56 protein-coding genes and 3 pseudogenes (1 of these 59 running past the window's edge) are annotated in these 56,010 nt (G+C 58.2%); 36 read left to right on the top strand and 23 right to left on the bottom strand.

Features of this window, described 5'->3' with window-relative positions; translation table 11 throughout:
* From AB7813_RS14245 to AB7813_RS14235, 3 genes are all read left to right on the top strand, one after another.
* On the top strand, positions 1-1,056 hold the end of the coding sequence (locus AB7813_RS14245; protein ID WP_441228187.1) for a CHAT domain-containing protein. Its footprint begins 2,109 nt before the window's first position; 1,056 of the gene's 3,165 nt are visible here — the last part of the coding sequence; its start codon lies beyond the left edge, outside the window; its stop codon occupies positions 1,054-1,056.
* Positions 1,057-1,082: 26 nt separating this feature from the next.
* Complete coding sequence (locus tag AB7813_RS14240) at positions 1,083-1,535, top strand: hypothetical protein (RefSeq protein WP_184511667.1); 453 nt, start codon at positions 1,083-1,085, stop codon at positions 1,533-1,535.
* A 213-nt stretch (positions 1,536-1,748) separates the two neighbouring features.
* The gene (locus AB7813_RS14235) at positions 1,749-2,516 is read left to right on the top strand and encodes a hypothetical protein (protein ID WP_120286831.1); all 768 of its coding nucleotides are present in this window, start codon (positions 1,749-1,751) and stop codon (positions 2,514-2,516) included.
* Positions 2,517-2,694: 178 nt separating this feature from the next.
* On the opposite strand, the gene AB7813_RS14230 is transcribed toward AB7813_RS14235, so the two are convergent.
* Positions 2,695-4,056: an IS1182 family transposase gene (locus AB7813_RS14230; RefSeq protein WP_441228186.1), complete on the bottom strand. Its 1,362-nt coding sequence runs from the start codon at positions 4,054-4,056 to the stop codon at positions 2,695-2,697.
* Positions 4,057-4,400: 344 nt separating this feature from the next.
* Here AB7813_RS14230 and AB7813_RS14225 point away from each other — a divergent pair.
* The 8 genes and pseudogenes from AB7813_RS14225 to AB7813_RS14190 form a co-directional block, all read left to right on the top strand.
* A pseudogene (locus AB7813_RS14225) lies at positions 4,401-4,580 on the top strand (PilZ domain-containing protein); the annotation flags it as partial.
* 261 nt (positions 4,581-4,841) lie between these two features.
* Complete coding sequence (gene uvrA / locus AB7813_RS14220) at positions 4,842-7,385, top strand: excinuclease ABC subunit UvrA (RefSeq protein ID WP_184511666.1); 2,544 nt, start codon at positions 4,842-4,844, stop codon at positions 7,383-7,385.
* Positions 7,386-7,649: 264 nt separating this feature from the next.
* Positions 7,650-8,057 (top strand): BLUF domain-containing protein, encoded by a 408-nt coding sequence (locus AB7813_RS14215; RefSeq protein WP_120286829.1) that lies wholly within the window; start codon positions 7,650-7,652, stop codon positions 8,055-8,057.
* A 654-nt stretch (positions 8,058-8,711) separates the two neighbouring features.
* Entirely contained in the window at positions 8,712-8,960 is a 249-nt protein-coding gene (locus AB7813_RS14210) for a hypothetical protein (RefSeq protein WP_149532895.1), read from the top strand.
* Positions 8,960-9,574: a cell envelope biogenesis protein TolA gene (locus tag AB7813_RS14205; RefSeq protein WP_441228185.1), complete on the top strand. Its 615-nt coding sequence runs from the start codon at positions 8,960-8,962 to the stop codon at positions 9,572-9,574. The genes AB7813_RS14210 and AB7813_RS14205 overlap by 1 nt, the downstream gene beginning before the upstream one ends.
* Before the next feature lie 246 nt (positions 9,575-9,820).
* On the top strand, positions 9,821-10,378 hold the full coding sequence (locus tag AB7813_RS14200) for an alpha-ketoglutarate-dependent dioxygenase AlkB (protein WP_068738783.1): 558 nt from the start codon (positions 9,821-9,823) through the stop codon (positions 10,376-10,378).
* A gap of 28 nt (positions 10,379-10,406) precedes the next feature.
* Complete coding sequence (locus tag AB7813_RS14195; RefSeq protein WP_120286824.1) at positions 10,407-11,651, top strand: DUF763 domain-containing protein; 1,245 nt, start codon at positions 10,407-10,409, stop codon at positions 11,649-11,651.
* A complete protein-coding gene (locus AB7813_RS14190) occupies positions 11,648-12,337 on the top strand; it encodes an alpha/beta hydrolase family protein (RefSeq protein WP_441228184.1) in 690 nt (229 codons plus the stop codon). The genes AB7813_RS14195 and AB7813_RS14190 overlap by 4 nt, the downstream gene beginning before the upstream one ends.
* Before the next feature lie 31 nt (positions 12,338-12,368).
* On the opposite strand, the gene rpoH is transcribed toward AB7813_RS14190, so the two are convergent.
* Positions 12,369-13,250: an RNA polymerase sigma factor RpoH gene (gene rpoH / locus AB7813_RS14185; protein ID WP_439059641.1), complete on the bottom strand. Its 882-nt coding sequence runs from the start codon at positions 13,248-13,250 to the stop codon at positions 12,369-12,371.
* 111 nt (positions 13,251-13,361) lie between these two features.
* Positions 13,362-13,814, bottom strand: a complete 453-nt coding sequence (locus AB7813_RS14180) for an Hsp20 family protein (protein WP_441228975.1) — start codon at positions 13,812-13,814, stop codon at positions 13,362-13,364.
* Positions 13,815-14,479: 665 nt separating this feature from the next.
* On the opposite strand from AB7813_RS14180, the gene AB7813_RS14175 reads away from it, so the two are divergent.
* Together AB7813_RS14175 and AB7813_RS14170 are read left to right on the top strand one after the other, a co-directional pair.
* Entirely contained in the window at positions 14,480-17,662 is a 3,183-nt protein-coding gene (locus tag AB7813_RS14175) for a GAF domain-containing protein (protein ID WP_441228183.1), read from the top strand.
* 353 nt (positions 17,663-18,015) lie between these two features.
* Positions 18,016-18,354 (top strand): integration host factor subunit beta, encoded by a 339-nt coding sequence (locus AB7813_RS14170; RefSeq protein WP_439064762.1) that lies wholly within the window; start codon positions 18,016-18,018, stop codon positions 18,352-18,354.
* A 388-nt stretch (positions 18,355-18,742) separates the two neighbouring features.
* On the opposite strand, the gene AB7813_RS14165 is transcribed toward AB7813_RS14170, so the two are convergent.
* The gene (locus AB7813_RS14165) at positions 18,743-19,093 is read right to left on the bottom strand and encodes a hypothetical protein (protein ID WP_441228182.1); all 351 of its coding nucleotides are present in this window, start codon (positions 19,091-19,093) and stop codon (positions 18,743-18,745) included.
* 69 nt (positions 19,094-19,162) lie between these two features.
* A complete protein-coding gene (locus tag AB7813_RS14160) occupies positions 19,163-19,387 on the bottom strand; it encodes a hypothetical protein (RefSeq protein WP_068738776.1) in 225 nt (74 codons plus the stop codon).
* Between the two features lie 75 nt (positions 19,388-19,462).
* Between AB7813_RS14160 and AB7813_RS14155 the strand changes: the two genes are divergently transcribed.
* On the top strand, positions 19,463-19,888 hold the full coding sequence (locus tag AB7813_RS14155; RefSeq protein WP_441228181.1) for a hypothetical protein: 426 nt from the start codon (positions 19,463-19,465) through the stop codon (positions 19,886-19,888).
* A 154-nt stretch (positions 19,889-20,042) separates the two neighbouring features.
* Here the strand turns inward: AB7813_RS14155 and AB7813_RS14150 are convergent, their stop codons facing one another.
* From AB7813_RS14150 to AB7813_RS14140, 3 genes are all read right to left on the bottom strand, one after another.
* Positions 20,043-20,693, bottom strand: a complete 651-nt coding sequence (locus AB7813_RS14150; protein WP_068738774.1) for an outer membrane protein — start codon at positions 20,691-20,693, stop codon at positions 20,043-20,045.
* A 520-nt stretch (positions 20,694-21,213) separates the two neighbouring features.
* Complete coding sequence (locus tag AB7813_RS14145; RefSeq protein ID WP_441228180.1) at positions 21,214-21,471, bottom strand: hypothetical protein; 258 nt, start codon at positions 21,469-21,471, stop codon at positions 21,214-21,216.
* A 302-nt stretch (positions 21,472-21,773) separates the two neighbouring features.
* Positions 21,774-22,094 (bottom strand): hypothetical protein, encoded by a 321-nt coding sequence (locus tag AB7813_RS14140; protein WP_120286815.1) that lies wholly within the window; start codon positions 22,092-22,094, stop codon positions 21,774-21,776.
* Between the two features lie 985 nt (positions 22,095-23,079).
* On the opposite strand from AB7813_RS14140, the gene AB7813_RS14135 reads away from it, so the two are divergent.
* Positions 23,080-23,436 carry a septal ring lytic transglycosylase RlpA family protein gene (locus tag AB7813_RS14135; RefSeq protein ID WP_441228179.1) on the top strand — a complete coding sequence of 119 codons (357 nt, stop codon included), beginning with the start codon at positions 23,080-23,082 and terminating at the stop codon, positions 23,434-23,436.
* Between the two features lie 1,272 nt (positions 23,437-24,708).
* Here AB7813_RS14135 and AB7813_RS14130 read toward each other — a convergent pair.
* Positions 24,709-25,002 (bottom strand): hypothetical protein, encoded by a 294-nt coding sequence (locus AB7813_RS14130; RefSeq protein ID WP_120286813.1) that lies wholly within the window; start codon positions 25,000-25,002, stop codon positions 24,709-24,711.
* 737 nt (positions 25,003-25,739) lie between these two features.
* Here AB7813_RS14130 and AB7813_RS14125 point away from each other — a divergent pair.
* Positions 25,740-25,916 (top strand): hypothetical protein, encoded by a 177-nt coding sequence (locus AB7813_RS14125; RefSeq protein ID WP_199711949.1) that lies wholly within the window; start codon positions 25,740-25,742, stop codon positions 25,914-25,916.
* A gap of 21 nt (positions 25,917-25,937) precedes the next feature.
* Here the strand turns inward: AB7813_RS14125 and AB7813_RS14120 are convergent, their stop codons facing one another.
* Complete coding sequence (locus AB7813_RS14120) at positions 25,938-26,084, bottom strand: PepSY domain-containing protein (RefSeq protein ID WP_441228178.1); 147 nt, start codon at positions 26,082-26,084, stop codon at positions 25,938-25,940.
* A gap of 310 nt (positions 26,085-26,394) precedes the next feature.
* On the opposite strand from AB7813_RS14120, the gene AB7813_RS14115 reads away from it, so the two are divergent.
* From AB7813_RS14115 to AB7813_RS14105, 3 genes are all read left to right on the top strand, one after another.
* Positions 26,395-26,748 carry a PRC-barrel domain-containing protein gene (locus tag AB7813_RS14115; protein ID WP_120286810.1) on the top strand — a complete coding sequence of 118 codons (354 nt, stop codon included), beginning with the start codon at positions 26,395-26,397 and terminating at the stop codon, positions 26,746-26,748.
* An 885-nt stretch (positions 26,749-27,633) separates the two neighbouring features.
* Positions 27,634-28,329 carry a helix-turn-helix transcriptional regulator gene (locus AB7813_RS14110; protein WP_439059631.1) on the top strand — a complete coding sequence of 232 codons (696 nt, stop codon included), beginning with the start codon at positions 27,634-27,636 and terminating at the stop codon, positions 28,327-28,329.
* A gap of 107 nt (positions 28,330-28,436) precedes the next feature.
* Positions 28,437-28,742 carry a ribbon-helix-helix domain-containing protein gene (locus AB7813_RS14105; protein ID WP_439059630.1) on the top strand — a complete coding sequence of 102 codons (306 nt, stop codon included), beginning with the start codon at positions 28,437-28,439 and terminating at the stop codon, positions 28,740-28,742.
* Between the two features lie 9 nt (positions 28,743-28,751).
* On the opposite strand, the gene AB7813_RS14100 is transcribed toward AB7813_RS14105, so the two are convergent.
* A complete protein-coding gene (locus AB7813_RS14100) occupies positions 28,752-28,937 on the bottom strand; it encodes a hypothetical protein (protein ID WP_068738891.1) in 186 nt (61 codons plus the stop codon).
* A 1,309-nt stretch (positions 28,938-30,246) separates the two neighbouring features.
* Here AB7813_RS14100 and AB7813_RS14095 point away from each other — a divergent pair.
* The 5 genes from AB7813_RS14095 to AB7813_RS14075 all read left to right on the top strand — a co-directional run bounded on the left by AB7813_RS14095 (position 30,247) and on the right by AB7813_RS14075 (position 32,030).
* Positions 30,247-30,474, top strand: coding sequence for a hypothetical protein (locus AB7813_RS14095; RefSeq protein ID WP_068738890.1), 228 nt, complete (start codon positions 30,247-30,249; stop codon positions 30,472-30,474).
* A gap of 4 nt (positions 30,475-30,478) precedes the next feature.
* The gene (locus AB7813_RS14090) at positions 30,479-30,829 is read left to right on the top strand and encodes a hypothetical protein (RefSeq protein ID WP_441228177.1); all 351 of its coding nucleotides are present in this window, start codon (positions 30,479-30,481) and stop codon (positions 30,827-30,829) included.
* 59 nt (positions 30,830-30,888) lie between these two features.
* A complete protein-coding gene (locus AB7813_RS14085) occupies positions 30,889-31,152 on the top strand; it encodes a hypothetical protein (protein WP_441228176.1) in 264 nt (87 codons plus the stop codon).
* A 391-nt stretch (positions 31,153-31,543) separates the two neighbouring features.
* A complete protein-coding gene (locus AB7813_RS14080) occupies positions 31,544-31,753 on the top strand; it encodes a hypothetical protein (protein ID WP_086937168.1) in 210 nt (69 codons plus the stop codon).
* 73 nt (positions 31,754-31,826) lie between these two features.
* Positions 31,827-32,030, top strand: a complete 204-nt coding sequence (locus AB7813_RS14075) for a cold-shock protein (RefSeq protein WP_068738889.1) — start codon at positions 31,827-31,829, stop codon at positions 32,028-32,030.
* Positions 32,031-32,094: 64 nt separating this feature from the next.
* Here AB7813_RS14075 and AB7813_RS14070 read toward each other — a convergent pair whose 3' ends face one another.
* On the bottom strand, positions 32,095-32,247 hold the full coding sequence (locus AB7813_RS14070) for a hypothetical protein (protein ID WP_158596709.1): 153 nt from the start codon (positions 32,245-32,247) through the stop codon (positions 32,095-32,097).
* Positions 32,248-32,793: 546 nt separating this feature from the next.
* Here AB7813_RS14070 and AB7813_RS14065 point away from each other — a divergent pair.
* The gene (locus AB7813_RS14065; protein WP_441228175.1) at positions 32,794-33,936 is read left to right on the top strand and encodes an AI-2E family transporter; all 1,143 of its coding nucleotides are present in this window, start codon (positions 32,794-32,796) and stop codon (positions 33,934-33,936) included.
* 654 nt (positions 33,937-34,590) lie between these two features.
* On the opposite strand, the gene AB7813_RS14060 is transcribed toward AB7813_RS14065, so the two are convergent.
* Positions 34,591-35,454, bottom strand: a complete 864-nt coding sequence (locus AB7813_RS14060; RefSeq protein ID WP_441228174.1) for a hypothetical protein — start codon at positions 35,452-35,454, stop codon at positions 34,591-34,593.
* Between the two features lie 685 nt (positions 35,455-36,139).
* Between AB7813_RS14060 and AB7813_RS14055 the strand changes: the two genes are divergently transcribed.
* The gene (locus AB7813_RS14055; RefSeq protein WP_439059625.1) at positions 36,140-36,349 is read left to right on the top strand and encodes a hypothetical protein; all 210 of its coding nucleotides are present in this window, start codon (positions 36,140-36,142) and stop codon (positions 36,347-36,349) included.
* A 307-nt stretch (positions 36,350-36,656) separates the two neighbouring features.
* Here AB7813_RS14055 and AB7813_RS14050 read toward each other — a convergent pair whose 3' ends face one another.
* The 3 genes from AB7813_RS14050 to AB7813_RS14040 form a co-directional block, all read right to left on the bottom strand.
* The gene (locus AB7813_RS14050) at positions 36,657-37,118 is read right to left on the bottom strand and encodes a low affinity iron permease family protein (RefSeq protein ID WP_068738758.1); all 462 of its coding nucleotides are present in this window, start codon (positions 37,116-37,118) and stop codon (positions 36,657-36,659) included.
* Positions 37,119-37,821: 703 nt separating this feature from the next.
* On the bottom strand, positions 37,822-38,061 hold the full coding sequence (locus tag AB7813_RS14045; protein WP_081422159.1) for a hypothetical protein: 240 nt from the start codon (positions 38,059-38,061) through the stop codon (positions 37,822-37,824).
* A gap of 167 nt (positions 38,062-38,228) precedes the next feature.
* Entirely contained in the window at positions 38,229-39,068 is an 840-nt protein-coding gene (locus AB7813_RS14040; RefSeq protein ID WP_441228173.1) for a DUF1236 domain-containing protein, read from the bottom strand.
* A 253-nt stretch (positions 39,069-39,321) separates the two neighbouring features.
* Between AB7813_RS14040 and AB7813_RS14035 the strand changes: the two genes are divergently transcribed.
* Complete coding sequence (locus AB7813_RS14035; protein WP_286144418.1) at positions 39,322-39,450, top strand: hypothetical protein; 129 nt, start codon at positions 39,322-39,324, stop codon at positions 39,448-39,450.
* Positions 39,451-39,703: 253 nt separating this feature from the next.
* On the opposite strand, the gene AB7813_RS14030 is transcribed toward AB7813_RS14035, so the two are convergent.
* Positions 39,704-40,336 carry a response regulator transcription factor gene (locus AB7813_RS14030; RefSeq protein ID WP_081422136.1) on the bottom strand — a complete coding sequence of 211 codons (633 nt, stop codon included), beginning with the start codon at positions 40,334-40,336 and terminating at the stop codon, positions 39,704-39,706.
* A 71-nt stretch (positions 40,337-40,407) separates the two neighbouring features.
* Here AB7813_RS14030 and AB7813_RS14025 point away from each other — a divergent pair, with 71 nt between their 5' ends.
* Positions 40,408-41,748, top strand: a complete 1,341-nt coding sequence (locus AB7813_RS14025) for a histidine kinase (protein ID WP_441228172.1) — start codon at positions 40,408-40,410, stop codon at positions 41,746-41,748.
* Here AB7813_RS14025 and AB7813_RS14020 read toward each other — a convergent pair.
* From AB7813_RS14020 to AB7813_RS14010, 3 genes are all read right to left on the bottom strand, one after another.
* On the bottom strand, positions 41,745-41,933 hold the full coding sequence (locus tag AB7813_RS14020) for a hypothetical protein (protein WP_441228171.1): 189 nt from the start codon (positions 41,931-41,933) through the stop codon (positions 41,745-41,747). The two genes, AB7813_RS14025 and AB7813_RS14020, sit on opposite strands and share 4 nt — an antisense overlap.
* A 360-nt stretch (positions 41,934-42,293) precedes the next feature.
* A complete protein-coding gene (locus tag AB7813_RS14015) occupies positions 42,294-42,698 on the bottom strand; it encodes a DUF1236 domain-containing protein (protein ID WP_068738747.1) in 405 nt (134 codons plus the stop codon).
* Positions 42,699-43,845: 1,147 nt separating this feature from the next.
* Complete coding sequence (locus tag AB7813_RS14010; RefSeq protein ID WP_184511638.1) at positions 43,846-44,085, bottom strand: hypothetical protein; 240 nt, start codon at positions 44,083-44,085, stop codon at positions 43,846-43,848.
* A 263-nt stretch (positions 44,086-44,348) separates the two neighbouring features.
* Between AB7813_RS14010 and AB7813_RS14005 the strand changes: the two genes are divergently transcribed.
* The 4 genes from AB7813_RS14005 to mdoH all read left to right on the top strand — a co-directional run bounded on the left by AB7813_RS14005 (position 44,349) and on the right by mdoH (position 49,496).
* A complete protein-coding gene (locus AB7813_RS14005) occupies positions 44,349-44,663 on the top strand; it encodes a hypothetical protein (protein WP_068738741.1) in 315 nt (104 codons plus the stop codon).
* 15 nt (positions 44,664-44,678) lie between these two features.
* The gene (locus AB7813_RS14000; protein WP_068738739.1) at positions 44,679-45,290 is read left to right on the top strand and encodes a hypothetical protein; all 612 of its coding nucleotides are present in this window, start codon (positions 44,679-44,681) and stop codon (positions 45,288-45,290) included.
* A gap of 568 nt (positions 45,291-45,858) precedes the next feature.
* The gene (locus AB7813_RS13995) at positions 45,859-47,322 is read left to right on the top strand and encodes a glucan biosynthesis protein G (protein ID WP_309943909.1); all 1,464 of its coding nucleotides are present in this window, start codon (positions 45,859-45,861) and stop codon (positions 47,320-47,322) included.
* Between the two features lie 14 nt (positions 47,323-47,336).
* On the top strand, positions 47,337-49,496 hold the full coding sequence (gene mdoH / locus AB7813_RS13990; protein WP_441228974.1) for a glucans biosynthesis glucosyltransferase MdoH: 2,160 nt from the start codon (positions 47,337-47,339) through the stop codon (positions 49,494-49,496).
* 137 nt (positions 49,497-49,633) lie between these two features.
* Here mdoH and AB7813_RS13985 read toward each other — a convergent pair whose 3' ends face one another.
* A complete protein-coding gene (locus AB7813_RS13985; RefSeq protein ID WP_231079556.1) occupies positions 49,634-50,644 on the bottom strand; it encodes a DUF1236 domain-containing protein in 1,011 nt (336 codons plus the stop codon).
* A gap of 813 nt (positions 50,645-51,457) precedes the next feature.
* On the opposite strand from AB7813_RS13985, the pseudogene AB7813_RS13980 reads away from it, so the two are divergent.
* The 3 genes and pseudogenes from AB7813_RS13980 to AB7813_RS13970 all read left to right on the top strand — a co-directional run.
* A pseudogene (locus AB7813_RS13980) lies at positions 51,458-51,559 on the top strand (DUF3606 domain-containing protein); the annotation flags it as partial.
* A gap of 1,668 nt (positions 51,560-53,227) precedes the next feature.
* Positions 53,228-53,446 (top strand): annotated as a pseudogene (locus tag AB7813_RS13975) (RlpA-like double-psi beta-barrel domain-containing protein); the annotation flags it as partial.
* A 135-nt stretch (positions 53,447-53,581) separates the two neighbouring features.
* Positions 53,582-53,878, top strand: coding sequence for a hypothetical protein (locus AB7813_RS13970; protein WP_120286796.1), 297 nt, complete (start codon positions 53,582-53,584; stop codon positions 53,876-53,878).
* Between the two features lie 103 nt (positions 53,879-53,981).
* Here the strand turns inward: AB7813_RS13970 and AB7813_RS13965 are convergent, their stop codons facing one another.
* Both AB7813_RS13965 and AB7813_RS13960 read right to left on the bottom strand, forming a co-directional pair.
* Positions 53,982-54,308 carry a nuclear transport factor 2 family protein gene (locus tag AB7813_RS13965; protein WP_081422157.1) on the bottom strand — a complete coding sequence of 109 codons (327 nt, stop codon included), beginning with the start codon at positions 54,306-54,308 and terminating at the stop codon, positions 53,982-53,984.
* 327 nt (positions 54,309-54,635) lie between these two features.
* Positions 54,636-54,833 carry a hypothetical protein gene (locus AB7813_RS13960; RefSeq protein WP_139069974.1) on the bottom strand — a complete coding sequence of 66 codons (198 nt, stop codon included), beginning with the start codon at positions 54,831-54,833 and terminating at the stop codon, positions 54,636-54,638.
* Positions 54,834-55,663: 830 nt separating this feature from the next.
* Between AB7813_RS13960 and AB7813_RS13955 the strand changes: the two genes are divergently transcribed.
* Positions 55,664-55,891 carry a hypothetical protein gene (locus tag AB7813_RS13955; RefSeq protein WP_081422133.1) on the top strand — a complete coding sequence of 76 codons (228 nt, stop codon included), beginning with the start codon at positions 55,664-55,666 and terminating at the stop codon, positions 55,889-55,891.
* Positions 55,892-56,010 lie beyond the last annotated feature (119 nt).

Here is a 56,010-nt window from a genome sequence, read left to right as displayed (position 1 = left end):
CTTAAGCCCGTAGAAGCCGGCTGGAAGCCGGCCAGGAAACTGATCGTCGTCACCAACGGCGCGCTGGGTCTGCTGCCACTCTCACTACTGCCGACGCAGCCGTCGGTGATCAAGAAGAATGAGGAGGTTCTGTTTGCGAGCTACAGGGATGTGCCCTGGCTGGCGCGCACCCATGCGGTCGCGATGGTTCCGTCCGCAGCCGCATTGCGCACTTTGCGGCAGCTACCGCCCGGCAAGTCCGACCGTAGCGAGATAATCGCGTTCGGAGATCCGTATTTCAACACCGAGCAGCAGGCCGAGGCCGAGCAGATCGATGCAAAAATACGAATCGCCGATGCCGCCGACGCCAATACCACGCGCGGTGTGCCGCTGAAGCGGCGCAACAGTCCGAAGCTTGACGGCGTGGATAGCGCGGAGCTTGGCTTGTTGCCGCGGCTTCCGGATACGGCCGACGAATTGCGCTCGATCGCCTTGGCGCTGCGGGCCGACCCGTCGAAAGTCTTGAATCTAGGCAAGGGAGCGACGGAGAAAGCCGTTAAGTCGATAAATCTGTCCGGCTTCAAGATTATCGCGTTTGCAACGCATGGCCTCGTGCCTGGCGAATTGAATGGGCTGACCCAGCCGGCGCTTGCATTGTCCTCGCCGACTGTGACCGGTGAAGAGGGCGACGGCCTATTGACGATGGAGGAGATACTCGGTCTCAAACTCGACGCGGACTGGGTCATTCTTTCGGCCTGCAACACCGGTGCGGGCGCCGGCGCCGGCGCAGAAGCCGCCTCGGGCCTTGGCCGGGCGTTCTTTTACGCGGGCACCCGCGCTCTTCTGGTCACCAACTGGTCGGTGCATTCACAGTCCGCGCGAGAGTTGATGACAGATCTGTTTAAGCGGCAGGCCGACGATCCAAAGCTGGCACGCGGCGAAGCTCAGCGTCAGGCCATGATGGCTTTGGCTGACGGACCCGGCTATCTGAATGCCGATGGAAAGACAGAGTTCGCTTACGCACATCCGTTATTCTGGGCGCCCTACTCCATTATAGGGGATGGGGGCACCAGATAAGTTTATAGATCGCGTTGGGGGGAATGATGCGACGTCGTATAGGAATTTGCTTTACGTTCGCCTGCCTGATCGTGCTGTGTCAATCCGTGCCGTCGCGGGCCGCGGGGGTATTAATCACACAAGAGGAGGCCTCCTTGCCGCCGCCGAAAGGTGCAGTGGTCGTCGATCGGCGCGGTGTCACGCGTGGCCCGAAGATCGAGCTCCTTTCCGGCAGCGATAACATCCAATCGCCGACTCACTTTCAGCTCAAGTTCCTGTCATTTGGTGGAGCGACGATCGATGTTACCTCCGTAAAGGTCATTTATCTTCGTACGCCGAATGTGGACTTGACGGAACGGTTGAAGGTGTTCGTTCAACCGGCTGGCATCGATATGCCGGATGCGTCTCTACCTCCCGGCGAGCACATGCTGCGCGTGGATCTCAAGGATTCTGATGGGCGCCCCGGCAGCACGAGTTTCGTCCTCAAGGTCGCGCGCTGACGCGATGGCAATCATTTGTCCGTACTGTCTTCGAGAGAACAGCGATCTCGTACTGATCTGTGGCTGGTGTTCCAGAGACATCGCCGTTCCCGAAGCACTGGCGAGGGAACGCAAGGACCTGATTGCCAAGCGTGATGCAGCAGTGGCTAAACTTTCCCGGATCAGAACCGAGATCGCGTCCATCCGTGCGAAGCGGAAGGGCTGAGGCGTCTTATGGAATGCCCGTTCTGCACAGAGACAATCAGGGATGAAGCCATCGCGTGCAAGAACTGCTCGCGTGACCTGCGTTTCGTCCGTCCGATCCTGCTCGAGGTCCAGGACCTTGTCAGTGAAATCGACAATCTAACGCACGCGCTGGATCGGGCCGAGGTTGCGCTGGCGCGGCTGACCAGTCCGCTCCGCTACTACGTAATTCACTTTGCGGTCTATGTACTGCTGCCAGCCGTGTTACTTGTAGCCGCCCACATTGTAATCACCATCGTCCTCAATGTTGCACCGCTATATCTGCGTCTTGCATCGATCGTGATCCCGTTGCTGTTCGGAATTGCTTCGATGCCCTTCAATAAGCTTGGGCCACTCGGCGCTTGGCTGGTGGGGTTGATCACGGCCATCCTGAGTGTAGGGTGCATGTTGGTTGTTACCGGAATCAACGACAGCGTGCCGATTGTCCCGGCATCGGTCGTCGAGTGGCGTGAGGTCGGAGAATATGTAGCCAGCATCAGTTTGGCATTCCTGTCCGGCAATGTCCTCGGGATGGTTATTTTTCGAATTTTGCCGAACACATTGGCGCAGGGTGGCAAACCCAATGCCATTGCCTTTAAGGCTGCCCGCCTGCTCGGAGAGCACGTTGGCGGAGAGCAGATGAGACGTCGTGCAAGATTGATTCAGGAGTTTGCGCAGACCGCGGGACCACTGCTCGGCGCAGGTGCCGGCGTGGCTGGGTCTCTTTATACCGGACTCAAAGGTGTGATTGGATCCTAACTTCCACAAGCCAACGTGTGTTCCGTGCCGTTGGCCAAACGCGCGCCAACTCCGTCAGCTGAACAATGTTTGTTGGCCGCTCCGCAACCGTCCGCTTCTGGCGGATTGTGTTGAAGAAGTCGGCGATGTGATTGCTGCCGTGCGCACAGGGATGCGGCGCGCATGGGTCTGTCCCTGCTCAGGCGGGCATTGGAGCAGGCACCGGGATCAGCTTCGCCAGCTTCCGAAGGTTCTGGGCCGTGGCGGCGAGCAGGAACTCGTCTTGAGCACCGCAAGGGCCTCTCAAACGAAGCCGATCGAGGCGCAGGATGCGCTTCAGATGCGCGAACAGCATCTCGATCTTTTTGCGTTCCCGCCGCGACGTGACATAGGCCTCCGTCCTGGCGATCCCGCGCGCCACGTCCCGAGCGCTCTCGTAGATCGAACGCAGCACCTTGCGGGCTGGCATTTTCGGACAGCACCGTGGCTTCAACTCGCAGATGTCGCAGTCACGTTTGCTGGCGCGATAGAGAAGCGTCGCGCCGTCATTCACTAGCGTCCCGGTTGAAGCCAGCACCTTGCCGGCCGGACAAAGATAGATGTCGGCTTCCGGTTCGTAGGCAAAGGCGTCCCGGGCGAACGTCCCATCCTCGCGAGCCGACTTGTCGAACACAGGGATGTGCGGCTCGATCGCGTGATCGTCGACCAGCCAACCCAGCATCTCGGCCGATCCGTAAGCGCTATCGGCAGCCAGACGCTGGGGATGGATGCCGAAGCACTCCCCAGTACGTTCGATCATCGTGCGGGCCGCACCGACCTCGGCCTGTCGAATGGCGCGTGTTGCCTCAACATCGACGATGACCGCAGCCTTTAGATCGATGAGGTAATTGTCGGCATAGGCAAAGAAAGCATGACCTTTGTGAGCCCCGGTCCATTGCGCCGCCGGATCGGATCGGGAGATGAACTTCGGTACCGTCTCGCTCGCCGCGCCCCAGGCCGCCTCGTCCAGCGTGTCGAGGTATTCGCGGACGGATCGCCGCGTCCGGGCAAGCGCTTCCCAGTCATGGCTGTCGGTCCCCGCGGTTGAACGCTGCTTGTTGGCGTCGGCAGCGATCAGGCTGGCATCGACGGCGAAGGCTGTTCCCTCGACCAGTCCCTCTGCCATGCAGCGCCGCACCACCGTCTCGAACAGCTTGCGCAGCAGATCGCAGTCACGGAAGCGACCGTGTCTGTTCTTTGAGAAGGTCGAGTGATCCGGCACCTCTCCGTCGAGGCCAAGCCGGCAGAACCACCGATAGGCAAGATTGAGGTGGACCTCTTCGCACAACCGGCGCTCCGATCGGATGCCGTAGCAGTAGCCTGCCAGCAGCATACGGACGAGCAGCTCAGGATCAATCGATGGTCGTCCGGTCGAACTGTAGAATGGCGCCAGTTCGCTCCGAACGACCGAAAGATCGACGAACCGATCGATCTTCCTCAGCATGTGAGAACTTGGTACATGCCGCTCCAGCGAGAACTCGTAGAACAGAGCCGCCTGATCAGTCTGCTGTGGACCCATCATCGATTCAGTCTCCGCCGATACCGAGATTGAATCAGCGATGACGCTCCGCTTCAACGGGGGAGTTTTTCAACGCAATCGGCGCAAAGCCGCCGTTCATAGGGCTCGCTGTCGGGGAGCGAGGACTTCTATTTCACCACGCGATAGGCCGCTCCGGCCAAATCCGTCTGGTGGCTCGCGTCGCCTAATTTTTAAATGGAGAAGCTCCGCCGGGTCTGACGTTTATGTTTTTTCCCCGTCCGTATTTGGGTTAGTGGTGCTCAATATCCTGAGGAGATAGAGCCTCCAGTGCTCCTACCGCTACCAGTTTCGGCAGCGTTCGTTTCGAGCGCGGTGTCTACGTCCAAATGACGGCGATCGATGGTTCGCGGCGCCGCTCATGCGTCATGAGGGATGTATCGACATACGGAGCCACGCTGACGACTAAGGCGTCGATCGAAGGCCTTAACCTCTGCGAATTCTTCCTCCTATTATCCACTACCGGACTCGCTTTTCGCAGGTGCGAATTAGCTGGCGTCAAAGGCGATGTTTTCGAAAGGGGCGAAGAAGAAGCCTCAGTCGGTTAAAGCGGAATGGCGCCAGCAACCGATCGACCACGACGGCGCGCAGGATGGCCACGCCCGACCAATTGCAAAGGCTTGAATAAGGATCAACTCCGGGGCGATGAAGTATGTAGTCGCTATGACAAACAATGCTACCGGCCGGAAGCTCCGTGTGGGGAACGGAACTCGTCCGCCAAAGTTTCATCTGCGGTTGATATCACACGCCAATTTGCGCGGAAGGGCAAGATGCACGCAGGAAGAGGTGGTTCGTACGGTGCCGACTCGGCCGTCGATGAGGGCTTCGTGCGTGTTCGCGGAGCTCGCGAGCACAATCTGAAGAATATCGACGTCGACATTCCCCGCAATGCACTTGTCGTTTTTACAGGGGTGTCGGGATCGGGCAAGTCCTCGCTGGCCTTCGGCACGCTCTATGCCGAGGCGCAGCGGCGTTATCTTGAGTCGGTGTCCCCTTACGCGAGAAGATTGTTCAATCAGATGTCCATTCCTGAGGTGGACGAAATCGAAGGTCTACCACCAGCCGTGGCTTTACAGCAGCAACGCGGATCTCCGACGACACGCTCGTCGGTCGGCAGCGTGACGACATTGTCGAACCTGCTGCGCATGCTGTATTCGCGCGCCGGCGACTACCCGCGTGGACAACCACTGCTCTATGCCGAGTCATTTTCGCCCAACACTCCCGAAGGAGCTTGTCCTCACTGTCACGGAATCGGTCGGATCCACGATATTACCGAGGCCTCGATGGTCCCCGATGACAAGCTCACCATACGGGAGCGAGCCGTGGCGGCTTGGCCGAGTGCCTGGCAGGGACAAAATCTGAGGGACATCCTGGTAACTCTCGGTCATGACGTAGACACGCCCTGGCGCAAACTGCCGAAGAAGACCCGCGACTGGATACTCTTTACCGAGGAACAGCCCACCGTCCCGGTATATGCAGGCTACACGCCAGCTGAGGTGAGGCGAGCCCTCAAACGCAAGGAAGAGCCGAGTTATCACGGCACCTTCACCGGCGCGCGCAAATACGTCTTGCAGACGTTCGCAACAACGCAGAGCGCGATGATGAAGAGGCGGGTTTCGCAATTCATGCTGAGCGGCCGTTGCCCGGTATGTCGGGGAAAACGGCTTAAGCCCGAAGCTCTCTCGGTCAAATTCGCAGGCTTGGATATTGCGGAACTGTCTGAGCTTCCTTTAAGGGGCGTTCGCGAGTTGATCGTGCCGTATCTCGAAGGCAAAGCTCATACGCCCAAAGACCATCCGGAAAAAGCTCTCGTGGTCCAGCGCATCCTGGAAGATCTGAACGGGAGATTGGCGGTTCTGCTCGATCTCGGCCTGGGATATCTCGCCCTCGAGCGCAGCACGCCGACACTGTCCCCCGGCGAATTGCAGCGGCTCCGGCTGGCGACCCAAGTCAGGTCGAACCTGTTTGGCGTGGTGTATGTTCTGGATGAGCCCTCCGCTGGGCTTCATCCAGCCGACACCGAAGCTCTCCTGCGAGCGCTGGACCGGCTCAAGGCAGCAGGCAATTCGCTTTTCGTCGTCGAACATGAATTGGATGTCGTCCGCCACGCGGACTGGATAGTCGATGTCGGCCCCGCCGCGGGCGTTCACGGGGGCGAGGTGCTTTACAGCGGTATCCCTAAAGGACTTGCCGGCGTCGAGGCGTCTCAAACAAGGCGCCATCTGTTCGGAAACGCGACGGCCATCGACCGCACGCGCCGTCTCCCGCGAGGTCAGCTACAACTTCGCGGTGTCACCCGCAACAATCTCAACGACCTCGACGTCGACATTCCTGTCGGTGTGTTTACCGCGGTGACCGGCATCTCGGGGTCGGGCAAGTCCAGCTTGATCACTCAATTTCTGGTCGAGAAGGTTGGGGAAATATTGGGGCACAAGAGCGGCGAAGAGGACCGGGGCGCTCCGGACGAAGGAGACCTTCTGGAAACCGCCATTCAAACGCTTGGCGGCAACATCGTCGGGGGCATGGAGCACGTAAAACGTCTCGTTGTCGTCGATCAAAAGCCGATCGGGCGCACCCCGCGGTCGAATCTCGCCACCTATACAGGGCTTTTCGATCACGTCAGAAAGCTGTTCGCGGCCACGAAGCAGGCCAAGACACGGCACTATGATGCCGGCCGCTTTTCTTTCAATGTCGCCAAAGGACGTTGCGAAACCTGTCAGGGAGAAGGCTTCGTCACCGTCGAATTGCTTTTCCTCCCGTCAGTCTACGCGCCATGTCCGACCTGTCATGGGTCGCGCTACAACGCGAAGACGTTGGAAATCAAGATCCGGGACAAATCCATTGCCGACGTGTTGGGCATGACGGTGGACGATGCGCTCGCGTTTTTCGAGAAAGATGCGCTACTCGCACGTTCGCTCGGTGTCATTCGAGAGGTCGGCCTCGGTTATATCAAACTCGGTCAGTCGGCAACGGAACTCAGTGGCGGCGAAGCCCAACGGATCAAGCTCGCTACCGAATTGCAACGAGCTCAGCGGGGGTCGGCACTATATGTACTGGATGAGCCGACGACTGGATTGCATCCCTCAGACATCGAAAAGCTAATGCTGCAGCTTCAAGGCCTGGTGGATGCCGGTAACACGGTGGTCGTCGTCGAACACGATATGGCAGTGGTCGCCGAAAGTGATTGGGTAATCGATATGGGCCCCGGCGCAGGCAATGAGGGCGGATCCGTCGTGACCGCTGGCGAACCGCAACATGTTGCGCGCAACGCCGAAAGCCGCACGGCCAAATTTCTGGAAGCCTCAATCGGTTAGAGACCCGATCAACTTACTCCCGTCTTTCTGAAGAAGCCGGCGCCAGACATGGCTTATCGCAACGTCACCGGGATCGTACCGTAAAATGGGGTGAGCGGGCATTGAAGCCGCCGTGGTCATGGACAAGTCGGCGGGCCAACCGTCAAACTTGATGACACCTGTCCCGGCGAGCTCAGGGGCGCGGCCGGTCAGGGGCGGCGTGATCGTCTACGGCACGATTGAACTCTCTTTGGAACCCGGCGTTGACGGGTATGGAGGTCGTTCGTGTTTCGAATTTTGTATCTTAGCACTGCAAATGAGCCATTTTCATCCGGGGATCTTTCCGAGCTACTGCAAAAGGCAAGGGCCCGGAATGATGCGGCGCATATAACAGGCATGCTTGTCCATTCGGACGGCGACTTTCTTCAGGTGCTTGAGGGAGAGCCGGATAATGTAATCGAAGTTTACAGCCGCATCAGCGTCGATCCGCGGCATCGAGATATCAGCTTGCTCCAGCGCGGCCTTGCATATGGTGATCGACTGTTTCCGAACTGGGCAATGGGCTTCAAGCGGGTGCCGGATCAGACCTTAGTTAACGAGGCCGTTGGGTTGAACGGCCGTGTGAAATTGCGATATCTAGATGCTATGTCGGCTCTGGATTTCCTGTTGGCGTGCAGCCAAAACCAGACCTAAACAATCCCTCAGATGGGCGCCCTGAACTTGAGATGGACCTCCAACCTGATGTCTGGCACCTGAGGGGAAGCGCCGAAGCCGCGTGCGTCTCCACGAATGATGGCCCCGGCGAAGCTCAGCGTCGCCTCGTCCAGCCCGAACAGGGACGGGATTTCGTTGGCGTGACGCGATGTCCGCACAGTCGCTTCGAACTTCCCGTCTCGTTGCGAGTAAGCGCCTTTGTACAGCAGAGAAGAATCGCCCCCAAGCAAAACGCCGTCACAGAGCACGACGACGCCGGCACCTCCGGACCCACCGAGACCGGCATTGAACGCAATGCTATAGAGCCCATTTTGTAGCAACGACCTACGCCCTTTGGCCGCGGTGGATAGCTACTTGCAATCGCTCAACTCGCTGTCTGGTTCCATCGACCCGAGGCTTTAGAACACGCCTTCGAAAGTCCGGCGACCGCCGGTATCGCCGACGGAAGCTCTGACGCAAGGCATGGTGAATGCCTTTCCCACCGAGAAGGAACTCAAGAATAGCTTAGCTGTTTTCAAGCCGTGCCCGACGATGACAACATTCTCGAATGTCAAAACACCGAAACGGCATGTCTGATTTCCGGTCAACGCCAAATCCCATTCTCGGAACGAAATGCCCTAGAGAGACGTGACTATGTCGAAGAACACGAACGACGCCGAGACTCTATCCATGTGGGCGACGGATATCCTCCTTGAGGCCCACGCCATCGCGCCCTGTCCGGATCACGGCTATCTGCGCCTTCGTCACAGCCACCATGCCGTGGATTATGCAAGATCGATCGCCGAACATCGAAAGTTCTCCGGTAAGAACAAGGAGCAACGGGTGAAAGCCATCGAGAAAGTACTCGATGGCCTAGCGGACACCTGTCCGGCCTGCGAGTGATGGCCCGGAAGCTCAAGACCTACCAGACATCGATCGGCTTTTTCGACCTGGCCGTTGCCGCGCCGTCCATGAAGGCCGCGCTCGAGATCTGGGGCGCCGACAGCAACCTGTTTCACCAGGGCTTCGCCGAGGAGACCGACGACCCTGCAATCGTCTCGGCAACAATCGCGCATCCCGGCATCGTTTTGCAGAGAGCAGTCGGCACCAATGGCGCGTTCAAGGAGACGAGCGAACTTCCGAAAGGCCTTGCGGCCGGCAAGAAAGTGTCAATTCCGCGGAAGCGGGTGGCTCCTCAGGCCAAAGCGACCAAAGTCGACAACGCGGAAGCACGTAGAGCCGCGGCCATCTTCGACAAACAGCAGCGGAAACGCGAAGCCGACCAGCGCAAGGAAGAGCGAGCCAGGATCAAGGAGCGAGAACGGAAAGCAGCGCAGGTTGCAAGCGCACAAGTAGCCTTTGATGCCGCTGAACAGGAGCACGACGCGAGAGATGCCGCGATACAGGCGGAACGCGACGAAATCGACAATCGCACGGAGGCCGAACGACGGCGCTGGGAGCAGCAACGGGAGAAGCTGGGCGCCGCGCTACGTCGGGCCAAGAAGGGCGGCGACTGAGGCGGGAATTGGAACGGAACTCCGATTGTTCGGTTTCGTAACCATGCAGCCTCGCAACATGGATACAATCTTCATTGCAACGGCTTTTCCACTGGCGCTTATTCTCCTCGCGATCGCGTACGCCCCGTTCTTATTTGGTTGGTTATGATGTGCGGGATCCCCCTGACCTTTGACTTTGCGCTGCGGCTCCATAAGTAGGTCGTAGATCCACAGCCTTGGTAGAATCCACTGTCCGACCAATTCAGTTTGTTTGCGGAAAACACGCCAGGTCCCGATGGACTCCGGTATGCCGAAGACTTCGTTTCGGCAGCGGAAGCGCTCGACCTTATAGCCCAAGTGGCCGACTTGCCCCTCCAGCCGTTTCAGTTCGGCCAGTATGAGGGCAAGCGTCGCGTAGCCTCCTTCGGGTTCAGCTACGACTATACGGCACGCCACCTCGTTGAAGCCGAGCCAATTCCTCAATGGCTCTCCGATGTCTCACATCGCGTCGAGACTTTCGGTGGACCCAGTACGCGAATACAGCAAGTCCTCTGCACCGAATACGACGTCGGCGTCGGGATCGGTTGGCACAGGGACAAGCCGCACTTCGACCGGATCTTCGGCCTGTCGCTGGGCGCGATATGCAAGTTCCGATTTCGCAGGCCCGCTTCGACCAAGTTCGAGCGTTTCACCCTCGAAGCGAAGTCTCGTTCGATCTACATGATGTCCGGCGAGGCGCGGTCGGTATGGGAACACAGCATTCCGGCCGTCGAAGCCAAACGCTACTCCATCACCTTCCGGACGATGGTCGAGCGTAGCCCCTAAATGGCAAAGAATCGGATATCGAGGACGAATGGCGAAACGGACCGGCAGCGCCGATCTTCCTTTGCATGGTGGACGGGTTCCGCCATGGCTGGCCTCGCGCATGTCAGCGCTCGGTGCCATCGTCACCCAGGCGATCGTCCACCATTACGGTCGCGACGAATTTTTGCGGCGGCTGTCCCATCCGTTCTGGTTTCAATCCTTCGGTGCCGTGATGGGAATGGACTGGCATTCGTCCGGGATCACGACCAGCGTCATCGGTGCTCTCAAGCGCGGCCTAGGTCCGCTGCAGGACGAACTCGGCATCCACGTCTGCGGAGGTCGGGGCCAGCATTCGCGGAAAACTCCTGACGAACTTCACGCGCTCGGCGACCGCATCGGATTCGACGGGGCCGCCCTGACGCGCGCGAGCCGTCTCGTCGCCAAGGTCGATAGCGCAGCGGTCCAGGATGGCTTCGATCTCTACCTGCACGGCTTCTTCGTCACCGACGAGGGCAAATGGACGGTGGTCCAGCAGGGCATGAACGGCGACAAGAAACAGGCCCGTCGCTATCATTGGCATTCCGAGAACCTGACGAGTTTCGTCGATGAACCGCACAGCGCCATCGATGGTCCGTTTCAAGGAAACGTCGTCAATCTGACGGATGGGCGCGCCGCGCCTTCCCGAACAGCGCAACTGGACCTGCTGATGGCTTTGGGGCCCGACGGCATCGTCGACGAGTTCGCGGCGCTGACTGGCAGCGCGCCTGCCCAGCCCCTCCTGCCGCATCTCGTCATGCCGGCGCATCACGATGTCCGCTCGAGCGATGTGTTCACCCGGCGCCTTCATGGCACGCTCGCCGCGGCTTCCGAGCGCGGGCCGCTCGACTTTCCCGAGCTACTGCTCACGCCGGGCGTCGGCGCACGGACGGTCCGCTCGCTTGCGATGGTGGCCGAGGTCGTCCATGGCGCGCCGTACCGCTTCCGCGACCCGGCGCGGTTTTCACTCGCCCATGGAGGCAAGGATCGTCACCCGTACCCGGTGCCGATCAAGGTCTACGACGAGACCATCCGCGTGCTGAAGACAGCCGTCCAGAACGCCAAGCTCGGCCGAGACGAGGAGATGCAGACTCTGAAACGGCTCGACGACCAGGCTCGCCGCCTCGAACAAACGGCAAGCGGTCCGTCCTTCGAGGATTTCGTGGATGGCGAATTACAGGCATCCTCCGCGCTCGGCGGTCGCTCGGTCTTCGGCTTGGAGGAGGAGCGATTCGGCGAGCGCTCGACAGCGAAATGAACACCCGGCTGCCGCGCGTAACGCCCCTGACGCTGAAGAGCAAGGACGCGCTCGCGCTTTCAGCCCTCCTGATGAAGCCGCGGAACGCGCAAGCCTGTTTCGTCTTCGCCCACGGTGCAGGCGCAGGCATGACGCACCCGTTCATGGAAGATGTCGCTGCAAAGCTTTATGGCCATGGCATCGCGACCTTGCGCTTCCAGTTCCCGTTCATGGAGAAGGGCAGCAAACGCCCCGACACTCCGGCTGTTGCGCATGCGGCCATACGATTGGCCGTGGCGGACGCCCGCCGTCGATGCCGCGGCATGCCTATTATCGCGGGTGGCAAGTCATTCGGCGGGCGCATGACCTCGCAGGCGCAAGCAGAAGATCCGATCGAAGATGTGCGCGGGCTGGCCTTTGTCGGTTTCCCCCTACATCCGACCGGTAAACCTTCGATCACAAGGGCCGAACACCTTGCAGGCATTCGGATCCCCATGCTCTTCATCCAGGGAACGCGTGATAAGTTGGCGGAGCCCGTGCTCCTTCGCCAAGTTTGCAAGGGACTGAGATCGAGGGCAACCTCTCACCTAATCGATGGCGCCGATCACGGCTTTCATATCCCGGCCCGCAGCGGACGGACCGACCAGGACGTAGTGGCGGAAATTGCGCTCACCATCTCCCAATGGGGGGAGCGCTTGGAAAGCTAATGTCGCCCCCGTCGAGCCCGCTCGGATCGAATTACTTCGCGCCCATGTCTCCGGCCAGCAAAGCTGCATACGCCCGGGCTTTTTCGAGTGCCCTGACTTCCACCTGCCGCACACGCTCGCGTGACACGCCCAGTTCTGCGGCCAGGTCGTCAAGTGTAAGAGGGGTATCCGACAGCCATCGTGCTTCGATGATACGCTGCTCTCTCGGTTTCAGATGGGCGAGCGCTTGCCCGAGGATCTGCCGCCTCCAGTTAAGTTCGCTGCGTTCCGCGACGTCGTCTTCAAAATTCGACGTTGGGTCGGCCAAGCGCTCCTGCCACTCAGCGCCTTCTTCTTCGTCCACTCGTGAAGCCGCATTGAGCGACATGTCTCCGAGGAACCGCCGGTTCATCTCAATGACCTCGCGTTCAGGCACATTCAAGCGGCGCGCTATCGTTGCTACGTGGTCGGGCTGCATATCGCCTTCTTCGAGCGCTGCGATCTTGCTCTTCAAGCGACGCAGGTTAAAGAACAGCCGCTTTTGGGTGGACTTGGCGCTAATCTGGACGATCGACCACGACCGCAGGATGTAATCTTGGATCGTTGCCTTGATCCACCAGGTGGCGTAGGTCGCAAGCTTGAAACCTTTAGAAGGATCAAATCGCTTCACGGCTTGCATCAGGCCGATGTTGCCTTCCGAAATGACATCAGCGATGGGCAGCCCATAGCCGCGATAGCGCATCGCCAATTTGGCGACCAGCCGGAGATGGCTGGTCACAAGATGATAGGCAGCGTTCCTGTCGCCGTGTTCGCGTAAGCGCCTGGCGTAGGCGAGCTCCTCTTCAGGTTTGAGGAGAGGAAACTGCTTGATCGCGGTGAGATAGTTTGTAAGGCCTTCTCCAGCGGCCAAGGCTGGAAGTGCGAACTGGGTCATCCCTGCCTCCTGTCGATTTCGCGAGTGATCAACGCGCCATGCCAAATGTCGCGCAAATCCGCGACGGCCGAAGCCATCGCGGAACGATTGCACGAAGTGATCGAATAGGCGTCAGGCCGCCTTGGCTTCAAGTTGCTCGACGTTTGAGCGCGGACCTGCGTTGATGGCGATCTTTCGCGGCTTCATGGCCTCGGGAATCTCGCGGATCAGGTTGATCTGCAGAAGGCCGTTCTCGAAAGTCGCGCTGGTTACCTGGACATGGTCGGCGAGGTTGAATTGCCGCTTGAACGCGCGACCAGAAATGCCCTGAAACAGGAAGTCACGCTTCTGTTCGCCTTTGCGGCCCTCGACCGTCAGAACGTTCTGCTCTGCCGTCAAGCTGATCTCGTCCGGCGAAAAACCCGCCAGAGCAAGCGAGATGAGGTATCGGTCATCCCCGACACGTTCGATATTGTATGGGGGGAAACTGTCCTCGTTCGCGCGCTGAGCGGCATCCACGAGGTCAAACAGGCGGTCGAAGCCAATGCTTGAGCGCCAAAGCGGAGCAAAGTCGTAAGCCTTCATAGCCAAATCCTCCAATGAGCAAGATGGGTATGAGCGGGCGCCGGACACCCCCGGCGTCCGCCTCACGCTGGACCCAACCTCTGGCGTCCAGCGCACCTAAAATAAAAAAAACTGGCGGAAAGTTTCAAGGGGGGTGGGGCAATTTTTTTTGGCTTCCGCGCGGACGAATTCTTGACCGCCCAGTCGACCGCTCTACATCGCTGATCGCCGTCTCAAACAGAAAGGAGTGAAGGAGGCGACCACTAAGCTTAACGTCGATCCATGACGCCTAGTAAGGGGCGATTAGCCGATTGCGGTCGAGACGACTGATCCCGCCAGATGCGGTGGGCTCCTAAAGCGCCGACGGGGGCGTTTCACCACTGGCTTTCCTTCTTCGACGGCAATGCCATCCGAATGCCCAAGCGGTATGAACGCATTCCTTGTCTGGGATGAACGGACTCCTCAACTCTCTGACAGTCCCAAACCCTATCAGCTGAATATTTGGCAATCGCGGCGGTCAGCTAACCTGGCCAAACGGGTAATTGGAACCTGACGGCCGGCAACGAATTGACCAAATTCCGAATTTTATTGAATTTATGGGGTCACGTGAGCCTTTTTCTCAGTCCCGTTCGAAACGCTTCGAGTCGTCGCGACCTTGTACAGCTGCCGCCAGCTGAGGCCTTGGCATGACGGCGATGATGGCTTCGGGGCTGCGCAGTGATGTGCTATCCACATTGGGCGATCATATCCGCCAGATATCAGACCCTGACGATCTTGCGTACGCCGCCGCGGAGACCTTGGGGCGGGCTCTCGGTGTCAGCCGCGCGGGTTACGGCACGATCGACCTTTCCGCTGAAACCATTACGATAAGCCGGGACTGGAATGCGCCGGGCATAAAAAGCCTTGCTGGGGTTCTGCAATTCCGGGATTACGGCAGCTACATTGAGGACTTGAAGCGCGGCGTAACCGTGGTGTTCGCAGACGCCGAAAAAGATGGTCGGGTAGGAGATCAGGCGAAGGCCCTTGAGCTTATTTCGGCACGCGCCTTGGTGAACATGCCCATCCTTGAGCCAAACGGCGTGGTGGCATTGCTCTATCTCAACAATGCCGAAGCACGAGAATGGTCAGACGCCGAACTTGACCTCATGCGGGAGGTCGCTGACCGGACCCGGACTGCGGTAGAACGGCGTAGGGCAGAGGCAACTATTCGGGCGAATGAAGCCCGTCTTGTCTTTCTGGATGACCTCGGCAAAGAAACTGCGAAGTGCCGGAGGGCCGACGAGATTCTATCAGTCACGACCCGGATGCTAGGCCAGCACCTCAATGTGTCTAACTGCGCCTATGCCGACATGGATGAAGATCAGGATGGCTTTACTATTCGCGGCGACTGGGCAGCACCTGGCGCGAAACACATCTTAGGTCACTACAGCCTTGCTGACTTCGGCAGAAAAGCTGTTCAGGAGCTGGGTAACGGCCGACCGCTGATCATCAATGACAATCTTGAAGAATTGGAGCCGGAAGAAGCCCGAACCTTCCAAGATATTGGGATCGGATCCACTATTTGCATGCCCTTCGTGAAAGAGGACCGCTTAACGGCATTGATGGCAATACATCATCAGGCCGCCCATCGCTGGGCGGCTGGCGAGCTGGCCCTGCTTGCGGAGGTTACCGAAAGGTCGTGGGCTCATATCGAGCGAGTCCGTTCAGAAGAAGCCGCGCGAGAAGCCGCAGAACGCCTCAGCCTAGCTAACAACGCAGCCGGTATCGGAACGTGGGACTTTGACCCGGTAAATAACGTCCTTCGCTGGGACGCGAGATGCAAAGCTCTGTTTGGCCTTTCATCCGAAGCCGAGATTTCATATGAAAAATCGTTTCTTGCGGGGCTGCATCCTGACGATCGCGAACGCGTTCATCGCGCGGTGACCAACACCTTGGACCCCTCCTCCTCGGCTGCATATCGCATCGAGTATCGGACGATTGGAATCGAGGACCGGATCGAACGATGGCTCGCCGCAACGGGTGACGCAATATTCGTCAATCACAACGCAGTGCGCTTTGTTGGCACTGTCATCGATATCACGGCGCGCAAGAAATCCGAACGACATCTCAGGATCTTGAATGACACGGGGGCAACCGTCGCCAGGGAACGCAATCTCGAGACCATCGTCCAGACCGTTACGGATGCCGGCCTGGAGCTCTGCGGTGCGGAATTTGGCGCGTTCTTCTACAATGTTCTCTCGCCCGAGGGCGAGAGCTACATGCTCTACGCGCTCTCCGGCGCGCCCCGGTCTGCATTCGCGAATTTTCCGATGCCGCGGAATACAGCAGTGTTTGAGCCGACGTTTCTTGGCACGGCGGTTGTACGATCAGAAAACATCCTCGCCGACCCGCGATACGGCAAGAACGCTCCCCGCAAAGGAATGCCCGAAGGCCACCTTCCGGTGCGCTCGTACCTTGCGGTACCGGTCATCTCACGCACCGGTGACGTTTTGGGGGGGCTGTTCTTCGGCCATCAGGAAATCGGCAAGTTCCAAGAAGAGCATGAGGCTGCTCTCTTGGGGATTGCGGGACACGCGGCGACGGCCATCGACAATGCGAGGCTGTTTGCGGCTGTCGAAAGGGAGCTCGCCGAGCGAAAACGGGCCGAGGCGGAGCTGCAGGCGCTCAATATCGATCTCGAGCAGCGCGTGGCCACAGAGATTGCCGAACGTTCGAAGGCGGAGGAGCAGCTGCGACAGGCCCAAAAGATGGAGGCGGTTGGCCAATTGACTGGCGGGATAGCTCACGACTTTAACAACATGCTCGCCGTGATCATCGGAGGCTTGAATCTAGCCCGCCGGAAGCTGGCAAAGGGTGACATTGACATCACCCGCTTCATTGACGGAGCCTTGGACGGCGCTAACCGGGCCGCTACCTTAACCCAGCGCTTGCTGGCTTTCTCCCGCCTGCAGCCCTTAGCTCCAGAAGTCATCGTAGTGAATCGTATGATCGCGGGTATGAGCGAGCTTCTCGATCGGTCGCTGGGCGAGACCATTGCAATCGAGACAGTGCTCGCAGCGGGGGTGTGGAACGTCCAAGCCGATCCGGCTCAACTTGAGAGCGCTTTACTCAACCTCGCGGTCAATGCGCGGGACGCGATGCCTCAAGGAGGAAAACTCACGATCGAAACGATGAACGCGTCTGTGGATGCGGCGTATGCCCGACAATACTCAATTGAACCGGGACAGTTCGTTCTCATCGCAGTGACCGACAGCGGTACCGGTATCAACAGCGATGTGCTGAGCAAAGTTTTTGATCCGTTCTACACGACCAAAGAAGTCGGAAAAGGCACGGGCCTTGGCCTTAGTCAAGTATACGGCTTCGTGCGTCAGTCGGGCGGTCATGTGAAGATTTATTCGGAACTTGATGTTGGCACCACCGTAAAAATCTACCTGCCGCGTTTCTACGGCGAGGTTACGACCGATGCTTCGACTGGCGCGGTGCGCGCAGACGTGGGGCAGCATCAAGAGCTGGTCCTGGTGGTTGAGGACGAAGAACGCGTGCGAGCGATCTCTGTCGAGACGCTTCGAGAACTTGGCTATTCGGTCATAGAAGCTGCAAGCGCGCGAGAAGCCATTCACCTCATTGAGAACGGCTCACGGCCCGATTTGGTTTTCACGGACGTTGTGATGCCCGAAATGACAGGCAGTGAGCTCGCAAAAGTCCTCCAACCGCTGTTGCCCGACGCCAAGATTTTGTTCACCACGGGCTATACGCGAAACGCCATAGTCCATAATGGCGTTCTGGATGCGGGTACGCATCTCATCTCAAAGCCTTATACAATCAACGATCTTGCAGAAAAGGTCAGGGCGTTGCTTGACGGCCTCTAAAACCAAAGCTGCGGCGCCTTAAGCTGAACGAAAACAACAGATACAGGAGCTCCGGCAGCCGACGTATTCCCCTCGATCGACGCGATCAATTGACGCTCCTCGGCTAATGCCCATCGGCCAGATCGAAGGTGCACGGAAGCCTCAATATCGGGAACAGACAGGAAATCGATTGGGATATCGCACTTGGATTATGTAAACAGAAGTGGTTGATTTGGTTCCGCTCCAAGATTGATGAGTGCAGATCAACAGGTCTCGCCGCGTCAGGTTTTTCGACGATTCCCCAATTTATTGCATCTTGACAGTGCAAGTCAGATCGAGGAAATGCGGCCTCCCGCCAAATTTCCGACGTCACGATGGTCAAATCCGAACTTGTTCAACGCATCGCTAAACATAACCCGCGCCTCTACCAGCGGGACCTTGAGAACATCGTGAACGCGATTCTCGATGAGATCGTCGCTGCGCTGGCACGCGGTGATCGGGCTGAGCTTCGCGGTTTCGGCGCATTCTCGGTAAGGCATCGCCCCGCTCGTGCAGGCCGCAACCCACGTACTGGAAAACATGTTACCGTGCACCAAAAGAGCCTTCCGTTCTTCAAGGCCGGAAAGGAAATGCGCGAGCGCCTGAATCGCGAAAATGCTGCGCCGGAAATGAGCGCTGCCTCAAGACCGGCCGCCGGTTTTTCGGGGAGCTAAACCAGCTTTGTCTAATCGTAGGGGAAAGTCTGAAAGCATTTTAGGCGCAATCGCCAAGGACCGGCGCTCTCCTCACGCGCAGATTTTTTCCTGTCTGGGGAAAATGCATACTGCGTATCACAAAACGAGTAGGCGGAAACCTCAACGACATCCGCCACTTGAGCTATTTTTCGGACGGCGAGGTACGCATCACAGATACGCAACTGCGTACCGCGTACCGTAGGGTAAAGGTCTGGCGCCGGATGCCTTAGCGGCGCGTGCCTTTAATGAAGTTTTTAAGACGAGCTTCGAAAAAGGCCGTTCCGATACAGAAGCTACAGCTCACGAGATGTCTTTTGCTGTTTGCTATCGGACGCGTCCGTTTCTCCGCATTCCGCGCGCACGATGCCTATTGATCGTGAACGTTCAGCCACAACTGGATTGCTCGCGCGGCACGCATCCACTCGCTGGAGCTTTGGGGGACGCTTCGGCCGTGCTGATATCCAGCCAGATCGCGGATCGCAGTCAAAGCTGCTCGTTCAGCCTCGGCCATCGCGGGAGAGGTGTTCGTGGTAACCTGCTCGGTGGCCAGGCCGTTCAGCAAAATGCGGGCTTCCTGCTCGGTGCTGATCGCGGCGACCTTCAGGATCGATCTGCAGTAACGGGCCTTGATCAGGCTTTGGTCGTCGCTCATTCGAGAGCGCTCGGCGGCTTGGGCATGTGGCAGCGTAGGAAGGTCAAACTGGTTGGTCTTGTTCAAGATGCAGCCTTGGTCGATGGGACCATAGAACAGGCAATCGCCGGCTTAGTTCCCGCCCGTGAAGGGAGATCAAACTTCTTTCAGGAGGTAGCGAGCGCGGAGCTGCTTCTCTATTCGCACCACAGTCTTTGCCAGATCGGGATAGTGCCGGCGTTCGGTGGCATTCGTCAGCGCGGACCAATTGCCGTTACCGATTGGAATAATCGCAATCCCGGCATTGGGAAAGTTGGAGCCTGCAAGCTTCTCGTGAAAGAGCCAGATCAGCTCGTTGGCGGTCGCTTTCTTTTTAAGCATGGAGGTCAGACTTCAGGACGAGGTGGGAGTCTGACTTCCTGTAAGGGATCACTCCGGGGCGCGCAATTCATATTGATGGCGCAGTTTGTTTACGGTCATTTCCAGCGCACTATGCAAAGCACCTGGATCAATTCGACCTTCTGTGAAGGCATACAGAGTCCAATTCGTATCGGCTCGAAGGTCACTGTATTGGACGTCGACTGCCTTCAGCGTCTCGCAACCTGGGCGTTTTCTCATCTCCGCGAGGGCTTCGCGCTCCAGCTCCTTTTTAGAAAGTATCACTTTCATCGATTGGCTCCGGCGAGTTTTCCAGAAAACAGCCGCTGTGGCGGATCGTTCCCGGTCGCGAAGGTTCAGCAATCTGTCGCCATGTTTCACGCCGCCCTTAAGGTGGTCATCAAACGTGCAATCATCGTGCTCGATGCGCTCGGCGACTCCGAGATGAGGTGTCAGAACCAGGGGCAGGTCTGGATAGGGCGATCAACGATGTGCGCTGGCTGAGGGTATATTGACTGACAACTCTCACCTTGATTGAAGAAATGCGCCCGCCACGGAGATGTCCGCGGCGGCCGTAATTGTTCTGATTGTCTCGCCAATCGTCTGGCAAATAGAAAAGGCCGGCATTCATTTGCCGGCCTCTCACTGACGTCAGTGTTTAGAAGGTGCCGGTGCCGAAGTTGCCCAGATTGAAGCGGTAGTTCAGGCCCGCTTTGATCGTGTGCTCGTCGTTTCGGAAGCCGCCGATAGCAAACGTCGGAGTGACGAAACTGGTCGTCCCGAAATCGTAGTACTGATATTCCACCTTGCCCGACCAATTCTGGCTGAACAGATATTCGAGACCGCCGCCAACTGTGTAGCCATCCCGGCCACCATCGCCGGTGAAGCCGTTGGTGAAGCGCGAGTCGGCCCAGGCGTAACCGCCCTTTACGTAAAGAAGGGACGGGCCCCATGTGTAACCGAGACGGCCGGTAACCGAACCGAGACCGCGGTTTGCAAAGCTGCTGCTGGTGTCGATGAAGCTGTAGTTCGCTTCCAGACCAAACACCCAGTTAGGCGCGAACTGCGTGTCCCAACCGATCTGACCGCCGCCCATGAAGCGACCGTCGTCACCGCCGCCGAGAACGTTGTTCGAATTGCCGCGGAAGGCGCCGCCGACGTGACCGCCGATATAGAAGCCGGTCCAATTGTAGATTATCGCGGGCGCCATTGCGGGCGCCTTAGTATAGGGACGTGCAGCCATGTCGGCAGCCGAGGCCGACGTTGCAGCGAAAAGTAGCGCGGCCGTTGCGAGTAAATACTTTTTCATGTGTCGCTCCATTTTGAATCTGTAGCGAGATCGTATGAACTAATACGCCCCACTACCGTCTCTCAAAAGGCACACACGGGGACGATCGCGCCGAAGTTGTGAGCGGCAGGCGGGAACAAATTAAAGCGTGCGGCACCCGCTACCGTCTGGTTCCATACGCAGGAAGAGCGACGTTGAGCATCCAGCTGATCAAGCAAGCCTTGATGGAACATGCCGGCGTGACAGGCCTGATCATGGGCACGGATCGAGGCGGGACACCGCCGGTATCCAGACTTCGGTATTGAAGCTGTCCGCCCGCTGCACCCGGAACGAGGCGGGTTTCGCATTCAATGGGCGAGTGATGTCGCTGCGGAGCATTTTTCTAACCCGTACTCTCGTTCTTCTGTCTATCGTCCTCGATTTTCGCGCTGCAGCGATCATGTCCTGTTGTTGCGAGTGTCGGCGATCCGCACCTGGATGCACTCGAAGTCCGTTTCTTCGGAATGTGGGCAACAAGCTCTACTGACCAATGGCAATCTGACTATTCGTTACGTTCGACCAGAGACGGGCTATCGCCTCGGAGAAGAGCTCGTGCTTCTTGGACCAGTTCGTTGGCGATCTGTTCGTTGATCAGAAAATCGCAGTGCCCATCTCGGGTGACTAACGTCAGAGTACCAAGGAGCGGGGAATCGTGTATCGACATCACGCCCACATCGAGGGCCAGCAGCGCTTCGAGGTCATCCTCGGCGGGCATGTTGAGTGGTTTGTCATGCAGGGAAGCCGCTGGTTTCTTTGTCATGCTTTGAGCTTACCCGAGCGCGGTACGACATTTGGAAAGTCGATGAGATCTGGCAAGCTGGGTGTCAGCATGCGGGACACTCATCACTCAGCCCATCGAGCACGCTCTCGACCGCCGCGATCCGCTCCTTTTTGCCCGAGAATGTTCGGTGTTCTGCCAGCGACAGAACGTAGTCCACAGCGTGATGGCTGTGTCGCAAACGCATATAGCCGTGGTGGGGCATGGAGCGATCGCGTGCGCTTCCATCAGTAGATCTGCGGCCCACATCTCGAGTTCATGCTCAGTCATTCTCTTGGGCATGGTTAGGCCTTCTTGGTTCGTTTCGGCTTTGGAGGAGGCTGCTGCGGGATAGATCGAAATATTACGTCGCCGATGACGTGCCGCTCGGTCGTCTCGATGCTATCCGCTGCGAACGAGACGCGATCACGCCAATCCCGTCCCATGGGATCTGCTCTCGTCGCAATGGCGCGAGCCACCCCCTCGGTCTCGGCGGGGACGATGGCAATCTGTCTGCTCTTCTCAAGCAGATTCAATGCAGGCGTTAACCGCCACAATCGATTGGTTTCGGGGACCAAAACGGGCGGAGCGGCGATCTCGGTGACGGGCTCGTCTTCGTCGGACATAAGGGGAAAACGACAACCAGCGCGCCATGTTCCTTGGAGAGATGGGGAGCAGCCGGGCGTGCGCTTGCTACCGGGATCGATGATCTGCGTAACCAGCAATCACGGCCCCTACGGCGATGCCGATAATGATGCCAGCGGTCACGTTCCTGATGGCAATGCCGAGGACAGCTCCAAGGCACACCCCTAACGCAATGCCTAGCCCCATCCTCGAAGGATGTTGTTTCATCGGATTCCAAACCAGTTGGGATAAGATAGCTTAGGGAATCGGCGCGCTGTAAGTCCAGATGTTTAGGGCCCCGGTCGGGTCTCTTCGTGGAAAAGGCAAACGCGGGGTCGAACCGGAGCGCAAATCTAACATCAGGCCTTGTGCGCCATCACCGCCACAAAGGAAGCGCCGTCCTCGAAGAACAAATCCTTCATCATCGAGGAGAAGGCCCCGAGATCGTGCGCCGCTATTGGGACTGGCATCACGTTCGCCTTGACAGGTTTTTGGAGAGCCGAATTCGTCCGAGCGCGCACGCTTAAAGAGGCGGCCCAGCGCCCGTTTGGACTCAGGCGCCGAGCCTAACCAACAGCCGCTGAGGAAAGCTGCCGGCTTCGTAAAAAATCAACGCAAACCTAATTCGTTCCTCGGGGAAGATCGGCCCGACGGCGGATGGGATCGACCGCCGGGCCGCCTCACTGAACTCGGTGCGGAATGATCCCGAGCCCGGTGATGGAAATTTAGAGAGGCCCGGCGGCGGTCGAGTTGGGTGCAAGGGTACGCCGCCGAGCCCGGAAGGCAGCCCACGACAGAAACTGCCGACCGCGGAAAAAATTGGCAAAAACGGATTTAGTTCCAACCAAGCCCGGCAGCGAAATGGCCCGACGCTCAACCGAATCCATGAGCGCCGGGCCTGGCCTAAGCGTGGCTTCTAGGGTCACGCCGACCATCGACCTCTAGCATCGCAACCCAAGGAAACTCATTGATCCGCCTGTTCTCCGCGTGCGTTTTGCTGTGCACATTTTTTTCATTTCACCGGCGTTTGCCCAGAATTTTCTCGAAGGCGTTGTCTCGATTGGCGTCAAGTTGACCAAGGAAGAAACGTGCGTCGCCAGCCAGTACGGCGTTGGGGATGGCTACCACGGCCGTAGGACGGCTTCGGGCGAACGGTTCAATGCTTGCGCCCTGATGGCCGCGCACAAGAGCCGGCGCTTCGGTAGCCACGTCACGGTCACGAACAAGAACAACGGCAGATCGGTGCGGGTCCGCATCACGGACCGGCCCGTTCATCGAGGGGCTGCATCGACCCGTCTCGAGCAGCAGCCAACGCAATCGGCATGGGCGGGATCGCGCGCGTAACCGTTCAGTAGCCCACGAGGCCCGAGAGGGCGACCCGGATGACCCGGTCTTGTTTACGGAGCGATTCTCAGCCGGCGAGAAACTAAGCGACTTGAGACAGAAATCCGGTTATCATTGACGTCGCCGGCTGCGGGCGGGGAGAATACCGTTTCGACGTTGAAGCTCGTGTACATGCGGCGAAGAGCTAAGGTCCATGAAGCATGGAGGCCCTGCGATGTGGATAACATTAATGGCTTGCTTCGCTTGTTTTCTGATCGGCGGATATGCGGGCCTCTGCCTTGGTTACTACTCGGGTACGGAAGTGGTCCGGCAAGAGGTGCGAGAGTTGTTGGACAGACGGTGGCCGATCGCAGAAGGTCAGTCGGCAGTCATTCAGGACAACGGCGGCGCCTTCTCCGCAAACTGAACGACGGCCTGTCGTCAGGCGTGCCCCCATTTAAGTACACTCCGGCGCGTTCCTCAACTCTCCGCGCTCGTTCCTGGTATTTCACCGCCAGAGCATTTAGCCGGTCGGACACTGATCGATACCCGCCGAATTTCGCAAACTCTTCGCACCTTCGAGATATCGCTCTCAGTCGTGCAGCCGTTGCGATCGCTTCTCGTTGGGGCGTCGTCAGAGCCATCGACGCACTCGGCACAGCGCTACTAATCGATCCACAATCTCGAAAGTGGTCTTTTGCGCAATTCGATGCGCTCTCCACCTTTGGCAGACGTGAGTCTGGCCCTCAGCAAGCAAGACCGAAAACATGATTGAACCGCCATGTTGCGGCGCATAATCTTTTTTTGCCGGGAAGGTAGCGTCGGTATGGAGGATGGAAATGCCGCACGAATATCGGGTGTGGACCGATGATGATATTGCAAAGTTACGAGATCCGGCTGGCAGCCGATCTCCTGACGATATTTCCAGAGAGTTGGGACGGACGCGAGCGGCAACTGTGTGCAAAGCTCACCTGCTTGGTATTTCAATGCGTAGGCCTGCAAATGCAGGACTTCCACGAAATTGGTATAAGCAACCGCAGGAACGTTCACCTAGACTTTAGTTTACTATGGCCGGACTTATCCTGAGGGACAGCTGGCCATTTTTATTCCACGAGCCGAAGGCGCCCGTAGCCCTTGCGCAGCCGCTCCTGTGCAGCGCTCACGTCTTCGTGGTCAAGTATTTCGAGCATGCGTTGTAAGACGAATTGCGGGCTCCGCGGTCCCGGCCACATGAGCTGTGTAAGACGGCCCGAGCGTCATCCATGGCGTCGTTGATGGTGTCGATGTCGCGCATCATTGATCCCTCACGAGCTTGTAGCGGTTGCGCCACTTCGGATCCTTGTCGACGGAGTGGTAAACCGGCGTGCCTCCTGGAAAGAGTGCTTGCAACATGCCGAGGCGTGCGAACTCGATCGGCCCGTCGTACTCGGCGGCCTGTATCAACACGTGCATTGCGTTCTGCCACGGTGGGGCGTCGTGCATCTGCTTCGGCAGGCGGGTGATGTATTCGCCGGCATCCTGCAGGGTGGCCAGTTTACCGCCAGCGGGGAGGGCAATGGGGTCTGGAAAACGCGTCGACCATGGCATAACTCAAATCCGCAACTGAACGGCAGATTCAAACGTCCTGTTGCGGATTAGTTCCGGTCAAGCGCTCAGGCTTCTCCCACAGACTATCGGTGTCGAAGGTCTTCGATAGCGCCTTTGGCTCGCAGGTCCGCCCTTACCTTGCGGACGCTTGGCAGCGAAATCCCCAGATCGCACGCCTTCCTTTTGACTGACGTAATGGGCCGGCCGAGCGCCGCTGCGGCACGTAGAGCAAACGCTCCGCTGTCGACTAGCTCTTTCAGCTTGGCGACGTCTTCCGTATCCCATGGTTTCGCAAGCAGGCGCCCTTGTCACGGTTATTTCTCCAGCGGTCGCAGCTCGCCGTTCAACCAGCCCTCGGCCTGGATCACTGGATCTGGCCCAACAGCGGCATGGATGAAGCTGCACTTTGGACATTCGTAGGCATGGATGACCATGCCCTTGTCCGCCGGAGTAGACCGCAGCCAAGCAGTGACAGATCCGCATTTCGGACAGATCGGCGTTTGGGTCTGTGGCATAGCGGTGACAAATTATCAGAAATGGTCAGGCTGAAAAGTGAATTGCGCTTGAGATCAATCGAGCAGCGGGGGTACCTCGCAATAATTCGGCCCGACGTCATCGGGGGCAATGTCGTCGGGCCTCACCGGATTATCGACCTTGGAGAGATGGTGTCCGGCTGCTCCAACAAGCAACGTCAGGGAACATCGTTCCTTAAAGGGCGCGCCGCGATATAATGTGGGATGAAACCAACGAAGTCGCTCAGGAAGCAGGCTAAGAAAGCCGAGGCTGTAGCTCTGCGCTCGGAAGACACCGAGCACGCTGAACGCATGCACAATCTAGCCGAAGCGTTCCGAGCTCAAGCTGAGGCGCTGAAACCTAAAAAGAAAGGGAAAGCGAAGAACAGCAGCGGAGATTAGTCGGCCAGCTTCTGGCAATGATTACGTCACTCTTCGGGTCGGCTGAAAGTTCGTCCTCTTGCCGTTCTTGATGCCTTCAACTTCCCATCGGCCATCGTCGGCCTCGAGCTTGGAAATCAGCGAGTAGCCGGACTGCAGCACCTTCGCGATCACTTGCTCCACTGGCATGCCAAAGCGTGCGAGACCTTACCTCGTTGCCTTGACAGTCACGAAAACCGATGCGTCATCGCCAAGCGGATTCTGCACCGCGTCAATGAGGGAGAGCGGACCTTCGTCGGCATGGCAGTTGCGGGGATAGCGGCGGTTGAAGGGCTACGGCGCGGCACCAACAGGTTTGAGCTACAGCATACCCAGAGCGGCTGGCTTTGTCGGTCTATAACCGTGGCTCTCTGGGCTTCGCTAAATCACACTGGAGCCACTCCGGAACGAATGACAGATTCTCCCGTTTTTATCGAGACTCAAACGAGGGAGAGCCATTATGGCAAACGAAACGAGCAATCTGATCAGCAGCGAGAAGGTTGAAGGCACCGCCGTCTATGGTCCCGACAGCGAAAAGGTCGGCTCGATTGAAAGCGTGATGATCGACAAAGTCAGCGGCAAAGTTGCCTATGCCGTGCTGAGCTTCGGCGGCTTCCTTGGGATGGGCGATGAGCATTATCCGCTCCCTTGGCAGACGCTGAAGTACGACACCAATCTTGAGGGTTACGTTACCAACGTGACGAAGGCTCAGCTCGAGGGCGCGCCGAAATACGCCAATGACAGCGACTGGGACTGGTCGGACACCAACCGGGCTCGCTCGCTCAATGATTACTACGGCACTCCTTGGGTCTAGCTCCTCGATCGCGACAAGTCGTGGCTCTTTGATCTTAAAGCAAGAAACTATTCTACTTTGGCTGAATTGTCTGACGCATACGCCGGGTGACAACCGGCCAAAACGGGGATGATGGACGCGGCGGTTTTGCCGGTTTCTCGTCACGACAGCAACGCATTGGTACGCGCGGCCATCTAACCCGTTCCCGGCATATGCGCTTAAGTACTTCGCTCGGTTCGCGGCAGAAGCGTAATGCTCATAGTCGTACTAGAAAAATGCCAGCAGCCGCGACGGCGATGATCCAGGCAACCAGCACAGCGATTGGCGCGATCCTTGAGGTGGGCATTAGAATTCTGCATGAGCGGAGCTCACAGAAACGCAAGTACGTTTGCGCTGGAGGCCTTTGAGGGAGCCGACGACCCTCAGCACCTTGCCGTAACTACAGCTGTTGTTCTGGACATAGACGACAGCAAAGGGGGGCAGGGTGTGGGGCTCACGGGCAAGGATGGGCTGAGCCGACGCGTCCGCGTCAAACAACAATGCGATACCGAAAATGAGCATACGCATAACACATCCCATCATCCAATAACCGCGTACAATACTTCTATTGAGATTTAGTTCGCTTTGCGAAAACGTCGCACCGCCCGTGGCACAGGGGGTAGCCACAATGGGGTACGAGTGTGCATGAGCCTTCTAGCCCGACGCCTAGCGCAGAAGGGAGCAAGGTTCTGCATCGCTCTTCCTATTTTTCTGTGTCAGTCGGAGCACTAGATTGCGAGGCTTCGGGGAGGTGTGCAGTCGGATTACTCCGTGCGGAGCATTTACACGGCTCGTTGACGTCGGAATGCTCTTGGCTCGATCAAGCCTTGTCATTCAAACGACGTAATAGGCAAAGGGAAAGACGCAATGTTGAACTTGACCCAGAGTGCCGCATTGCCTGCCGCAATTGCATCCCTTCATCCATGCAGGGAATCAATCTTCAACATTTCCAATCGCGCATCCCTCGTCAGGTCGGATGCTGATCCAGACAAGAAGCCTGACCTAGCTGGACAACGTGACGTACTACACGCGGTCCTGGCGCGAATTGGCTGCGGGCAAGTTCTACTCAAACGAGGCGGTTTGCTTGACGTGAGCGCAATCGGTCGTGCGATATTGGAACGCGAATGTGGCGCCGCGAGCGGGGAAACACTCTATCGCGCCGTCAAGCAACTCGTGAATCGCGCGGGAGCGCAAATTCCCGTTGGCTCGACATCATGGCTCGCGACTTCCTTCAGGGAAGGCGTCACCAGGCTTGTAAGCCAGATGATCAATGTTTGGACCGATGAAACCAGCACCATCATTCTGCTCGATCTTGACGCTCATCCAGAGCCGACGCCTGAGGCGCTGCGGCGCTTGTTCGGCCTTACAGCCGCGGAAAGCCAGCTTGCAGTCGAATTGGCGCGTGGTCATAATTTGCTTGATATTTCTCGCTCCCGGCGTCTGAGCCGGACGACAATCCGCTCACACCTGGCCTCTCTGTTCGTCAAAACTCAAACAAGGCGGCAGGCGGAGCTGGTTGCATTACTCGGGCGTGTCGCCGTCCTCCCGTCTCATGGCAATTGAGGTCGGCGATAGGCAGCCAGAAAGCCGGAGTGAAGTGCGATCGATGGAGAGATGTTGGAGCTGAAGGGCGTAGCTCCGCTTTGCGCGCACTAAGGGGATCAATCGCTATGGCTAACCTGGGGAAACCTATAAAGCCACGAAAGCAAACTTTCACCCGAACTAACGGGACGTCAACGAGCGTTAGCCTCGAGGATGCCTTTTGGGACGCGTTGACAGAGATTGCGAGCGAAGAAGGTATCTCTCGGTTAACACTGACTAGGCGGATAGATCGCGACCGAGTCCACTCCAACCTTACGTCAGCTATCCGAGTTTCTGTTGTGGAGCGTTTTATTGCTAAATACCGCTCGGCAACTGGCGCCGATGCGGATAGGCAGCAAAAAGCCCGCCCCGGAGAGGGCGGGCTTTCTCGATAATTGCCGACATTATTTTTCCGGATGACCGGAGCCGGGCGGTGTCGTCTTCGGAGCCTTGCCATCTTCGACACGACCTTCGTTGCGGAGGTCGCGACCTTGCTGGGCCTTCTTCTTGCTCTCCGCGTCCTTGCCGTGTTCGTTCAGCTCTTCCTTGACGAAGCCGGCACCTTCTTTGATTTTACCTTCCACGCTCATATTCATCTCCTGTGCTGTTAGCCATAAAAAACTCAGCTGGGGCAGTTTTGATCCGTCGCAAAAGCGATCTTCCGCAAGACGCCGGATAGGCACCGACGCCGAACCAGTCCGCAATTGTCACCGACACAGCCGAGCGCCCGGTGCAGGACCGGGGAGAAGCGATCACATTCACCGGCTCTTTCTGCTACCGCCGCCCTTGGAAACCAGGCCATCGCTTCCGCCGTCACCTGAAACAAAACAGCCCGAACTGCGTCATTGTCCCGGGAGCGACCATGACCGGGAAAGGACAGGCGATGTTACGGAAAACAGTAATCCTTGCAGTTGCTGTTGCCGCCATGAGCCTGCTTCCACTAACCGATGCTTCGGCTCGCGGCGGTTTCGGCGGCGGTGGGTTTCATGGTGGCGGCGGCTGGCACGGAGGTGAATGGCATGGAGGTGAGTGGCGCGGCGGTGGATGGCGCGGCGGCTGGGGGGGCCGGCGTTCGTCGGCGCGGGATTTGGTCTGGGCCTGGCGAGCGCTGGCTGGGGCATTGGCGGTTGGGGTCCGGGTTGGCGTGACCCGTGTCTTCGTCATCGACAGGTTTGGACCCGTTGGGGTTGGCGGATTGTGCCCGTGAATGTTTGCTGGTGAATCCTGGTCGGCGCTGGGAATTTCGCCTGCTAGCGGCCGACTGCAATCACCACGTCGATTAAGCGCTGGGTATGACTGCTACCGCGCATGGTCTGAACTGAAACTTCGGAAACAGGCGGCTGCTGGTGCGCGGCCTCACTTCGCATCCTGGCTCGGAGTTTTGTCCCCAACCCGGCCGGCCGGAGCGACGCTGGCGCCGCTATTTCTCAAAGAAGGCGGCCCAGCGTTCGGATTGGCCATCACGCCCGTGTTGGTGCTGCTCAGCGAGTTTGTCGCAGCCGCGCCAGCCGGCGACTGTCCGTAGGTTTGCGAGCTGGTTGAGGACGATGGCGCCGCGGTGACGCTGTTGATGTTGTCGGTCCCGATGTTGCCGGAGTTGGCAGCGCCCGTAGCTCCGCCGGCACCAGCGCCAGACGATCCTGCGCCGCCAGCTGAAGACGCGCTGCTACCCGCCGAGCCGCCGCTAGATCCTCCCCCGCCGCCACCTCCACCACCTTGGGCGAAAGCAGGCGCTGAAATTGCGACAATTGCCGAGATTAATATCGCGACGGCTGTGGATGACATGATCGAGCTCCCTGTTGAGCCGGTTCAAAGCGAATGTTGGAGAACAGTTCCGAGACTGTTTGGAACGATATGCCGGATCGCAAGCTTGTGCTGCTGCAGCGAGGAGATCACGACATGACTGACAAAACGCTACCACCTGCAGAGCCGGCCGAAGATTTGAAAGATGTCGTCATCGACGGCGTCAAAGACGCCGCCGACCGGGTCAGCACAGCGATCGACGAGGGTCGCAAGCCCGGCAGACCGTTAGACATTCTGGCAAAGGTCACACGGGACGCGCCATTGGGGGCCCTCTTAGTTGCTTTTCTTTTCGGAGCAGCAATGGCGCGGCGGCGCCATTGGTAGACAGATGAGTTACGATCCTGCTCGCAATATTGTCGACGGTTTGTTGCAACTAGGCGCGCTGAGCGTCCAGATAGGTGTCTCGATGGCTGAGGCGCTCCTCGCTGCGGGTGGTTCCACCAAAACGTTGCCAGCCGATGACGTTCCAGATCCGCCACCTTCCCCCGCTCAGATTGAAGCGATTGCGCTAGCGCTCGAGCGGGAGATCCTTGGCAACTACGAACTCGGCTTCCAGGCTATGCTTCGGCTGAACTTTCCCCGGGATCGACTTCGAGAAATCGCCGTCACAGCGCTGAATGCGGCGCGCGGCGCCGGCCGCACGACCACCGGTGCAACTGCAGGGAACGATGCTGAATAGGAGATGTTCCAACGTAGTCCCGTCCCGTTTGAACGGGAGCTCATAAGCTGGGAGCCAACATGTTTGCATCTACTCTCGTCGCAATGACCGAAGCTTCCCTTCTCGGCTTCGAAGCAAGCCGGGTCGTCGCATTGCGTATGCAAGTTTTTATGCAGGGCGGGACGGCCGCATGGAATGAGGCTGATCTGATGGTCCGTGAAAAGACAAAAGCCTTCAGTCAGGCGTTCCTTGATCTTGCGGCTGGGTCATCCCGATCAGACGTCTACTCTGACCTCAGAGCGATAGTGAAAGAAAACTACGATCGGCTCTCCGAGCGGCATTAAGCCCTATGAGCAATGCCGTGTTCCAGAAAACAAGTGCTCCGACGATAGTAGGCATCGTGAACTCAGCACCTTTTGGTCAGGAGCGCGGAAGCCTCTCGGCTTCCGTTGCTTGGGCCGGGCGTTACTCCAGCAATTCTTGCCGATGCAAGAAGGTGCCGTCGATCAGAACAACTGCATGGTAGCGGATGGCGAATACCACAGCCGGCCTGTGTCGCGAAACGCGCGGTCCAAACCATCGACCGCATCATCATCACCGCACTGCGGTCGGGATCCTTCTTTAAGGTTCCTCCGATAGCTTCATCTCAAGCGGCACTGTAATGCCTACCGCTAGCTGGTAGACGAAACGACAGAGCCGCCGGAGCGACCCGGCGGGTTTTCTTTGGAGGCGGCAGTGGCATCAGCAATCGAGCTTATTGTCAGCGCATACATCCAGGTTGGTGATCGGGCGGCGCTGGTCGGTCTGCTGGATCATCGAAAGCGCATCGCTAAGGACCTGCGAAGCCGGACCGGTTTCGATTTTCGCGTGCCGCTGGATGCTGTCGAGAATGAAATCGAGGTCATAGAGGCAGGCGTGGCCACATTCGATAACTCGCCGTCCTAGTCTCTCGTGCGTGCTCTTCTTGACTCTCGGTGGCTTCATGCGACGTTGTGCCGATAGCCGTAGGGAGAGCGATGTGGCGACTGGTACCGTAAAGTGGTTTAACGCGACCAAGGGCTTCGGCTTCATTCAGCCGGACACAGGTGGCAAGGACGTGTTTGTGCATATTTCGGCCGTGGAACGGGCGGGGCTGAGCACGCTCAACGAGGGTGCCAAGGTCAGCTATGAAGAGCAGGAAAACCGCGGAAAGACGTCGGCAGAAAACCTGCGCGTCGGCTGATTGCGGCGAACTGACTGAAATATCGATCCGCCGGTTTCCCAGTCCCCCGGCGGTTCTCCTTTGCTCAGAAGAAACCCGGGCTGAGATCCAAGCCGTAGGTCATTGCAAGGATCGATACGAACAGTCCGGCCGCCCCGAACCAGACAAGATGCATCCAAGGCGACGTTGTGGGTGCTGTGACGATCGAGGGCGTCGGCTGCTTCAGTGCGACTGGCATGATGGCCTCCTGTGTTGCTGGCCTTCATAGGTGCGGCGAGCTGTCGCAGAGGTTCAGTTCTATTTTGCTGACGAGACGATAGCGGCCGCGCACGAACAGCGGGACCGTCGACAACCACGAAGACGGCCCCGCCACGCGCTCGAACCCTAGCCCTTGGGGGGGCATCGGGCCGTTCGGCGAACCTCAGGATGGATTGGTTTTCAGGAGGTGTCGTCACAGCATTTTGCCGCATCGACGGCGTTACCGCGCATAGAGCGATTCGCGAATACCGTGTTGCGTGCACTCATCGTGACTAAAAAGGGAAAGCCCGAAATCGAAGGGGTTTAGCAAATACGAGATGCGGCACGTAAATCCGCAAAAGAACGAAGCCGATACCGAGCGAAGTAGCTGAATTTTGTCGGGCAATTCATGTTGGCCTCGGAGCGATTCGAACGTCCGCCCCTCAGAATCGAAATCCGGTGCTCGTTCATGGCATTGCAACATTTTCCCGATTGGAACTGAACGACAGTCTTTTTTGTTCTTCCCCGATAAACGGGGGCGTGATGGATGGTAGAAAAGGCCGGAACGGAAGCTTTGCGCAAGCGACGGATGGTGCACATCGAACAAGCGTCACCCAAAGCAGAGCGAAAGCCGCTACCTTTAGGAGCTGACGCGCGTAGGAACTCCCGGGTCGTGCTTGCCCTGGTCCTTTTCGGCCTCGGGACATGGACCGCCTCAGCTTTTCTGCCGGCCCTGATATGGGCCACCATTCTCGCAGTTGCCCTGTGGCCGCTGTACCTGAAGTTTGCGGCGCGCTTTTCGTCAGGTCATTCAAGTCTGGCAGCGTTCATCTTCACCGCAATCGTGGCTTTGGTGCTGTTCACCCCGCTGTCACTTGCCATCTACCAAATCGCGCAGCAAGGCGACGTTCTTGTGAGGTGGCTAAAGCAAGCCCGCGAGAGCGGTGTTGAGGTGCCGGATTGGGTCGCGCGTCTACCGCTCATTGCGGAAACTCTGCAAACTTGGTGGCGCGCCAACCTTTCGGATCCAAAAGCTGCAGCGGCATGGCTTCAAACTGTTAACGCGGATAATGCGTCGGAGTTGTTTAAAACATTCGGCTCACAGCTGCTTCATCGTCTTTTTCTGTTGCTGTTCTCGCTTCTGACCTTGTATTTCCTCCTCCGTAATGGTCGCGCTGTCACGAGCCGTTTCCTCGAGACGTGCGACCGCCTTATCGGCGATCCAGGAGAGGGACTCGTCGAGAAAATGGTCGAAGCGACGCGCGGCACGGTCAACGGTACAATTCTCGTCGCTGTGGGCGAAGGATTGCTTATTGGTGTCGGATTCTTGGTCGCCGGCGTACCGACCCCCGTGATGTTTACTATAATAACCATAGCATTCGCGATGTTACCGTTCGGAGCCTGGTTGGCTTTCACCGCGGCGGCATTAGTTTTGGTCTCCGGCGAAGGCAGTGGGTTTGCGGCCGCTGGGGTGTTTCTATGGGGTGCGATCGTTATGCTTGCTGGCGATCACTTCGTATGGCCCACTCTGGTCGGTGGTTCGGCGCGACTTCCCTTTCTTCTAGCATTTGTTGGTATCTTTGGAGGTATTGCTGCATTTGGCCTGTTCGGCTTATTCCTAGGGCCTGTCATTATGGCAGCACTACTGACCGTGTGGCGCGAGTGGATCTTCCGGCCAGTGCCGCAGTAACTTTGTGATCCTTCTTGAAGAGCTCCGCAAAATGAAAGATTTCCATATGAACTACGCTAGCAACTAACAAATAATGAGGTGCCTTTGCCGTCACAACATCTGTAATGGTCCAAAGATCGTGGCCCGCGGGGAGGGGCCCACACAGCAGAAATCAGCTTTAAGTCAAGGCGTTCTGCGCGGAATTTATTAATTTCTCAAGCCAATCCCCGGCATTGATGTAGTTCACCTTCAGCGCCGCGAAGCTCGCCCGCAGGCAACGAAATAATGGGTCGAGCCGCGTCTAAGCAAGAATTACTCGACTAGAGGGTTCACCAGATCGCGCCCGTCAGCAGTGGCGAATCCGCGCGGCAACGAAAGGCAACTCGTCGTCTTATAGCACCCGACCGGCGAAACGGCCGGTCTTGGCGCACGGCCATTGTGAGGTTGAGTGCCTTGCTGTGAGTGACCTCCAGCCCGCATGTGGCTCGCGTAGACGGCTTGCTTCAGGTTTCGCCACAGGCGTCATACGCGCCATCGAACGGCTTGGCCTAATAAATCCAAGCGAAATCTAAAGTCCCCGTCGTCCGCCTTAGCCGCTGTTCAGTACAAGACTTGCGAGGCAAGGTTAGCGAGAAGATCGGCGCATTCAATTCGATCTACTACGTTCCACCTAACTCACGCGACCTCACGTCGATAGGCAGCTGCAGATCCGCGAGCACCCATCCAATGCGGCATCGCTGCGCCGTCGCGGTGGCTGCCGCCGACGCTGCCGGCGGCCACCGCGATCACAGCGCCCAGCAATATGGCCGCCGCGACGGAGAAGGCCAGGATCACTGAACTCCGTCGAGATTTGGCTATCGACGCTTGAGAGGTTGCAATCGCGGCATCGACCCGTTTTTCCGCCTCTGCGCCGGCGAGACCGGTGTTCGCGGCAACGAGTTGAGCAAGATAAGATCGATCCTCGCTGCTCATTCCCAAGTGGCTCGACGAGGTCAAGAGAATTCTTCCCGCCTCCGCACGTTCCTGCAGAAGGTCTACGTTTGCGGCGCGACGCAAGGGCCTGAACAGGCGGTCGATCTCGTAGCTTAGCAAAGGCTCCGCAGCGCTGGTGCGTGCTGACGATCCGTTACTGTTCGGCCGCGTTAGTGTCGCGCTTCCAATGAAGGCCGCAAGCGCTACGCCAAGAACAACGGCAAGCGCCCACGCAGCGAGTCCATGTAGACCATCGCGCTGTTCAATTTCGGCGGTATCCAAAGCAGCGAGACCGACATTTGTCCGCCCGGCAATATAGCCTCCCACTCCGAAACTCAGCGCGGCTTGGAGAATGAGATAAAGTCCCGACAATATCCAAAGCGCAGCGGAGGCGTCCCGCCAAGTCGGAGCCGTGGATGAAACGCCAAGTCCGATCGCTACGCCAAAGGCCAGCAGAATTGACGAAAGCGCGGTCGCTATGAGGGCACCGAGGATTACGGGCGTCCAGCTCAAATACCTTGAGGGGACTTCAATGGAAGCTTCGGCAGGTTCAATCGATTTAACCATCTCAGCGCAGCCCGAAGAATGACAACACGGCCAAGATGACGACGATTAATCCCACCAGATAAATCAAACCATTCATCGTTCTTCTCCTCGTTTTGTTACCGTCAGAGCCTGCAGTCCTCACCGCTGTATTCAAAAGCATCGCTCGGCCGTCTGCTGCATGAATCGACTTTTTTGCCCTGCGTTTTCAAACTCTCGAATATTGCTTATTGTTCCCGACGCGTTGAGGCTCGCGGCCTTAAGTGACGGTGGCTCTACCTGCCGCCAGGGGCTGCGGCGCATCCTCATCGCTCGCTTGTGTCTTCTCGGCCTCCAACGTATTCCCCAACCGGGAAAAAGATGATTGTGGCCGAAGGCGCCCGTCGGGATGGCCTTCGGGCGGTAAAAACGACCTCGCGTCCAAACGGCGAATCGGCCTGCTGTCTCCTTGATTGATCGTTCGCGGCGGTCCTTAGCCTCCAGCGCCACGGCGGCGCTTCCGGGCCGTCGAGGAGCAAAACGATGAGCTACCATCTTTCAAATGGATGCCCAGTCCGGGCTGCGGGACAAAAATGTACTGATCTATTGAACGTCAATTTACGGCGACACACCGCGCGCTTCTCCGCTATGGCCGACGTTTCGGGAAGAACTGGCAACTTTCGCCGTCGTGCTGAGTTGGCACCGACTGTAAGCAATCGCCGGAGCGAGAATGGTTGACGAAGTGGCGGTGAGAAGGGCGGCAGAGACAGCATGGACGGTGTACAGGGCGGCGCATCCCGACGTCGATACACAGGACAGCCGCCGCTGCCTGCTGGAGCGCTATCTGCACAGGAGGGGTGAAACGCGAGAAAGCGATACCGAAGAACTCGCCAGCTTCGGCATAGCGCACCTGCGCCGGCTTCCCCAAGACGAATGTTGACGGGCATGAAAATGCTCGCTGGATGGGCTCAAGGAAGCACAAGGCCGAATTGGACACTGCTCGCGATTTCATTCCTCATTTCCGCGACCATCGTGACAGTCCTGCGGTTCGTGTTCGGAGGCTAGCCGATGCGGATTGACCAACTTGCTTCGTTGTAGGTTGCGGCGAACTTGACACCCCGGCCCGTGAACGGGTCGGCAGGATGCCGAGCGTCGTCTAGTCCTGAGCCGGCGCATGGACATGGCGACGACGAAAGTTACGATGAGGGGGGGTGCGAAGCCAGGACGGAACCCGCATCATCCGTCCATCAGGACCCGGCGGCGTCCGCGGCTTCGCGAGCTTTCTCGCCCATGCGTTGCACAGTCCTTTCACCGACCTTCTCGGCAGCAGCGCGTGCCTCGCACTTGGTCCGGATATCCTCTAATTCCTCGTCGGTCAGATGCTCGATGCCGACGAATGAGTTATGAGCGGCACTCGTTCGGATGAGTTCGTCTAGCTTCACCTGAATGGCGGCGCTGTCTCGGTTCTGAGAGTTCTGGATGAGAAAGACCATCAAGAACGTCACGATCGTCGTCCCAGTGTTGATGACAAGCTGCCACGTGTCCGAGTAACCGAACAGAGGACCGGTCACGGCCCAGATGATCACGACGGCGGCTGCGACGATGAACGTCGTGGCTCGACCCGCGAGTTGAGAAGTCTTGTTAGCAAGGTCTCCAAAAAAACGGGAAAATCCGCTTCGACGTTCGTTGTTTGACACTATTGAATCCATTTGCCGGTGCGACCTTCCACAACATGCCGTGCAAATTCAAGGCGATGGTAGTTTATTGCTCGAGCGCTTGGGCGCGCCAGGCGCGACATTTCTTGGCACCCATGGATGACGTGACGCTCAATAGCCCAACAATCATTACGCGCAAACGCTGTAGCAAGCTCACCAGGTCAAGGGTAGTTGCTCGGAATCCTCACGTTGCATCACTTGTGGCCTTGAAATGCGCCGGCTTGCATAGTGCGGCGTCTGGCGCATCTTACGCCGGCGGGGCGTTTCTGTGACTTGGCGGAACTCAGTTGGCTTGCGCTCGGCGGTGTTTGTAGAGGCGAGGATAGGTGTCGGCTTCGCCGGCTCGACAGCAGCCGGTTGTAGGTGAACTTGACGCGGAGTGGATCCGCCGCCTTCGCCGCGCAGGCATTCTTCGGAGTAGTATGGCCAGTTTTGCTTTTCGCACCCGCTATCGGCAGCAGTTTGCGAAACCCGTGCGGCGTCTTGGTCCATAGGCGCTCTGCCTGATGCGATTAGCGCGTCAGAAGCTCCTGCGGGGGCATTAGGCACCGCGGAGCCCTGAGTCGCAAATGTTAACGTGATGAAACCAGCGAAGATGATTAAGCCAGCTGCACGTCGATCGAATGTCTTTAGAAAAGTCATGCGGATAACCTTGTCAGAAAAGGAGGAGGTGGCCCATGCGGGCCACTTCCTAGGATCAATCCCAACGATGACGGCGCTGCTTAATCACTACCACCCGGTCGCGATTGCGCCAGCCGCGGTGCCATCCATGATCGCGGCGATATTCCGCGCGAGGGCCGCGGTAGCCGCGGTCATAGTCGCGGGACATTCCGTGATCCTCGCCGATGCGAACGCGCACGTCCTGCGCACTTGCAAAGGTCGGGGTAGTTATGGTCGCCACGACGGCAGCGGCAAATGCGTAAGTTGATAACTTCATCTTCAAGCTCCCTTGTTCAACCGAGACGCCAACGGGATAAAGTGGCAATCGTTCCGCTGTAGCTGCATTGATCCGCACAAGGTCAAAAAAAACTGCCCGCGGATGTGGACCCGGGGCAGTAGAGTGAACGAGGAACGAGTGTCTAGCGCCACAAGGCGGCGCCGGGCCTAACCTTCGATGATGTAGACGATCTCATGTGTCTGCGGTCGAAGGATAACGTAACGACCATTGACCAGAATGAAGTCGTATCCGCGCCATTCTGGATAGATTTCGATCACTCGCGTTGGGAGCGGGTGCACGCGCACTGTAGACGGTACCGTCACGCCTACTGAGATGTTGAAGTTCACATTGCGAACTTCCTCGACCTTTTCTTGCCGGATCGCACTTGTGATCTGCGTGCGCTTTTCAGCAGGAAGGGCAACGGTTGCAGACGTCGCGGCATTGCCCGTCGTAGACGCGGAGCCGGCCTTGCCGTCGCCGGTCTTCGCGTCAGTGGCAGCCTTGGTATCAGTTGTCGACTTGGTGTCCGTCGCGGACTTCGCGCCCTTGGTGTCGGTGCGCTCTTGCGCAGAGGTCCCGGCTTTATCCGACGGAGCGACGGCAGACTTATCCTGGGCGGTCGTTGCTGGTTTGGCAGGCGCTGCCTTCTGGTCGGAGGCGGCCTTGGCATCAGGTGCAGACCTGGTATCGGTCATCGACTTGCCGTCACTTGCCGTCCCCTTTGCAGCGGGCATGTTGGTCGAAGGAGCCTCGCCGGCCCGCGGTGCTGATGCGGCAGGTGCATCGCCGCCCTTTGATCCGCTCGCGCCGCCGCCCTGCGCCAGAGCGAAAGCAGTCGTGGCAATCAAGGCAATGGCCGCAGCCGATCCCATCAATCTCCTATTCATTTTATGACCTCCACTGTCGAGACCGCTCATTCGGTCTTGCGCAACAACAGCGAAAGCAGTTTCTTGGTTCCGTTCTTGGATGACGATTCCGGGTAAAAGAAGCAATACGGGCGGCGCCATATTCCAAAAGACGCGCTGATGCCAGCAGTTGTCTTCGTAACGCCGAGCTCAGGAACCCATCGCAGCCCGGGAATTTGTGTCAACGGCCGCATGGTGCGGTCAAAGGAGAGCAATATGAAACGGATGATGATCGCCGGGGTCGCGGCCCTTTTGCTGACGGCGGGAAGTGGAGCGGCCGTGGCCGCTATGCCGCTAGCGCCGATGACAGCTTCGGGCGATGCGATCGAGATAAAGGGCGGCCACGGTCATGGTCATGGCCACATGCATCGTGGTGGACGCGGACATCATTACGGCTGGTCCCGCGGGCGCGGGCATCATTACGGCTGGAGCCGCGGCCGCGGTCATCGTCATCATTGGTGATAAGTCCGGCGGACGCGATTAAGCGTCCGCCACTCGTTCCGCGCCTGGCGCTGTTGTTGCGCTGCGCTGCGCTCACGACGCAATGCAGCAGCGTTTCCGCAGGGAATTTCGCGCGGATCCGGCGACAGGCGTCGCGCCTCCCCAAGACTGTGGCGGCACGTTCTCCCATGTCATAGGAACGCTAGCCACTTGTCGATGCACGTCCTTAGGCTTTAAGCCTGCGGCTGATGGGAGCTGTGCCGAAAGAAGCGGCCAAGACTTGATCGTGAAGAACTCTAATTTAAGCCCATCTCGACGGCTATACGGATAAGATCGGAGTGGTTCCGTGCGCCCAGCTTCTGCTTCAGTAGGGACGTGGTATTTGCTACCGTCTTGTAAGAGATGCCGAGCGCGTCGGCGACCTCAACGATCTTGTCGCCCCGGCCGAGGAGCCGAAGAATTTCCAGTTCCCGGGCCGACATGCTGGTGGCCGGATTTGCCCGGATAGCAGCGCCTGAGAACGTTACTGTCTTGGCGAGATGCGGGGAAATGAAGTTCTCACCCGCAGCCACTTTGCGTACTGCCTTGATGAGCAGGCGCGGATCGTCGCCCTTAGAGACATAGCCTTGGGCACCGAGCTCGATGGCTCGGACCACAAAGGCTGGATCGTCATTCATGCTGAACATGATAATACGCGCGTCGGGATCATCCTTGCGGATACGACGCATCAACTCGAAGCCGGAAAGATCCGGCAGATTGATGTCGATGATCGTCACGTCGGGCCGTTTAGATAGATAGGCGCGGTGCCCCGATTTCTCATCGACCGCCTCATCGATGGATATTGTAGGGTCCGACGCAAACAGCGAACGGCAGCCCGACACCACGACGGGGTGGTCATCGACAATCAGGAGCTTCACAGGCTGTGCCATCGGCGGGACAATCTCGCAATTATGCTATGCATATTGGATTTCAACGCTTTGACCAGAGGAATGGTGCCGGGTTGACCAATTTAATGATTCCAATGTGGACGACTTTGTCGCTGCGTGCACGCATCTGCGTGCTGCTGGGCGGCATGTTTCTGAGCGCCCTGATTGCCGGCCTCGCTTTGCTATGGATTTTCTCTTCGGATCAAATTTTGGAGGAAAACGAGCCATCGGCGCGGTCGGCGATCACCGTCGCGGCGGGTTTGAACGCCGCTCTCGCGGCCTCCACAAGACCCGACGCAATCCTTGCGGCGTTCGTCGATCAGCTCGGTTCGACACCTGCGGACGCGATCCGGTTTCGCCGTGATGGCGAGGTGCATGCACCGGAGCAGGGCAAGACGTCCGGCAAGGTCCCGGAATGGTTCGTGAAAGCGCTGTTCGTGCCTGACCTTGCGCAGCATATTCCCGTCCTGGTCCAAGGTCGCCGGGTCGGCGATCTTATTTTCGAACCAGATCTCTCTGCGCAGATCTACGAGAAATGGATCGGCTTTCTCTCGCTTCTCGGGTCACTCGTCGGCATGGCATTGCTTGCCGGCCTCTTGTCGTTTGTGACGATTGGCGCAGCGCTGCAGCCCTTACGCGATCTCGCTGAGGGGCTGGCACGGCTCCGCACTGGTGACTTCTCGAAGAAAGTCGATTGTTCCGGCCCCCCTGAAGTTCGGGAAAGCTGCTTGTCCGTGAACGAGCTTGCTTTGACTCTCGGTCGCCTCAGTTCAGAGAACCGAAGTCTATTACGAAGGATGATCTCCATCCAAGATGAGGAGCGACGTGACATCTCGCGTGAGTTGCACGATGAACTTGGTCCGCTTCTGTTTGCTATCCGGGCTAACGTTACTGCTATGATCGACGACTGCGGCAGCGGCACCAACCGGTCCATGGGAGAGGAGCGTGTGCTGCAGGCGGTGGAGGCTTTGCAAATCGCCAACCGCCGCATTCTTGAGCGGCTGCGACCAATGCTCATCGAAGAGCTGGGTCTCGATGCTAGCATTCAAAAGCTTTTGCGTGACGTACACACGCAGGTGCCTGAAATGGCCGTGACATTCGAGATCGATCCCCGGATCGTCACGGCGGACAGTGTGGTCGCTCAGACCGTATACCGTTTGCTGCAGGAAGGCATCACCAACGTCCTGAAACATGCCGGTGCGTCTAAGATGAGCGTGAAGACCGAGGTGACGAACGAAGCTATTCTGGTCGAGGTTGCCGATAATGGTGCGAGGGCGCCCCTGGAGCCGAAATTCGGCCGGGGCCTGACGGGGATGCAGGAGCGCCTCCGCGCCTTAGAAGGAAAGTTTGACTACATCCGTGCCGACGGATGGACAACAATCCGGTGCAGCCTACCGCTGGCAGCGCCGGATTAGGTTGGACCGGCCGTCTTTGCCATCGGCGTGATCTCAAAACCGGCCAGCGAGAGAGCCGTGATCACTACCTTTGCAACGCAGGTCGCTTGCTCGCTCGTTATCGGCAATTTTTCTCCGTTGCGGTTGTCGATAGCACAAGTGCTAATAGCCTCGGCTATGATCGTCATTAGCTGGAAGTCATCCACCTCTAGCAACTCCTGAACAAAGCAACGACCTGCTTAAGTCTCTAGGAACGGCACGTTGAATAGACAGGGCTTGGGGCCTCCGATCTATTATTTGACGATGCGAAACGCGGCGTCCTGGGCACGTGGCGGGTCTTCCGGCTGACGATGATGCGCCATGCTGCGCAGTGAATCGGTGGGCCTCCAGCCCTTTGCGGAGGAGCTTTTTGTCGGGGAGCTGTCGCTTTCGCCGATGGCAAATAGAACTCCCAGCAGTACGGCGCCGACCCACACGAAATATTGAAATATGGGCAAGATGATCCTCCCACAAAGACGCATCGAACTGGTCGAGGCGGCCCTTTCGGCCCGCCTCGAAAAGCGCGCTTAGTCGATCACTTCGACGATACGATGGGTGCCCGGGTCGACCAGTACGGTCCGATCGTTGACCACCGTGTAGCGATAGGCAGTGGAACCGTACTCTCGCGGAACTTCATAATAGGTGACGCCGCTGTCGGGCAATACGGCACCGACGCGTAGCTCGCGGTCATACCGGTACGACGGGTGACGGCGCTCGGTGACGTAGCTGTGGAAGCGGGGACGGTTGGCCTCGGAAATGCCGCCTGCCGTGGCGCCGGCGGCAGCGCCAACGGCGGCACCGACAGGGCCACCGACGGCGCCACCGACGATTGCGCCGCCGACGGCTCCGCCCGCCGCTCCATTCTGAGCGAGGGCAGGCGAGAAGTAGGCCAGCGAAGCGATTGCAATGGCAGCCGTGGAAATGAATTTCATGATCGTCCTCCTGGTGTGTTGGCGGAGTGAAAACTGCCAACACTTAAGGTCGTTCCGTCGAATTGCCGCTTTATCCCGATATTTTCCATCGACCGTGTGGAAGGCGGGGAAACGGTTTCTAACCGAATGATCGGGGACCGCGCGCCACGTTGGTGCTCGCCAATACATTGACTTATATGGCCTATCATAACTATTGGATGTGATTCAGAAAACGTGGTGCTGACTATTATGAGCCCTGGCAGAAATGGACGAGCGGGAAATCATGGTATCTCGATTGGTGCCGAGGAGGAAGGCAGCTGCATATAGAGCGCGGGGATTTGGACGCGCATCCGGCGTCGGAGGAATTGTTTGTCGACATCGCCGAGGCGGCTGACGCTCCATGCCGGGATTGACCGCTATGAGCTGGTGGAAGGTCAGATTTTCTGACGTTAGAACATAGTGGGACCGATAGCCGACTAATGCATGACCGAACTATAAACAGAAATCCTAGGCGCGAAATGAACACAGACAATGGTGCGGACGAACACGTCATCTACCAAACGAGATTTCAGGGAAGGGTACTGGATTTTCGCGGGCGTCCCGTTTTCCTGAGATACGACTGCTGTGAGTTCGTCAAATGCCAGATACTGCTCGATGAGGGGACCACCAGCGTCGCTTTCACGTACTGCACGTTCGAAGATTGCAACATCGATGCAATCCAAGCCGACGAGCATCGAGGCGTGGTCGCTCGCGATAATATTTTCAAGCCGCCAATAGAAGATCGCAGGCTTAACTTAGAACGACGCTTAGCGTTGGCGCTCGCTGCGAGGGATGTGTCACGCGGACGGAGGTTCCCTTAATCGATCGATGTGCTCCTGAAATTGCAACAGAGGCGTGATGCTCACTCGATTAGCACTTCGGCAACGGGACCCATTGAGTGATCGATTCATGCGTGTCCCGCTACGCGCGAAGGCGGCTGGCACTGTCATTCGCTAAGGCTCGAGCCGCGCCGACACGTGCTGCAAGCGCGAGACGTCGTGGAGCGCTGGACATGCGATTGCGCATCCTTGCGATTAGTCGCGTCGACTCTCGCTAATCGGAACCGCGATACCGTGACCGGTCGGCACAAGCACCCGTCACCGATCGAAGTGACGGGTGCTGACGCGCGTCAGTTCTCTGTGCAGACCTTCATGGTCTTCATGCCGGTTTCGGCTTCCGTTCTGGTCTTGAACGTTCCGTTGTCGACAATCGTCGTTGTCGTGGTCGTTGGCTTCTTATCTACGATTGTGCACTTCTTGGTGGTGGCATCGCGCACCACGTAGTAGTCGCTGGAAACCGTCGTCGTTTGAGCGAAGGCCGAGGTACAAGCGAAAGCAGCTAGCGCTCCGGCGAGATAAAGTGTTTTCATGGCGTATCCTCCAATTGCAAAATTTGCGAGACGCAAACGCGTCAATCAATCCGCGCAATTGCCGAAAGTTCCCGATCATGGTTTGGCGGTGAGTCAAGAGAAGGCACGCAAGCCGGCCATATGATCCGCCGTTGCGGGAAAGAATGGCATAAGCAAGGGATGTCGCGCCGCTATCGTAGGTCCAGGCCTTTTTTCGGCAATCAATGGAACGCGTCAGCTAACAGCTTGTTGGAGGATCCCAAACACCAACCTATGAGGGACCTATGAAACGCGTTTCGACTATCTGTGTCGCCGCTCTCCTGATCTCGGGAGTAGCCCATGCCCAGAGCCCGGCGGCAAAAGATCGTCCGGGCAACAATGCCGTCAACAGCGAGCAGAAGAACTCCAATGCGCCGGTCGCCGGACGCAACTCCTTCACCGAGGGGCAGGCCAAGAGTGCCATCGAAAAGGCTGGCTACACGAACGTCACCGAACTGAAAAAAGACGACAACGGCGTATGGCGCGGCAAAGCGACCAAGGGTGGCTCGACCAGTGCGATCAGCGTCGATTTCCAGGGCAACGTCAACGCAGCAAAGTAACCGGAAGGTAATCTCATGACCGTGACCATTTCACGTTTGTACGACTCGTATACGGAAGCGCAGAAAGCTGTCGGAAGCCTTGAGGCCGCCGGCGTTCCTCATGGGGACATCAGTATCGTGGCCAACAACTCCGAGGGCTGGTTCGACGGCAAGAAGGACCGCGACGGTGATGGCGTCGATGATCGCGCCGAAGCAGCCGGCACCGGTGCCGGAATCGGTGCAGGGATCGGCGGCGCTGCGGGCCTTTTAGCCGGACTAGGGCTGCTTGCAATTCCTGGCCTTGGACCAGTTGTCGCGGCAGGATGGCTTGCCGCCACGGCAGTCGGCGCTGCCGCCGGAGCAGCAACCGGCGGCATTGTTGGTGCTCTGACCGAGGCTGGCGTCTCCAAGGAAGATGCACCGCTTTACGCGGAAGGCGTTCGCCGCGGCGGCACGTTGGTCTCGGCAAAGGTCAACGAGGCCGATCGCGCGCGTCTCGAGGCGCTGATGAGCCCATCGTCAGTCAATCTCAATGATCGCCGTGTGGCCTGGGAGAAGTCGGGCTGGAGCGGGTATGACCCGGCAAGCCCGCCCTACGATGCGGGGCAGGTGCGCAAGGAGCGAGAATTGTACGGTCGTTCCCGATAACAACGATGGCCCGCTTCGGCGGGCCATTTTTTTCACCGGAGGTCAAGCTCAGCAGTCAGGGCGGAGTGGTGTGGCGTGTCAGGCGTTCGATGCGAGAAACCGGGCTGCGCGACGGGGAATTATGAACAACCGGCGGGATAAATTGGCAGCACTAATGCGGATCAATGCAGCATCGTCGAAGCACTGCGTCCGTCGTTGAAAGCTGATCTTGAGGGTTTTCGTGAGTCATCCGGCAGGGGCGTATTGGCTGTCGCATTGAATGGTGACTTAGCGCCGTCGCACGGCGTGGACCGATCTATCGACAACCGGACAGCGCTATTTTTACTCGTCTATGGTCAGTTCGCGCGCCGTCGACTGGCATTTGACACCGGCCGAGCGCGGGTTGGGAAACGCCAGCGCTTAGTGAGCTAGAGTCGGGAAACACCGGCAATCAAGGCAAGCGCAGAGCGCTGAATGTTCCAGCTCGCGGAACTCGATGGTGCAGCGCGTGTTATTGCCTATCACTCTGGCGTTTGGAGACACCTTGAACCGCAGACAACTTCTCGGCGCTTCGGCCGCTTTGCCATTGATGACGATTATCCCGCGCAGCGCCCGCGCAGCTCCCGGGCCTGTGCCGTTCGACGCCGCCGTGGTGCGGCAAATGGCGCGGGAAGCCGCCGCCAAGGCGTTCAAGGCGCCAGACAACAAGCTGCCAGACTCCCTCAAGGATCTGGACTACGACCGATACCGCGCGCTGCGCTTTAATCCGGAGAAGGCTTTGTGGCGCGGCGAGAAGCTGCCCTTCGAGGTGCAGTTCTTTCATCGTGGCTCGTTCTACACCAATCGCGTCGATATCTATGAAGTGGCCAATGGCCAGGCGACCCAAGTCCCTTATCAACCTGAGCATTTCTCCTTTGGCGCTACGCCGCCCCCGCCGGCCGGCGCCGACTTAGGCTTCGGCGGCTTCCGGCTGCATGCCCCGATCAATAAGCCCGATTACTATGACGAGGTCTGCGTTTTTCTCGGCGCCAGCTATTTCCGCGCGGTGGCCAAAGGCCAAGTATATGGCTTGTCCGCGCGGGGCCTGTCCATCAACACCGGCGAGGCGGCCGGCGAGGAATTCCCACAGTTCAAGTCCTTCTGGATCGAGAAGCCGGCGTCCAACGCCAACTCGATCGTAGTGCATGCGTTGCTCGACAGTGAAAGTGCCGCGGCCGCCTATCGGTTCACCATCCGGCCAGGCGATACGACCATTTTCGATGTAGAAATGGTCATTTACCCGCGGGTGGAAATAAAAAACACTGGCCTCGCGGCGATCACGAGCATGTTCTTCTTCGGTCCGAACGACCGCAAGGAAGTGGACGATTTCCGCCCTGCGGTGCACGATTCCGACGGTCTGGCAATTTTCAACGGGCGAGGCGAGCAGCTCTGGCGACCCCTGCATAACCCGCGCGATCTGCAGATCAGCTCTTTCGGAGACCGAAATCCGCGCGGCTTTGGACTGATGCAACGGCAGAAGGACTTCTCCGACTACCAGGATCTCGAATCAAGTTTCGAACGGCGCCCCAGTCTCTGGGTGGAGCCGATTGGCGATTGGGGCGAGGGATCGGTGCAACTGCTGGAAATTCCGACCAAGGAAGAGATTCACGACAATATCGGTACCTTTTGGCGTCCGAAAAACCCGCTTCCAGCAAAGGGCGAACTCGCGTTTACCTACCGCCTGCATTGGGGGCCCGATCAACCGAAGCCGTCGGCGCTGGCGATCTTTTCACGCAGCGGCATCGGTGCGCGCGGGGACGATACCAAGCTATTTGTGCTCGATCTGATTGGCGACAAGCTCAAATCCATCGATCCCACCAAGATCAAAGGTGTTGTCACGGCCGAAAAGGCTGAAATCCGCAATATCGTAACACAGCGGAATCCGCAAAACGGCGGCTGGCGCCTGAGTTTCGAGATGCCGGTCAAGAGTAAGGCGCCGGTCGAATTGCGCGCTTCTTTGATGCAGGACGATCAGGCGATCTCCGAAGTTTGGGTCTATCGATGGACACCATGAATGTGAAGAACCAAATGCCGTTGGTTACCGTGCCTGCGGCTACGTTGCCGGCCGGCGCGGGCGAGAGGTTTCTACCGCCAGAGATGCCGCTGACGATGATATCGGATGGGCTCGCAGGGCCAGCTTCCTCCCAACGACGCGCGCAGTTCAGGCCCATGCCGACTGTTCTGCGGCGCGCTTACATCCTCCTCGGCACCGTGGCCCTGACCGCGGCCGGCGGCTACGAGATGTTCGAGGTGCTGAAGGTCGGCGGCGTGACCATCCTCGAAGGCATGGTACTGGCGCTCTTCGTGCTGCTGTTCGCCTGGGTCGCGTTCTCGTTCATGTCGGCACTGGCCGGCTTCGTCCTACTGTTGATGCGCGCACGGGATCCGCTCGCCATAGAACCGCTTACGCCACTTGCGATGATCTCAAGCCGCAACGCGATGCTGTTACCGACCTATAACGAAGATCCCCATCAGATCACGGCGCGGTTGCGGGCGATGTGGGAATCTATATCGGAGACCGGTTACGCCGCGCAGTTCGACTGGTACGTGCTGAGTGACAGCACTGACCCTGCAATCTGGGTGGCCGAGGAAAAAGCCATTTTGAAACTGCGCCGCGAGACTGCCAGCGATCGCATCTTTTATCGCCATAGGATGCGCAACACCGCGCGCAAATCGGGAAATATTGAGGATTGGGTCAAGCGGTTCGGCGCCGGGTATGATCACATGATCATCCTGGACGCCGACAGCCTCATGACTGGTGACACGATCGTGCGCCTGGTCGCCGGCATGGAGCAGCATCCCGGCGTCGGTCTGATCCAGACGCTGCCTATCGTTGTCAATGCGCGGTCGCTATTCGCACGGATGCAGCAATTCGCTGGCAGGCTTTACGGCCCGGTAATCGCCTCCGGAATCGCTTGGTGGCACGGCTCGGAAGGCAATTACTGGGGACACAATGCTATCATCCGCGTGCGCGCCTTTGCAGAACATGCCAGCCTGCCCGAACTTCCCGGGCGCAAGCCGTTCGGCGGCCATATTCTCAGCCATGACTTCATTGAAGCAGCTTTCATGCGGCGCGCCGGATGGGCGATCCACATGGCACCGAAACTGGGCGGCAGTTTCGAGGAATGCCCGCCGTCGCTCCTCGATTTTGCAGCGCGCGACCGCCGATGGTGTCAGGGCAATCTGCAGCACCTGGCTGTGCTGGGAGCGCCACGGCTTCATTGGGTCTCGCGGTTGCATCTCCTGACCGGCATCGGTTCTTATTTAACTGCGCCGTTGTGGCTTATGTTTCTGGTGCTCGGGATTCTCATCTCGCTGCAGGCCCAGTTTGTGCGTCCGGAATATTTCGCAAAGGGGTTTTCGCTGTTTCCGCAGTGGCCAGCCCAAGATCCGGTTCGCGCGGCCTGGGTCTTCGCCGGCACGATGGGTCTTCTGATCGTACCAAAACTGCTTGCCTACGTTTTGCTGCTCACCCAGGCCGAAAATCGAGCGCGGTTCGGCGGCGGCTTTCTTGCTTTGTCCGGCATCATCGTCGAGACTTTGCTGTCCGGCCTGATCGCGCCAGTGATGATGATCTTCCAATCGTCGGCGGTCGGCGAGATTCTGCTTGGTCGGGATGCCGGCTGGCAGGTTCAGCGCCGCGACGACGGCGTTGTCCCGATCCGCGAAGTGGTCAGAAAGTACGCGGTACCGACCGTGTTCGGTGTACTGATGGCGATTAGCGCTTATGCGGTGTCGCTACCGCTATTCCTGTGGATGACGCCGGTAATCGTAGGTTTGTGGCTGTCGATGCCGCTGGCCATCGTGTCGTCGCGCGCGCTGCAGCCAGGCCAGCACGCCCGCTTATTTGCAACTCCCGAACAGAATCTACCGCCGAAAGTACTGATTCGCGCAAAAGAGTTGGCCTTGGCGGCACCGATCTACGGCGCAAGCTCGCTGCACGAATTGCGTAAGGACATGGATCTGTGCGCGGCCCATTTGAGATCGCTGGTTGATGAGCCACGCAGCCGTGGCCAGATCGATTCCGACCTCGCCATCGCGCGAGCAAAAATTGTAGAAGCTGAGGATTTTGACGAAGCCGTCAGTTTTTTCAGTACGCGCGAGACTTTTGCGGCGCTGAACAGTCGGGTCGCGCTTCAGCAATTGGCTGCACTGCCCGATAAGGCACACGCCACGAAGTCTGAGTAGGACCTGCCAAAATATAATACGGAAAAGTGCGCGAGCCCCCATATGACAGCCATCGCACCCGAGGTTTCGGCCTTTGTAATGACATTGCGAAAAAGAGGCGGCCCATTGGCCGCCTCGATTCACTTTGTGAAGTCGTGTCAGTCAATTTCGTCGATCACCACGCGCTCTCCGGGGTCGACCAGATAGGTGCGATTTTCGCGGTGGATGTAGCGGTAGTCGCGCAGTGAAGGAGCTTCTCGGTAAACGACGTCGGGAAATTCTTCAATCTCGACCGTTTCCGGTAGACGCTCGCCGCGGCGGATAACCGTCTTGGCCGTACTGCCGGTCGTTTGGCGCTCGGTTGTCCTCGTCTTGACGTGCTTGCGCACAACGTCCCGGTCCTTGTCGGTAAACGAGACCTTGGAGCGGGCCGGTGCAGGCGCGGCGGCCGTTGATCCACCGGAGCGCGGCAGCACAGTTACGATTTGCAAGGTCGAAGGTTCGACGATGACGATTTCGTCGCGCACCACAAAGAAGCTGTAGCCTCGATATTGCGGTACGACTTCGACGACCTCAGAGGGAAGCGTCTGCAGACGGGTGTCGCGGGGGACAGAGGTGCCCACGGTCAGGGAAAAATTAACGTTGTTAAGAGGCTGCACGTTGAGCCGAGAAATCGACTGGGTAACACGCGTGCGCTGCTGGTCATTGATATTGACGGAAGCATTGACGCTGGTCGATTGCGACTGCGCATTGTTGTTCGTCGAGGGAGCTTGCGCCGCGTTGTTAGAAGGAGACTGCGCCGTATTACTCGTTGTCGTTGGCTGCGCTGCAGCGTTAGCACCGCCGCTGGTCGGAGCCTGCATCTGGCCGCCGGCCGTTGCGGGCGGCGTGTTGGTCTGCGCTTGCGGGGGCTGCGATGTCGAAGACCCGGCCGCCGACGATGGAGCAGTCGTCTGCGCCTGCGAAGAGCTGGTGGATGTGCTTGGTGAGGTGGACGTGGACCGATCGTTGGTCGTATCGGGTGCCTTCTGAGTCGTAGGCGAAGAGGTGCTCGGGGACTGCGTTTGTTGTGTGCTAGGGGAGGTTGCTGTCGCGCTTGGCGACTGAGCAATCGCTGCGGTGGCGAACACCAAGCCGACCGCCGTGCTAAATAAGAAACGCGCCTTCATGATCAATTCCTCCATTCTTTGTAGTCATCGTGAACGAGGAAGACACACGGTAGTTCCGATAGAAGTCGGGAATAAGTGGCAAATTCTAATGACAAGGGGTCTCTTCTCGGTCGCGTAGGCATTGATGGCCGCGTGGCAGAGCCGGAGAGCGAGGGCCTGGTGCAATTGCACGGTGCCTGCTGATCTTAATGCGAGCTGCGGCATCGTTTTGCTCAACGCCGTCCCTGCGAGTTCAAGTCTGCTAACCGGCTCCCTCCTTGTATTCTCGCAAAATTCGCCGGACTGCTCCGGCAATCAAGCAACCATTGTAATTGGGGAGTACGTCAAGGCAGACACATGCTCGCGGCGCACCCGCGACGCTCGCAACGTGACGGGAACCGTATGGTGTTTTAGCGGGACCAAAATTATTTGTAGGCGGGACGCATTGCGGGCCTACCGGGAACGGCGTCTCAACGACTACCCGGCTTCGGAATTAGACGACCTTCAGCCGGTCCGCAGCGGGGTCGCAATTGCATACCTTTCCCACCACCAGTCGCTTGGAACAACGCTCAATTAGAGCTCTTGATCCCGCGTCCTTGCATGCACGCAAACTCTTGCATAGACGAACTCGCCGCGCGGGCCTTTGGGTTGGCGCGGCTCCTTTATGTGATCGTAACGCTTTACAGAGCGCTAACCTGCGCGACTGGCGCCAGATGTGTCTGTAGCGGTCTTGGCGGGAACTTGACGCCGCTGTCCGCCGTTTAACACGCGAATCGAGGCTGTTATGGACGATCTTAAAAAAAACTCCGCAAGGTCGCAGCAAGAGTTCGATACTGGACCAAGCACCTCAAGGTTACGAAGGAGGAGTTGCAAAGCGTTGTCGAAAAAGTTGGCAACTCTGCCGCGACCGTGCGTAAAGAGCTCGCAATTTCATAACGGGAGGCGACCCTGACTACTGTCTCGCTCGCTGCGCTTCTTGATGAGTCCGTCGATATCGCTTTCGATTTTCTGCGGCGCTCGGGAGACTTGGAAGATGTTCGTGAGGCTAACCAGTTCCTCACATTTCACGTAGCCAGACTGATGCGAGAGGGCATCACGAGCCGCCTTCTGTTGTCCAATCGGGCTATCGCGGCATATCGATCCCGAGCGGCCAATGGCCCGCCAAGGGATGTCAAGCGCTCAGCGGGCTAGCGTGGAGTTTTACCGGTCCTACCTTCGCGCGTCGCCGAAGGTTTGACGCCGACTTGGCCTTCGCCAACTGGGAGATCCCCGGCTAAGTCCTCAGGCCAAGTCTGCGCTCATTCTGGCCGCAACGCTCGTTGGATGGGCCCTCATTCAACGTCGAGGCCAAGCTCACGCAACGCTCGGGCTGGCTCAACCGAACCGAATGCGTCTCGGCGCTCCTCGGGATCATAGCGTCCCAACCGAAATGGAGAGCGGCGACGCTTTTGTGCCGCAGTATCCGGAATCCTATCGCCCAGATGAGACAGGAATGCCGTTCGACGACGGGCCGAGGAAAGCTTCCGGCTCCGTGAAAAGTCAGCACAAACTAATTCGTTCCTCGGGAAGGATCGGCCCGGCGGCGGAGGGATTTCGCCGCCGGCCGCCTCACTGAACTCGGTGCGGAATGCCGCTCAGCTCGGCCAACAGCTTCTGCAAAGGCTGCCGGCTTGTGAAAATTGGATCAAATGGTTTCGTTCCGGCGGCGCTTCATCAAGCCCCCAATAACATAATGGAAGGCCCGGCCGCCTGAGGTTGAGGGACATGGTGAGCCGCCGAGCCCGGCGACAGCTTAAGGGATCATCTGCCAGCTGCCGGAAAGAACAAACTTCTTGGAATCCTTCCTGGGCCGACGGAAACCGGAGTGTATGACCTTGGAAGAACGACCATCGGCTCCTCAAATAATCAGATCTGATCGACAACGTTCCGGTCAACATCCGCCTAGCTTAGTGGGGCCGCTCATATTGCAATTGAGCGACCCCGTGCCACGCAATTGAAATGTTGCCGGTACGAACGACAAGTCCGGCAACGTCACGCGACACTTTTGACGCTAAGCCCTTCGTTCATGTTCACAACACAAGCCGCTCCTTAACCTAACTACTCAACCTTACCGGCGAAATTCGTTAGCTGCTTCTCACGGCTTGCGGAGCGGATTTCGCCATCGCCTGTCACCGGCGGCGCAGGGCACATCAGCTGAGTACAATCATAGGAGGCTCGGCGGCGTTGGGTTTTGGGGGTAGGGAAGCCGCCGAGCCCGGCCGACAGCACCACACAACTGCCGACCGCAGGAAAAAGCGGCAATAATAGATTTCGTTCCATCAAATAGCAGCCAATAAAATGGCCCGATGCTCAGCCGAATCCTTGAGCAGCGGGCCGACCGTCGCGTGTGCTTCCTGGGATCGCTCCGGCCGGGAAAATCTAGCATCAACACAAATGGAAACTCAATGACCCGCCTTTTAGCGGCAGCCTGGCTGTGCGTGCTCTCCGTCAGGCCTGCTGCTGCTCAGAACTTCCTCGAAGGCGTCGTATCCCTCAACCTCACCATGACCAAGGAGGAAACTGCATCGCTAGCCATACGGCGTAGGAGATGGCTATCACGGCCGCAGGACGGCCTCGGGCGAACGGTTCGACTTACGCCCTGGCGGCCGCACACCGCACCACGCGCTTCGGCAGCCACGTCACGATGATAACGCCAATGATCGGTCGGTAAAAGTTCGGATCACGGCTCGCGGCCCGTTTATCAAGGGTCGTTGCATCGATCTGTCTCGAGCAGCAGCCAATGCAATCGGCGTGGGTGGTATCGCGCGCGTCACCGTCCGGTAGCCCCACGAGCGGGTGACCCGGTCGTGTTTGCCTCCGGAACTTGCCCGGCTGTCGAACGGAGGCCGGGCTTTTTGTAATCCGTCGCGATGGAGTGTCTAATAGCCGGACAGGCACGGTGCCGACAGGGAGGTTGCAATGCGCGAGCAAAATCCATCCCGGACGATTAACTTTGGTCAGGCCATCGTTTTAATCGTTCTGTTCGCCATGCTGCTCTTCGCAATTGTCTGGTCGATGATGGCATGGACGTCAGCTGAGGACGCTGAGATGTCGATCCATGGTTGGATCGCCTTGGCGCTCGGGACGGTTTTCTCACTCGTTATTGGATGCGGCCTGATGGCCTTGATGTTCTACAGTAATAGAAGCGGCTACGACGACACGGCAAACACCGATTGGCGCAGCGAAAAAAAACCGCCAGATGATGAAGTCGGGTAGGTACCCGCGATTAGCCTGCAGCCGCTCTTGCTCGGCGCCGGTGACCGGGCTTTTTATTCGACTAGCCTGATGACCCTCAGCGCGTTTGCGCGGTCAAGTGGCCCTAATTTGGCGGGCCGCATTTTTGGAAGGTGATCTGGCCAGCAGCATCAAATTCAAAGTCAGCCCGGATATTTGAGCCGTGGCAAACGTAAGTAATGGCAACGCCATCACGGGCCGGTTCGAGATTGTCCAAGTCCGCGGCCGGAGAATCTCTTAGGCGCTGCTCCCAATATGCACGTAAAGCCTCGCGACCATTTATCGTCGTGGCGCCGCCGCAACCACATTCGATCGTAGCGGCTTCGGCATAAAGGCCGAGAATACTTTCAAGGTCGCCTGAGCGATAAGCATCTAGCCAATCAACTACCGCGGCCATCGGGTCAAAGGACATTTTCTCACCTACTTGCCAAACGTATGCGTCTAACAAGCGATTTAGAAGCAGTCTAATGAATGCGTCCTGAATGGTTTATTCAGGGAAGTGGCCTGAAACCCACCGTGGACGGTATACGAGTATGTTAGTGGTGTTTGGTGATCGCCGTCCTCTTAGCACTTTGAAATCTGGGGATTGCTCCGATGGTCGGATCGACAGCACGAGCGAGCGCATTAACGATGCGCTAACCAAGCTCGATCAGCCTATCCAAGAATGCTGCGGCACCGGACGGGGAGCCGGCAGCCGCATCAGGATGCCGGCCGGTGTCATGCCCGGGCGGCTTTTTCGTCATTCGATCAATCGGATCACTTTGCGCCGATAGAGCCGATCCAGCGTGGCAACGAAGTCCCGATCGTCGAGCACGTCGATCAGCCGATCGACTGGATCAACGGCACTTCGCGAGCCCGGCCCGATGTAGTCTTTCAAAAGATTTCTGGCCGCGGTCACAGAACGTATTAGATGATCGATCTCATCTCGCTCACTCATTGGTCCCTCGCCAGCTTGGTCGCGCCACGCCGGCTCCTTCTTGCCCTAGTGATAGAAGGGTTCATCCATCGGAAAAGGTTTGCATCGAGCCAAGCCGAGCGAATATTTGCGGTCTAGAAACTGGCCCCCGACACCAACAGAACCGCGCCGATTACCATTAGGAGAATGCCCGGCCAGTTGGTTCCGAGCCCCAAGAATCTCATGCCCCGCCGCGGTGGCTCCAGAGTGTCGCGAACTGGCCGGGAGGAATCTGGGCCGCTAAGCGATCCCCGCCAAATAGCGGCGCGTGCCATGTACAAGACGCCGCCTAGGACTAGCAGCGCGCCAAGGCCCATCAGGAACATTCTCGCCTCCGCATTCATCGCTGACACACGCACGGACCGGGATTTTAAGAGCCGGCCGAATAATTCGTTCCGGGCTGGCCGATCGACAGGCGAGGCAGATTGCTGACGAAGTATACGCTAACAAAAAAAGCCCGCCGAAGCGGGCCTTTTCTCAATCAGAGAGAACCATACAGCTGGCGCTCTCTGCGCATCTCGTCCGCATCGAAGGTTTGCTCGCCGGATCGTAGCCAATCCAGCCGCTTTTCTGCCAGGCGGGCTCCCTGGAAAGTAGAGAGCGAAGACGCTCATCGATGCAATACGTTTCATGTTCTTCACGAGCAGGGGGCCCGTCCAACTCGCACGTGCGAATGGTGTTCCAATCCCATCGCGCTCGATGGTGCGGTGCGATCCGACCAAGTGGCCAGCCAGATGATGTTTCCAATTGGTGAGCCGTGGAGGAACAGAGCAAGGCGAAGAGCTGTTATCAAGGGCAGATAGGAGTTACTGATGACACGTTCGATCCTTTTAATAGCTGCGGCAATCGTATTCTCCGGCACAGCCCTCGCGCAAAGCAGCGGAACGCTGGAGGAGCAGGCTGCGTGCCGTGCCAGCGTGAAGCGCTATTGCGCACAAGCGATTCAGGGCGGGGATATGATGGTGCTTTCCTGCCTTCAGCAGAATAGGCCGCGCATTTCGAAAGCATGTCGGCAAGTGTTATTGAAGCATGGCCAATAGGCGTGCTCAGGCGAAGGGCCCCGGCACTTGCTCCGGGGCCCCAGCTGTCCAGTAGAGTACATCCGTCCAACTGGGCAGTTAGTTCCCGCCGCCCGCGCCACCCCCGGCACCGCCGCCTG

Origin of the sequence: Tardiphaga sp. 20_F10_N6_6 (genome assembly GCF_052076045.1) — a bacterium.
Lineage (GTDB): Bacteria > Pseudomonadota > Alphaproteobacteria > Rhizobiales > Xanthobacteraceae > Tardiphaga > Tardiphaga robiniae.
The sequence above is the reverse complement of the archived record's forward strand: the minus strand, read 5'-3'. Positions and strand labels throughout refer to the sequence as shown.

Bases quoted from the DNA above. Each gene is read 5' to 3' on its own strand.
- AB7813_RS14085 (WP_441228176.1), top strand. From the start codon at position 30,889: ATGTTTGCATCTACTCTCGTCGCAATGACCGAAGCTTCCCTTCTCGGC.
- AB7813_RS14240 (WP_184511667.1), top strand. From the start codon at position 1,083: ATGCGACGTCGTATAGGAATTTGCTTTACGTTCGCCTGCCTGATCGTG.
- AB7813_RS14000 (WP_068738739.1), top strand. From the start codon at position 44,679: ATGACCGTGACCATTTCACGTTTGTACGACTCGTATACGGAAGCGCAG.
- AB7813_RS14235 (WP_120286831.1), top strand. From the start codon at position 1,749: ATGGAATGCCCGTTCTGCACAGAGACAATCAGGGATGAAGCCATCGCG.
- AB7813_RS14105 (WP_439059630.1), top strand. From the start codon at position 28,437: ATGGCTAACCTGGGGAAACCTATAAAGCCACGAAAGCAAACTTTCACC.
- AB7813_RS13965 (WP_081422157.1), bottom strand. From the start codon at position 54,308: ATGTCCTTTGACCCGATGGCCGCGGTAGTTGATTGGCTAGATGCTTAT.
- AB7813_RS14150 (WP_068738774.1), bottom strand. From the start codon at position 20,693: ATGAAAAAGTATTTACTCGCAACGGCCGCGCTACTTTTCGCTGCAACG.
- AB7813_RS14055 (WP_439059625.1), top strand. From the start codon at position 36,140: ATGGTTGACGAAGTGGCGGTGAGAAGGGCGGCAGAGACAGCATGGACG.
- uvrA (WP_184511666.1), top strand. From the start codon at position 4,842: ATGCACGCAGGAAGAGGTGGTTCGTACGGTGCCGACTCGGCCGTCGAT.
- AB7813_RS14060 (WP_441228174.1), bottom strand. From the start codon at position 35,454: ATGGTTAAATCGATTGAACCTGCCGAAGCTTCCATTGAAGTCCCCTCA.
- AB7813_RS14125 (WP_199711949.1), top strand. From the start codon at position 25,740: ATGAAACCAACGAAGTCGCTCAGGAAGCAGGCTAAGAAAGCCGAGGCT.
- AB7813_RS14170 (WP_439064762.1), top strand. From the start codon at position 18,016: ATGGTCAAATCCGAACTTGTTCAACGCATCGCTAAACATAACCCGCGC.
- AB7813_RS14175 (WP_441228183.1), top strand. From the start codon at position 14,480: ATGACGGCGATGATGGCTTCGGGGCTGCGCAGTGATGTGCTATCCACA.
- AB7813_RS14090 (WP_441228177.1), top strand. From the start codon at position 30,479: ATGAGTTACGATCCTGCTCGCAATATTGTCGACGGTTTGTTGCAACTA.
- AB7813_RS14205 (WP_441228185.1), top strand. From the start codon at position 8,960: ATGGCCCGGAAGCTCAAGACCTACCAGACATCGATCGGCTTTTTCGAC.
- mdoH (WP_441228974.1), top strand. From the start codon at position 47,337: ATGCCGTTGGTTACCGTGCCTGCGGCTACGTTGCCGGCCGGCGCGGGC.
- AB7813_RS14035 (WP_286144418.1), top strand. From the start codon at position 39,322: ATGGCCACATGCATCGTGGTGGACGCGGACATCATTACGGCTGGTCCC.
- AB7813_RS14140 (WP_120286815.1), bottom strand. From the start codon at position 22,094: ATGTCCGACGAAGACGAGCCCGTCACCGAGATCGCCGCTCCGCCCGTT.
- AB7813_RS14040 (WP_441228173.1), bottom strand. From the start codon at position 39,068: ATGGCGCCGCCCGTATTGCTTCTTTTACCCGGAATCGTCATCCAAGAA.
- AB7813_RS14095 (WP_068738890.1), top strand. From the start codon at position 30,247: ATGACTGACAAAACGCTACCACCTGCAGAGCCGGCCGAAGATTTGAAA.
- AB7813_RS14120 (WP_441228178.1), bottom strand. From the start codon at position 26,084: ATGCCAGTGGAGCAAGTGATCGCGAAGGTGCTGCAGTCCGGCTACTCG.
- AB7813_RS14045 (WP_081422159.1), bottom strand. From the start codon at position 38,061: ATGAAGTTATCAACTTACGCATTTGCCGCTGCCGTCGTGGCGACCATA.
- AB7813_RS14070 (WP_158596709.1), bottom strand. From the start codon at position 32,247: ATGCCAGTCGCACTGAAGCAGCCGACGCCCTCGATCGTCACAGCACCC.
- AB7813_RS14010 (WP_184511638.1), bottom strand. From the start codon at position 44,085: ATGAAAACACTTTATCTCGCCGGAGCGCTAGCTGCTTTCGCTTGTACC.
- AB7813_RS14115 (WP_120286810.1), top strand. From the start codon at position 26,395: ATGGCAAACGAAACGAGCAATCTGATCAGCAGCGAGAAGGTTGAAGGC.
- AB7813_RS13970 (WP_120286796.1), top strand. From the start codon at position 53,582: ATGCGCGAGCAAAATCCATCCCGGACGATTAACTTTGGTCAGGCCATC.
- AB7813_RS14050 (WP_068738758.1), bottom strand. From the start codon at position 37,118: ATGGATTCAATAGTGTCAAACAACGAACGTCGAAGCGGATTTTCCCGT.
- AB7813_RS14145 (WP_441228180.1), bottom strand. From the start codon at position 21,471: ATGACAAAGAAACCAGCGGCTTCCCTGCATGACAAACCACTCAACATG.
- AB7813_RS14130 (WP_120286813.1), bottom strand. From the start codon at position 25,002: ATGCCATGGTCGACGCGTTTTCCAGACCCCATTGCCCTCCCCGCTGGC.
- AB7813_RS14015 (WP_068738747.1), bottom strand. From the start codon at position 42,698: ATGAAATTCATTTCCACGGCTGCCATTGCAATCGCTTCGCTGGCCTAC.
- AB7813_RS14110 (WP_439059631.1), top strand. From the start codon at position 27,634: ATGTTGAACTTGACCCAGAGTGCCGCATTGCCTGCCGCAATTGCATCC.
- AB7813_RS14210 (WP_149532895.1), top strand. From the start codon at position 8,712: ATGTCGAAGAACACGAACGACGCCGAGACTCTATCCATGTGGGCGACG.
- AB7813_RS14230 (WP_441228186.1), bottom strand. From the start codon at position 4,056: ATGATGGGTCCACAGCAGACTGATCAGGCGGCTCTGTTCTACGAGTTC.
- AB7813_RS13955 (WP_081422133.1), top strand. From the start codon at position 55,664: ATGACACGTTCGATCCTTTTAATAGCTGCGGCAATCGTATTCTCCGGC.
- AB7813_RS14100 (WP_068738891.1), bottom strand. From the start codon at position 28,937: ATGAGCGTGGAAGGTAAAATCAAAGAAGGTGCCGGCTTCGTCAAGGAA.
- AB7813_RS13985 (WP_231079556.1), bottom strand. From the start codon at position 50,644: ATGAAGGCGCGTTTCTTATTTAGCACGGCGGTCGGCTTGGTGTTCGCC.
- AB7813_RS14160 (WP_068738776.1), bottom strand. From the start codon at position 19,387: ATGCTTAAAAAGAAAGCGACCGCCAACGAGCTGATCTGGCTCTTTCAC.
- AB7813_RS14030 (WP_081422136.1), bottom strand. From the start codon at position 40,336: ATGGCACAGCCTGTGAAGCTCCTGATTGTCGATGACCACCCCGTCGTG.
- AB7813_RS14190 (WP_441228184.1), top strand. From the start codon at position 11,648: ATGAACACCCGGCTGCCGCGCGTAACGCCCCTGACGCTGAAGAGCAAG.
- AB7813_RS13995 (WP_309943909.1), top strand. From the start codon at position 45,859: ATGACGATTATCCCGCGCAGCGCCCGCGCAGCTCCCGGGCCTGTGCCG.
- AB7813_RS14005 (WP_068738741.1), top strand. From the start codon at position 44,349: ATGAAACGCGTTTCGACTATCTGTGTCGCCGCTCTCCTGATCTCGGGA.
- AB7813_RS14180 (WP_441228975.1), bottom strand. From the start codon at position 13,814: ATGAAGGCTTACGACTTTGCTCCGCTTTGGCGCTCAAGCATTGGCTTC.
- rpoH (WP_439059641.1), bottom strand. From the start codon at position 13,250: ATGACCCAGTTCGCACTTCCAGCCTTGGCCGCTGGAGAAGGCCTTACA.
- AB7813_RS14155 (WP_441228181.1), top strand. From the start codon at position 19,463: ATGGCGCAGTTTGTTTACGGTCATTTCCAGCGCACTATGCAAAGCACC.
- AB7813_RS13960 (WP_139069974.1), bottom strand. From the start codon at position 54,833: ATGAGTGAGCGAGATGAGATCGATCATCTAATACGTTCTGTGACCGCG.
- AB7813_RS14195 (WP_120286824.1), top strand. From the start codon at position 10,407: ATGGCGAAACGGACCGGCAGCGCCGATCTTCCTTTGCATGGTGGACGG.
- AB7813_RS14065 (WP_441228175.1), top strand. From the start codon at position 32,794: ATGGTAGAAAAGGCCGGAACGGAAGCTTTGCGCAAGCGACGGATGGTG.